At 69.8% G+C, this 53,181-nt stretch carries 65 protein-coding genes and 1 pseudogene (1 of these 66 only partly in view); 25 read left to right on the forward strand and 41 right to left on the reverse strand.

Features of this window, described 5'->3' with window-relative positions; all coding sequences use genetic code 11:
- The 6 genes and pseudogenes from ACGWYJ_RS22810 to ACGWYJ_RS22835 all read right to left on the reverse strand — a co-directional run.
- A pseudogene (locus ACGWYJ_RS22810) lies at positions 1-196 on the reverse strand (ArsR/SmtB family transcription factor); the annotation flags it as partial.
- 107 nt (positions 197-303) lie between these two features.
- Positions 304-1,053 (reverse strand): response regulator transcription factor, encoded by a 750-nt coding sequence (locus tag ACGWYJ_RS22815; RefSeq protein WP_395108282.1) that lies wholly within the window; start codon positions 1,051-1,053, stop codon positions 304-306.
- A gap of 18 nt (positions 1,054-1,071) precedes the next feature.
- Entirely contained in the window at positions 1,072-1,920 is an 849-nt protein-coding gene (pstB, locus tag ACGWYJ_RS22820) for a phosphate ABC transporter ATP-binding protein PstB (RefSeq protein WP_395108358.1), read from the reverse strand.
- 85 nt (positions 1,921-2,005) lie between these two features.
- Positions 2,006-2,896 (reverse strand): phosphate ABC transporter permease PstA, encoded by an 891-nt coding sequence (gene pstA, locus ACGWYJ_RS22825; RefSeq protein WP_395108283.1) that lies wholly within the window; start codon positions 2,894-2,896, stop codon positions 2,006-2,008.
- The gene (pstC, locus tag ACGWYJ_RS22830) at positions 2,893-3,843 is read right to left on the reverse strand and encodes a phosphate ABC transporter permease subunit PstC (protein WP_395108284.1); all 951 of its coding nucleotides are present in this window, start codon (positions 3,841-3,843) and stop codon (positions 2,893-2,895) included. Before pstC ends, pstA begins: the two co-directional genes overlap by 4 nt.
- A complete protein-coding gene (locus ACGWYJ_RS22835; protein ID WP_395108360.1) occupies positions 3,840-4,895 on the reverse strand; it encodes a PstS family phosphate ABC transporter substrate-binding protein in 1,056 nt (351 codons plus the stop codon). Before ACGWYJ_RS22835 ends, pstC begins: the two co-directional genes overlap by 4 nt.
- Positions 4,896-5,352: 457 nt before the next feature.
- On the opposite strand from ACGWYJ_RS22835, the gene ACGWYJ_RS22840 reads away from it, so the two are divergent.
- The gene (locus tag ACGWYJ_RS22840) at positions 5,353-6,831 is read left to right on the forward strand and encodes an alkaline phosphatase PhoX (protein WP_395108285.1); all 1,479 of its coding nucleotides are present in this window, start codon (positions 5,353-5,355) and stop codon (positions 6,829-6,831) included.
- An 82-nt stretch (positions 6,832-6,913) separates the two neighbouring features.
- Here ACGWYJ_RS22840 and ACGWYJ_RS22845 read toward each other — a convergent pair whose 3' ends face one another.
- The 4 genes from ACGWYJ_RS22845 to ACGWYJ_RS22860 all read right to left on the reverse strand — a co-directional run bounded on the left by ACGWYJ_RS22845 (position 6,914) and on the right by ACGWYJ_RS22860 (position 10,934).
- Positions 6,914-8,299, reverse strand: coding sequence for an FAD-dependent oxidoreductase (locus ACGWYJ_RS22845; protein ID WP_395108286.1), 1,386 nt, complete (start codon positions 8,297-8,299; stop codon positions 6,914-6,916).
- Positions 8,300-8,395: 96 nt separating this feature from the next.
- The gene (locus ACGWYJ_RS22850) at positions 8,396-9,466 is read right to left on the reverse strand and encodes an ArsO family NAD(P)H-dependent flavin-containing monooxygenase (protein ID WP_395108287.1); all 1,071 of its coding nucleotides are present in this window, start codon (positions 9,464-9,466) and stop codon (positions 8,396-8,398) included.
- 35 nt (positions 9,467-9,501) lie between these two features.
- Positions 9,502-10,623 carry an ACR3 family arsenite efflux transporter gene (gene arsB / locus ACGWYJ_RS22855; RefSeq protein ID WP_395108288.1) on the reverse strand — a complete coding sequence of 374 codons (1,122 nt, stop codon included), beginning with the start codon at positions 10,621-10,623 and terminating at the stop codon, positions 9,502-9,504.
- Positions 10,620-10,934 (reverse strand): ArsR/SmtB family transcription factor, encoded by a 315-nt coding sequence (locus tag ACGWYJ_RS22860; protein ID WP_395108289.1) that lies wholly within the window; start codon positions 10,932-10,934, stop codon positions 10,620-10,622. Before ACGWYJ_RS22860 ends, arsB begins: the two co-directional genes overlap by 4 nt.
- Before the next feature lie 59 nt (positions 10,935-10,993).
- Between ACGWYJ_RS22860 and ACGWYJ_RS22865 the strand changes: the two genes are divergently transcribed.
- The 4 genes from ACGWYJ_RS22865 (at position 10,994) to ACGWYJ_RS22880 (ending at position 13,410) form a co-directional block, all read left to right on the forward strand.
- Positions 10,994-11,659: a three-helix bundle dimerization domain-containing protein gene (locus ACGWYJ_RS22865; protein WP_395108290.1), complete on the forward strand. Its 666-nt coding sequence runs from the start codon at positions 10,994-10,996 to the stop codon at positions 11,657-11,659.
- Between the two features lie 23 nt (positions 11,660-11,682).
- Positions 11,683-12,090: an arsenate reductase ArsC gene (locus ACGWYJ_RS22870; protein WP_395108291.1), complete on the forward strand. Its 408-nt coding sequence runs from the start codon at positions 11,683-11,685 to the stop codon at positions 12,088-12,090.
- Between the two features lie 81 nt (positions 12,091-12,171).
- Positions 12,172-12,975 carry an aminoglycoside 3'-phosphotransferase gene (locus tag ACGWYJ_RS22875; RefSeq protein ID WP_395108292.1) on the forward strand — a complete coding sequence of 268 codons (804 nt, stop codon included), beginning with the start codon at positions 12,172-12,174 and terminating at the stop codon, positions 12,973-12,975.
- A 150-nt stretch (positions 12,976-13,125) separates the two neighbouring features.
- Positions 13,126-13,410, forward strand: a complete 285-nt coding sequence (locus tag ACGWYJ_RS22880) for a hypothetical protein (protein ID WP_395108293.1) — start codon at positions 13,126-13,128, stop codon at positions 13,408-13,410.
- On the opposite strand, the gene ACGWYJ_RS22885 is transcribed toward ACGWYJ_RS22880, so the two are convergent.
- A complete protein-coding gene (locus tag ACGWYJ_RS22885; RefSeq protein ID WP_395108294.1) occupies positions 13,370-13,816 on the reverse strand; it encodes an ArsR/SmtB family transcription factor in 447 nt (148 codons plus the stop codon). The genes ACGWYJ_RS22880 and ACGWYJ_RS22885 overlap by 41 nt on opposite strands.
- Before the next feature lie 129 nt (positions 13,817-13,945).
- On the opposite strand from ACGWYJ_RS22885, the gene merA reads away from it, so the two are divergent.
- The 5 genes from merA (at position 13,946) to ACGWYJ_RS22910 (ending at position 18,600) form a co-directional block, all read left to right on the forward strand.
- Positions 13,946-15,367, forward strand: a complete 1,422-nt coding sequence (gene merA / locus ACGWYJ_RS22890; protein ID WP_395108295.1) for a mercury(II) reductase — start codon at positions 13,946-13,948, stop codon at positions 15,365-15,367.
- Complete coding sequence (locus ACGWYJ_RS22895) at positions 15,364-15,906, forward strand: MerR family transcriptional regulator (RefSeq protein WP_395108296.1); 543 nt, start codon at positions 15,364-15,366, stop codon at positions 15,904-15,906. Before merA ends, ACGWYJ_RS22895 begins: the two co-directional genes overlap by 4 nt.
- Before the next feature lie 85 nt (positions 15,907-15,991).
- Positions 15,992-16,726: an organomercurial lyase gene (gene merB / locus ACGWYJ_RS22900; protein ID WP_395108297.1), complete on the forward strand. Its 735-nt coding sequence runs from the start codon at positions 15,992-15,994 to the stop codon at positions 16,724-16,726.
- A 107-nt stretch (positions 16,727-16,833) separates the two neighbouring features.
- Positions 16,834-17,481, forward strand: a complete 648-nt coding sequence (merB, locus tag ACGWYJ_RS22905; RefSeq protein ID WP_395108298.1) for an organomercurial lyase MerB — start codon at positions 16,834-16,836, stop codon at positions 17,479-17,481.
- Positions 17,482-17,688: 207 nt separating this feature from the next.
- Positions 17,689-18,600: a Clp protease N-terminal domain-containing protein gene (locus tag ACGWYJ_RS22910; RefSeq protein ID WP_395108299.1), complete on the forward strand. Its 912-nt coding sequence runs from the start codon at positions 17,689-17,691 to the stop codon at positions 18,598-18,600.
- A 128-nt stretch (positions 18,601-18,728) separates the two neighbouring features.
- Here the strand turns inward: ACGWYJ_RS22910 and ACGWYJ_RS22915 are convergent, their stop codons facing one another.
- The 7 genes from ACGWYJ_RS22915 to ACGWYJ_RS22945 all read right to left on the reverse strand — a co-directional run bounded on the left by ACGWYJ_RS22915 (position 18,729) and on the right by ACGWYJ_RS22945 (position 22,180).
- Positions 18,729-19,064: a YnfA family protein gene (locus ACGWYJ_RS22915; RefSeq protein WP_395108300.1), complete on the reverse strand. Its 336-nt coding sequence runs from the start codon at positions 19,062-19,064 to the stop codon at positions 18,729-18,731.
- 509 nt (positions 19,065-19,573) lie between these two features.
- Positions 19,574-19,942, reverse strand: coding sequence for a hypothetical protein (locus ACGWYJ_RS22920; protein WP_395108301.1), 369 nt, complete (start codon positions 19,940-19,942; stop codon positions 19,574-19,576).
- The gene (locus ACGWYJ_RS22925) at positions 19,939-20,364 is read right to left on the reverse strand and encodes an ester cyclase (RefSeq protein ID WP_395108361.1); all 426 of its coding nucleotides are present in this window, start codon (positions 20,362-20,364) and stop codon (positions 19,939-19,941) included. Before ACGWYJ_RS22925 ends, ACGWYJ_RS22920 begins: the two co-directional genes overlap by 4 nt.
- Positions 20,358-20,864, reverse strand: coding sequence for a MerR family transcriptional regulator (locus ACGWYJ_RS22930; protein WP_395108302.1), 507 nt, complete (start codon positions 20,862-20,864; stop codon positions 20,358-20,360). The genes ACGWYJ_RS22925 and ACGWYJ_RS22930 overlap by 7 nt, the downstream gene beginning before the upstream one ends.
- Positions 20,854-21,228, reverse strand: coding sequence for a rhodanese-like domain-containing protein (locus tag ACGWYJ_RS22935; RefSeq protein WP_395108303.1), 375 nt, complete (start codon positions 21,226-21,228; stop codon positions 20,854-20,856). Before ACGWYJ_RS22935 ends, ACGWYJ_RS22930 begins: the two co-directional genes overlap by 11 nt.
- Before the next feature lie 19 nt (positions 21,229-21,247).
- Positions 21,248-21,628 (reverse strand): hypothetical protein, encoded by a 381-nt coding sequence (locus ACGWYJ_RS22940; protein WP_395108304.1) that lies wholly within the window; start codon positions 21,626-21,628, stop codon positions 21,248-21,250.
- A 132-nt stretch (positions 21,629-21,760) separates the two neighbouring features.
- The gene (locus tag ACGWYJ_RS22945) at positions 21,761-22,180 is read right to left on the reverse strand and encodes a hypothetical protein (protein ID WP_395108305.1); all 420 of its coding nucleotides are present in this window, start codon (positions 22,178-22,180) and stop codon (positions 21,761-21,763) included.
- Positions 22,181-22,322: 142 nt separating this feature from the next.
- Here ACGWYJ_RS22945 and ACGWYJ_RS22950 point away from each other — a divergent pair, with 142 nt between their 5' ends.
- The 3 genes from ACGWYJ_RS22950 to ACGWYJ_RS22960 all read left to right on the forward strand — a co-directional run bounded on the left by ACGWYJ_RS22950 (position 22,323) and on the right by ACGWYJ_RS22960 (position 25,698).
- A complete protein-coding gene (locus ACGWYJ_RS22950; protein ID WP_395108306.1) occupies positions 22,323-22,709 on the forward strand; it encodes a MerR family transcriptional regulator in 387 nt (128 codons plus the stop codon).
- Between the two features lie 266 nt (positions 22,710-22,975).
- Positions 22,976-23,803 carry a TSUP family transporter gene (locus tag ACGWYJ_RS22955; protein WP_395108307.1) on the forward strand — a complete coding sequence of 276 codons (828 nt, stop codon included), beginning with the start codon at positions 22,976-22,978 and terminating at the stop codon, positions 23,801-23,803.
- Between the two features lie 368 nt (positions 23,804-24,171).
- Positions 24,172-25,698 carry a phosphoesterase gene (locus ACGWYJ_RS22960; RefSeq protein WP_395108308.1) on the forward strand — a complete coding sequence of 509 codons (1,527 nt, stop codon included), beginning with the start codon at positions 24,172-24,174 and terminating at the stop codon, positions 25,696-25,698.
- Between the two features lie 216 nt (positions 25,699-25,914).
- On the opposite strand, the gene ACGWYJ_RS22965 is transcribed toward ACGWYJ_RS22960, so the two are convergent.
- Both ACGWYJ_RS22965 and ACGWYJ_RS22970 read right to left on the reverse strand, forming a co-directional pair.
- Positions 25,915-26,493, reverse strand: a complete 579-nt coding sequence (locus tag ACGWYJ_RS22965) for a hypothetical protein (RefSeq protein WP_395108309.1) — start codon at positions 26,491-26,493, stop codon at positions 25,915-25,917.
- Positions 26,475-26,846, reverse strand: a complete 372-nt coding sequence (locus ACGWYJ_RS22970; protein ID WP_395108310.1) for a helix-turn-helix transcriptional regulator — start codon at positions 26,844-26,846, stop codon at positions 26,475-26,477. Before ACGWYJ_RS22970 ends, ACGWYJ_RS22965 begins: the two co-directional genes overlap by 19 nt.
- 60 nt (positions 26,847-26,906) lie before the next feature.
- On the opposite strand from ACGWYJ_RS22970, the gene ACGWYJ_RS22975 reads away from it, so the two are divergent.
- Positions 26,907-27,944 (forward strand): ATP-binding cassette domain-containing protein, encoded by a 1,038-nt coding sequence (locus ACGWYJ_RS22975; RefSeq protein ID WP_395108311.1) that lies wholly within the window; start codon positions 26,907-26,909, stop codon positions 27,942-27,944.
- Positions 27,941-28,771, forward strand: a complete 831-nt coding sequence (locus ACGWYJ_RS22980; protein WP_395108312.1) for an ABC transporter permease — start codon at positions 27,941-27,943, stop codon at positions 28,769-28,771. Before ACGWYJ_RS22975 ends, ACGWYJ_RS22980 begins: the two co-directional genes overlap by 4 nt.
- Positions 28,772-28,782: 11 nt before the next feature.
- Here the strand turns inward: ACGWYJ_RS22980 and ACGWYJ_RS22985 are convergent, their stop codons facing one another.
- From ACGWYJ_RS22985 to ACGWYJ_RS22995, 3 genes are all read right to left on the reverse strand, one after another.
- Entirely contained in the window at positions 28,783-29,943 is a 1,161-nt protein-coding gene (locus ACGWYJ_RS22985) for an MFS transporter (protein ID WP_395108313.1), read from the reverse strand.
- An 88-nt stretch (positions 29,944-30,031) separates the two neighbouring features.
- Positions 30,032-31,606, reverse strand: a complete 1,575-nt coding sequence (locus tag ACGWYJ_RS22990; RefSeq protein ID WP_395108314.1) for an FAD-dependent oxidoreductase — start codon at positions 31,604-31,606, stop codon at positions 30,032-30,034.
- Positions 31,607-31,662: 56 nt separating this feature from the next.
- Positions 31,663-31,818 (reverse strand): hypothetical protein, encoded by a 156-nt coding sequence (locus ACGWYJ_RS22995; protein WP_395108315.1) that lies wholly within the window; start codon positions 31,816-31,818, stop codon positions 31,663-31,665.
- Positions 31,819-31,895: 77 nt separating this feature from the next.
- On the opposite strand from ACGWYJ_RS22995, the gene ACGWYJ_RS23000 reads away from it, so the two are divergent.
- Positions 31,896-32,267, forward strand: a complete 372-nt coding sequence (locus tag ACGWYJ_RS23000) for a metalloregulator ArsR/SmtB family transcription factor (protein ID WP_395108316.1) — start codon at positions 31,896-31,898, stop codon at positions 32,265-32,267.
- A gap of 14 nt (positions 32,268-32,281) precedes the next feature.
- On the opposite strand, the gene ACGWYJ_RS23005 is transcribed toward ACGWYJ_RS23000, so the two are convergent.
- On the reverse strand, positions 32,282-33,376 hold the full coding sequence (locus ACGWYJ_RS23005) for a flavin-containing monooxygenase (protein ID WP_395108317.1): 1,095 nt from the start codon (positions 33,374-33,376) through the stop codon (positions 32,282-32,284).
- Positions 33,377-33,511: 135 nt separating this feature from the next.
- Between ACGWYJ_RS23005 and ACGWYJ_RS23010 the strand changes: the two genes are divergently transcribed.
- Positions 33,512-33,895 carry an ArsR/SmtB family transcription factor gene (locus ACGWYJ_RS23010; RefSeq protein ID WP_395108318.1) on the forward strand — a complete coding sequence of 128 codons (384 nt, stop codon included), beginning with the start codon at positions 33,512-33,514 and terminating at the stop codon, positions 33,893-33,895.
- Between the two features lie 303 nt (positions 33,896-34,198).
- Here the strand turns inward: ACGWYJ_RS23010 and ACGWYJ_RS23015 are convergent, their stop codons facing one another.
- Positions 34,199-35,095, reverse strand: a complete 897-nt coding sequence (locus ACGWYJ_RS23015; RefSeq protein WP_395108319.1) for an arsenate reductase ArsC — start codon at positions 35,093-35,095, stop codon at positions 34,199-34,201.
- A gap of 203 nt (positions 35,096-35,298) precedes the next feature.
- Between ACGWYJ_RS23015 and ACGWYJ_RS23020 the strand changes: the two genes are divergently transcribed.
- The 4 genes from ACGWYJ_RS23020 to ACGWYJ_RS23035 all read left to right on the forward strand — a co-directional run bounded on the left by ACGWYJ_RS23020 (position 35,299) and on the right by ACGWYJ_RS23035 (position 37,721).
- Positions 35,299-36,300 (forward strand): PhoX family protein, encoded by a 1,002-nt coding sequence (locus ACGWYJ_RS23020; protein WP_395108320.1) that lies wholly within the window; start codon positions 35,299-35,301, stop codon positions 36,298-36,300.
- A 241-nt stretch (positions 36,301-36,541) separates the two neighbouring features.
- On the forward strand, positions 36,542-36,925 hold the full coding sequence (locus ACGWYJ_RS23025; protein WP_395108321.1) for an ArsR/SmtB family transcription factor: 384 nt from the start codon (positions 36,542-36,544) through the stop codon (positions 36,923-36,925).
- Positions 36,912-37,454, forward strand: coding sequence for a hypothetical protein (locus ACGWYJ_RS23030; protein ID WP_395108322.1), 543 nt, complete (start codon positions 36,912-36,914; stop codon positions 37,452-37,454). The genes ACGWYJ_RS23025 and ACGWYJ_RS23030 overlap by 14 nt, the downstream gene beginning before the upstream one ends.
- Before the next feature lie 51 nt (positions 37,455-37,505).
- Complete coding sequence (locus ACGWYJ_RS23035; RefSeq protein ID WP_395108323.1) at positions 37,506-37,721, forward strand: hypothetical protein; 216 nt, start codon at positions 37,506-37,508, stop codon at positions 37,719-37,721.
- 429 nt (positions 37,722-38,150) lie between these two features.
- Here the strand turns inward: ACGWYJ_RS23035 and ACGWYJ_RS23040 are convergent, their stop codons facing one another.
- The 6 genes from ACGWYJ_RS23040 to ACGWYJ_RS23065 form a co-directional block, all read right to left on the reverse strand.
- Positions 38,151-38,516, reverse strand: coding sequence for an ArsR family transcriptional regulator (locus ACGWYJ_RS23040; protein WP_395108324.1), 366 nt, complete (start codon positions 38,514-38,516; stop codon positions 38,151-38,153).
- Entirely contained in the window at positions 38,513-39,133 is a 621-nt protein-coding gene (locus ACGWYJ_RS23045; protein ID WP_395108325.1) for a three-helix bundle dimerization domain-containing protein, read from the reverse strand. Before ACGWYJ_RS23045 ends, ACGWYJ_RS23040 begins: the two co-directional genes overlap by 4 nt.
- A gap of 7 nt (positions 39,134-39,140) precedes the next feature.
- Entirely contained in the window at positions 39,141-39,824 is a 684-nt protein-coding gene (locus tag ACGWYJ_RS23050) for an arsenate reductase ArsC (protein ID WP_395108326.1), read from the reverse strand.
- A 22-nt stretch (positions 39,825-39,846) separates the two neighbouring features.
- On the reverse strand, positions 39,847-40,554 hold the full coding sequence (locus ACGWYJ_RS23055; protein WP_395108327.1) for a helix-turn-helix domain-containing protein: 708 nt from the start codon (positions 40,552-40,554) through the stop codon (positions 39,847-39,849).
- Between the two features lie 560 nt (positions 40,555-41,114).
- Positions 41,115-42,044: a phosphotransferase family protein gene (locus ACGWYJ_RS23060; RefSeq protein ID WP_395108328.1), complete on the reverse strand. Its 930-nt coding sequence runs from the start codon at positions 42,042-42,044 to the stop codon at positions 41,115-41,117.
- Between the two features lie 127 nt (positions 42,045-42,171).
- Complete coding sequence (locus tag ACGWYJ_RS23065) at positions 42,172-42,417, reverse strand: hypothetical protein (protein WP_395108329.1); 246 nt, start codon at positions 42,415-42,417, stop codon at positions 42,172-42,174.
- Positions 42,418-42,439: 22 nt separating this feature from the next.
- Between ACGWYJ_RS23065 and ACGWYJ_RS23070 the strand changes: the two genes are divergently transcribed.
- Positions 42,440-42,814, forward strand: a complete 375-nt coding sequence (locus ACGWYJ_RS23070) for a hypothetical protein (protein WP_395108330.1) — start codon at positions 42,440-42,442, stop codon at positions 42,812-42,814.
- Here ACGWYJ_RS23070 and ACGWYJ_RS23075 read toward each other — a convergent pair.
- From ACGWYJ_RS23075 to ACGWYJ_RS23120, 10 genes are all read right to left on the reverse strand, one after another.
- Positions 42,724-43,374 carry a PIG-L deacetylase family protein gene (locus ACGWYJ_RS23075; RefSeq protein ID WP_395108331.1) on the reverse strand — a complete coding sequence of 217 codons (651 nt, stop codon included), beginning with the start codon at positions 43,372-43,374 and terminating at the stop codon, positions 42,724-42,726. The two genes, ACGWYJ_RS23070 and ACGWYJ_RS23075, sit on opposite strands and share 91 nt — an antisense overlap.
- Positions 43,375-43,522: 148 nt before the next feature.
- Positions 43,523-44,416 carry an aminoglycoside phosphotransferase family protein gene (locus ACGWYJ_RS23080; protein WP_395108332.1) on the reverse strand — a complete coding sequence of 298 codons (894 nt, stop codon included), beginning with the start codon at positions 44,414-44,416 and terminating at the stop codon, positions 43,523-43,525.
- Positions 44,417-44,485: 69 nt separating this feature from the next.
- Positions 44,486-45,673 carry an enhanced intracellular survival protein Eis gene (gene eis / locus ACGWYJ_RS23085; RefSeq protein ID WP_395108333.1) on the reverse strand — a complete coding sequence of 396 codons (1,188 nt, stop codon included), beginning with the start codon at positions 45,671-45,673 and terminating at the stop codon, positions 44,486-44,488.
- A gap of 66 nt (positions 45,674-45,739) precedes the next feature.
- Entirely contained in the window at positions 45,740-46,270 is a 531-nt protein-coding gene (locus ACGWYJ_RS23090; protein WP_395108334.1) for a MaoC family dehydratase, read from the reverse strand.
- Complete coding sequence (locus ACGWYJ_RS23095; protein ID WP_395108335.1) at positions 46,267-47,220, reverse strand: HpcH/HpaI aldolase/citrate lyase family protein; 954 nt, start codon at positions 47,218-47,220, stop codon at positions 46,267-46,269. The genes ACGWYJ_RS23090 and ACGWYJ_RS23095 overlap by 4 nt, the downstream gene beginning before the upstream one ends.
- Entirely contained in the window at positions 47,220-47,444 is a 225-nt protein-coding gene (locus tag ACGWYJ_RS23100) for a phosphopantetheine-binding protein (protein ID WP_395108336.1), read from the reverse strand. The genes ACGWYJ_RS23095 and ACGWYJ_RS23100 overlap by 1 nt, the downstream gene beginning before the upstream one ends.
- A gap of 3 nt (positions 47,445-47,447) precedes the next feature.
- Positions 47,448-48,437, reverse strand: a complete 990-nt coding sequence (locus tag ACGWYJ_RS23105) for a beta-ketoacyl-ACP synthase 3 (RefSeq protein WP_395108337.1) — start codon at positions 48,435-48,437, stop codon at positions 47,448-47,450.
- Positions 48,434-49,528: a 4-hydroxy-2-oxovalerate aldolase gene (dmpG, locus tag ACGWYJ_RS23110; protein WP_395108362.1), complete on the reverse strand. Its 1,095-nt coding sequence runs from the start codon at positions 49,526-49,528 to the stop codon at positions 48,434-48,436. Before dmpG ends, ACGWYJ_RS23105 begins: the two co-directional genes overlap by 4 nt.
- A gap of 5 nt (positions 49,529-49,533) precedes the next feature.
- Complete coding sequence (locus ACGWYJ_RS23115; RefSeq protein WP_395108338.1) at positions 49,534-50,430, reverse strand: hypothetical protein; 897 nt, start codon at positions 50,428-50,430, stop codon at positions 49,534-49,536.
- Positions 50,431-50,455: 25 nt separating this feature from the next.
- Positions 50,456-51,193, reverse strand: a complete 738-nt coding sequence (locus ACGWYJ_RS23120; RefSeq protein ID WP_395108339.1) for a 2-keto-4-pentenoate hydratase — start codon at positions 51,191-51,193, stop codon at positions 50,456-50,458.
- Between the two features lie 288 nt (positions 51,194-51,481).
- On the opposite strand from ACGWYJ_RS23120, the gene ACGWYJ_RS23125 reads away from it, so the two are divergent.
- The 3 genes in view from ACGWYJ_RS23125 to ACGWYJ_RS23135 are tightly spaced (at most 52 nt apart) and all read left to right on the forward strand, a layout consistent with a single transcriptional unit that may run on beyond the window.
- Positions 51,482-52,246 (forward strand): GntR family transcriptional regulator, encoded by a 765-nt coding sequence (locus tag ACGWYJ_RS23125; protein ID WP_395108340.1) that lies wholly within the window; start codon positions 51,482-51,484, stop codon positions 52,244-52,246.
- Positions 52,247-52,298: 52 nt separating this feature from the next.
- Positions 52,299-53,141 (forward strand): protein phosphatase 2C domain-containing protein, encoded by an 843-nt coding sequence (locus ACGWYJ_RS23130; protein WP_395108341.1) that lies wholly within the window; start codon positions 52,299-52,301, stop codon positions 53,139-53,141.
- Positions 53,138-53,181, forward strand: the beginning of a protein-coding gene (locus tag ACGWYJ_RS23135; protein ID WP_395108342.1) for an NUDIX hydrolase. 391 nt of this gene lie beyond the right edge of the window; only the first 44 of its 435 coding nucleotides appear in the window; the start codon lies at positions 53,138-53,140; its stop codon lies beyond the right edge, outside the window. Before ACGWYJ_RS23130 ends, ACGWYJ_RS23135 begins: the two co-directional genes overlap by 4 nt.

Genomic DNA, 53,181 nt, shown 5'->3' on the forward strand with positions numbered 1-53,181 from the left:
GTGCGGGGATGATGGTGTACCAGGCCGAGCTGCCGCGCTCGTCCCGGGCGATCAGGCCAGCGTCGGTGAGGACCTTCAGCTGGTGGCTCACCGTGGGCTGGGTCAGGCCGAGCGGCGCGGTGAGGTCGCAAACGCAGGCCTCGCCGCCGGGGCTGGCGTGCAGCATGCTGAGCGGTTGGAGGCGGGTTGAGTCGGCGACCGCTTTGAGTTAGGTGTCGATGACCGGTGTGCAGGCCGGTGATCTGGGCGGTTGATGTCGGTCACCGGGCCAACCTCAGAGGGCGACGCTCACGAGGTCAGAGGTCAGTCGGTCTTGGCCGCGAGGCGGTAGCCGACGCCGCGGACGGTGAGGATGATCTTGGGGTTCTCCTGGTCGTCGCCGAGCTTCTCGCGGAGCCTGCGGATGTGCACCGAGATGGTGTTGGTGATGACCTTCTCGCTCTTCCAGACGTGGTTCTGGATCTGCTGGCGGCTGATGACCCGGTCGGCGTTGATCATCATGTAGTGCAGCAGCTCGAACTCGCGCAGCGGGAGGTGGACTGGCCTGCCGTGGACGCGGACGATGTGGGCGGAGGGATCCAGCTCGATGGGGCCGCAGGTCAGGATGGGCCCCGTTGAACCGGAGTCGGGTGAGATGACGGCTCCGGCCTGGATGCCCTGGATCAGGGGGAGCAGTTCGGGGAGCCGGTAGGGGCGTGCGACGCAGACGGTGGCTCCGGCCGCCAGGGCCTTCATCGCCTCGGCGGCGTCATCGGCGCCGACGCCGAGGATGACCGGAGTCGGCAGGCTCTGGCGGACGGCGCGTACGAAGGTCACCGGGTCGACGGACGGGATGCCGGCCGCGATGAGCACGATGTCGGGGTGTAGCGCGCCGGTGCGCAGCAGTGCCTCGGCGCCGTCGGTACTGACGGTTACCTCGACGCCGCGTCCGGACAGGGCGAGCACGAGTTCCCGGCCCAGCTTCTCGTCGGGGTCGGCGACCAGGAGTAGCGGGACGTGGGCGCGCTCGGGCAACGTGGGAAGGCTGGCCACCCGGGTGGCCCGTTCGTTCACGTCGGAGGGAGTCCTTCCTTACCCGAAGCGCCCGGTGATGTAGGCCTCGGTGCGCTTGTCGGAGGGGGTGGTGAAGATCTGTGTGGTCTTGTCGTACTCGATCAGGCGCCCGTGCCGGACGCCCTTGGGGTCGACCTCGGCGGTGAGGAAGGCGGTGCGGTCGGAGACCCGGGCGGCCTGCTGCATGTTGTGCGTGACGATGATGATCGTGTACGCGCGGGCCAGGGTTTTCATCAGGTCTTCGATCTTGGCGGTGGCGATCGGGTCCAGCGCCGAGCACGGCTCGTCCATCAGGATCACCTCGGGCTTGACCGCGATGGTGCGGGCGATGCACAGCCGCTGCTGCTGCCCTCCGGACAGGGCCAAGGCGTTCTCCTTGAGCTTGTCCTTGACCTCGTCCCACAGCGCGGACTGGACGAGGGCCTCTTCGACGATGTCGTCCAGGCCGCGGCGGACGCCGTTGACGCGGGGGCCGTAGGCGATGTTGTCGTAGATGGACTTGGGGAACGGGTTGGGCTTCTGGAACACCATCCCGATCCGGCGCCGCACCTCGATCGGGTCGACGTCGTCGCCGTAGAGGTCCTCGCCGTGGTAGGCGATCTTTCCCGCCACCCGGGTGTCGGGGATGAGGTCGTTCATCCGGTTGAAGCAGCGCAGCACGGTGCTCTTGCCGCAGCCGGACGGGCCGATCATGGCGGTGATCTGCCGGTGCCCGATGGACATCGTGACGTCGCGGACGGCCTGGTAGTCGCCGTAGTAGACGCTGAGGTCGGACACCTCGAACACCGGGTCGACCAGATCGGGAGCCTCACGCAGGGGGTCGTAGTGGACCTTCTGCACGGGACGGTCGTCGTCCAGGTCGCCCATGTAGTCCTCGTAGTCCTCGAAGGGCTCGTTGGGCTGCTTGTCGGTCACGGCCACGCTCCGGCTCGGTTATCGGTCATCTTCTTGTTCACCAGCGTTTCTGGTACCGATTGCGCACCCAGATCGCCACCGAGTTCATCAGCAGCAGGATGACCAGCAGGATCACGATGGCCGCGGAGGCCAGGGTGTGGAACTCGGCCTCGGGCTGTTTGATCCAGTTGAAGATCTGGATGGGCAGCACGGTGTAGGAGTCGGTGATCGACTCGGGGTTGAAGGTGATGTGGGTGACGGCGCCGAGCAGCAGCAGCGGCGCGGCCTCGCCGATCGCCCTGGACAGGGCGAGGATCGTCCCGGTGGCGATGCCGGGCACGGCCGCGGGCAGCACCTGGCGGCTGATGGTCTGCCACTGGGTGGCGCCCAGCGCCAGCGAGCCCTGCCGGATCGAGCCCGGCACGGCCCTGATCGCCTCCCGTGCCGCGATGATCACCACGGGCAGCACCAGCAGGGACAGGGTCAGTGCCGCGGTCAGCAGGGTGCGGCCCAGGCCGAGGCCGCGGGCCAGGATGCCCAGGCCGAGGATGCCGTACACGATGGAGGGGACCGCCGCCAGGTTCTGGATGTTCAGCTCGATCATCCGGTTCCACCAGCGTTCCCGGTTGGCGTACTCCTCCAGGTAGATCGCCGTGGCCACGCCGATCGGCACGCAGAACACGCCGGTCAGGGCGATGACGTAGATGGTGCCGACGATCGCCGACTGCGCGCCGGCGCGCTCGGGATACAGGCGGGAGGGGAAGTTGGTCCACAGCCGCGAGTCGAGTCGTCCCCAGCCCTCGATCAGGACATAGGTGAGGAGGGTGGCCAGGAACGCCACCGCGATGACGAGGCTGACGAGCAGGATGATCCGGAAGATCGGCTCGAGCGGCCGGGAGCGGCCCTGGAGAGCGGGAGTGGCCGGGCTCTTTTGCAGGGTGGTCGTCACTCGTAGACCTCCCGGTATTTGCGGACCAGGCGGATGCTGAGGGCGTTCATCGCGAAGGTCAGCAGGAACAGCAGCGCGCCGACGGCGAAGATCGTGGTGTAGTCGAACGAGGAGACCGGCAGGTCGCCCTCGCCGGCCTGGGCGATGTAGCCGGTCATGGTCTGCATCCCGTGCAGCGGGTTCCAGGTCAGGTCGGGCCGGTTCCCGGACGCGATCGCGACGATCATCGTCTCGCCGACCGCGCGGGAGATGGCCAGCACGACGGCGGCGACGATGCCCGACAGCGCGGCGGGCAGCACCACCCGTACCGCCACGATCCGCTTGGTGGAGCCCAGCGCGTACGCGCCCTGGCGCAGCGAGTGGGGGACGGCGGCCATGGCGTCCTCCGACAGCGACGCCACCGTCGGGATGATCATCACGCCCATCACGAGCCCGGCCGACAGCGCGTTGAAGACCTCGGGACCGTCCCCGAACGGCCAGTTGTCCTGGAGGAGTGGGGTGAGGAAGGACAGGGCGAAGAACCCGTACACCACGGTGGGGATCCCGGCCAGCACCTCCAGCACCGGCTTGAAGATCGAGCGGACCCTGGGCCTGGCGTACTCCGACAGGTAGATCGCCGCGGCCAGCCCGAGCGGCACCGCCACCGCAACGGCGATCACAGTGGTCAGGAGTGTGGCACCTATGAGCGGCAGCACTCCGTAGGAGGGCGGGTTGAACAGCGCGCTCCACTCGGTGCCGGTGAGGAACTCCCAGACCCCGACCCGTCCGAAGAACCGCAGCGTGGGAGGGACCAGCGAGATCACGATGCCGATCGTGGTGGCCACCGACACCAGCGCCGAGATCAGCAGCAGCACCCGGATGACCGCTTCCCCGTAGCGGGGACGCCGCCGCCGCAGGGACCCGCCAGGGATCCCCGCGGCCGACGGCGCCGAGGTTGCGGATTTCACTGACCGGCCTGCTGCTTCAGCGTCGCCAGCGCCTGCTTGAGCTTGCCGTCCTGCGTCGGGTTCAGCGGCACGAACTTAGCCCGCTTGGCGATGTCGGCGTTCTTGGTGACATAGAACTCCACGAACGCCAGCACCTCGGGCCGCTTCAGCGACGCGGCGGACGGATAGATGAACAGCGGGCGTGACAGTGGCTTGTAGGTGCCGTTCTGCGCGGTCTGCACGCTCGGGGCGACGCAGCCGTCACCGCTGTTGATCTGGACGGCCTTCAGCTTGGAGGCGTTCTCCTCGAAGTAGGAGAAGCCGAAGTAGCCCAGCCCGCCCTTGGATCCCGACACCCCCTGCACCGTGACGTTGTCGTCCTCGCTGGGGGAGTAGTCCTTGCGGCTGGCGCCCTCCTCGCCGTTGATAGCGTCGGTGAAGTAGTCGAACGTCCCGGAGTCGGTACCGGCACCGAACAGCTTCAGCGGCTCGTTGGGGAACTTGGGGTCGACCTGGCTCCAGTTGTTGACCTTGGAGTTCGGCTCCCAGATCTTCTTGAGCTGCTCCACCGTCAGGCACTGCGCCCAGGTGTTGTCCTTGTGCACCACCACGGTGAGCGCGTCGTTGGCGACCTGGAACTCCGAGTACTGGATGCCCTTCTGCTGGCATGCCTTCTTCTCGTCGTCCTCGATGGCGCGGGAGGCGTCCTGGATGTCGGTCTCGCCGGCGCAGAACTTCTCGAACCCGCCGCCGGTGCCCGACGTGCCGACCGGGATCTGCACCCGCGCCTGCTCCTCCTTGAACAGCTCGGAGGCCACCGTGCTCAGCGGCGCCACCGTGCTCGATCCGTCGATCTTGATCGTGCCGCGCAGCTCTTCGCCGTTGCCTCCGCCTCCACCCTCGTCGGAACCGCCGCCGCACGCTGCCAGGGCCGCGACCAGGGTCATCGCAGCCGTCGTGGCCAGCGTCGCCCTACGCATTGGGAAGCTCACCGTCGTTGTCCCTTGTTTCTCGTGTCGGCCCGCAGCCGCACCCGCCGCCGCGGGAAGTCGCCGCTGCCCGGCGGCGACCATGTCCAACACATAGAAATCCGTCCATATGAACGGCCGATGAACGGAGGGAGATCGCCCCAAAAAATATCGATCTCTGTCTATCAGTGCACTACAACGATCTTTGCGAGCCTTGTCCAGGCGCAGGTCAGGTGCTTGGCCCGCCCTTCCGGCCGCCAACGCGACCTCAAGGGCCTCACCTTGCCGTGACCCCTGCACCGCGCGTGGGCGTGAAGTCAGGGTGCCTTCCCCGAGGTGGACGGAGTCGGTGATCACCTGGGCTTTCTCGCCGCATCGGCCCTGGAGACCTCGATGCCGGCAGGCGATGCGCCGGTCACGCGTCACGGCCGCCCGGCGTCCGCGTTCACCTTGCAGTTAAGGGTCGGCAATCAGGCCGACACTCATCCAACATATCGACGTACATCTATATCCGCCAGGATCGGCGATCGTCTCGCCCCGACACCCGAGAGGTAGATATGCGATGACGCAGCTCGATCGCAGGGGATTCCTGGCCACCGCAGGCGGAACCGTGGCCGCGGGTCTGGCGCTGCAGACCCTCAGCTCGCACGCAGCCTGGGCTGAGGCCGGGCGGCCTCACCATCATGGGCGCTCGGGGTACGGGCCGTTGCGCCGCGTGCGCTCCAGCAACACCGGGGAAGAACTGCTGGCGCTTCCCGAGGGCTTCACCTACACGGTGTTCGGCGCGACCGGCGCCCCCATGAGCGATGGAGTGGCCACTCCCATCGCCCATGACGGGATGGCGGCCTTCCACGGGACGCACAAAGGTACCGTCCGGCTGATCCGCAACCATGAGGTGCGCACCGGCCCCGGCAGCGCCACCGGCCGCGTTCTGGTCCCCGGCTCGGCCCGCTACGACGAGCTGGGCGTGGCCGGCACCACGACCCTGGAGGTCGACCCGGAGACCGGGCGGGTGCTGGAGCATTTCATCAGCCTCAACGGCACCATCGTCAACTGCGCCGGCGGCATGATGCTGCACGGGCGCGGCTGGCTGACCTGCGAGGAGACCACAGCCGGGCCGAAGCAGGGCTGGCAGCGAAAGCACGGCTACGTCTATGAGGTCCCGCTGCGCGGCCCGCGTCCGGGACGCCCGGTCAACGCCCCGCCACTCAAGGCGATGGGCCGCTTCTCCCACGAAGCGGTCGCCGTCGACCCGCGCACCGGCTACGTCTATGAGACCGAGGACGACTCCGGCAAGCCCAACGGCTTCTACCGGTTCCGTCCGCGTAACCGCCACGACCTGTCGGCCGGCGGCATCCTGGAGATGCTCAAAATCGTGGACCGGCCCGGATACGACACCCGGGAAGGGCAGCGGGTCAAGGCCCGGCTGCCGGTGGAATGGGTCCGCATCGACGATCCCGATCCCGATCTGGAAAACGGCGCCGCCACCTGCACCCAGCAGGGACTGGCCGACGGGGGCGCCAAGTTCAACCGCCTGGAAGGCTGCTGGTACGGCGAGGGCAGCATCTACTTCAACTCCACCAGCGGCGGCGACGCCAAGAACGGCGACGCACCCAACGCCGACGGGTTCCGCGAGGGCTACGGGCAGGTCTGGCGCTACATCCCCAACAGCAAGGGCAGGGGCGTGCTGGTGCTGGTGTACGAGTCGCCGGGACGCAAGATGCTCGACTCCCCCGACAACCTCACCTTCACCCCGCGTGGCGGGATCATCTTATGTGAGGACGACGCCTCCGACGCCGACGCCGACCCGCATCCGCTGGCCCCGGGTTTTGAGAACGTCAACCGGCTTATCGGTCTCGACCCCGGCGGCGAGCCGTTCGAGTTCGCCGTCAACATCACCGACGACAGCGAGTTCGCCGGTGCCTGCTTCAGTCCCGACGGCTCCACCCTGTTCGCCAACACACTCGGCTCCACCAGCGGCCTCACCCCGCCGGGACGTACCTACGCCATCCGCGGCCCGTGGCGCCGCGGCCCCCTGTAGGTCCCGGCCGTTCCCTCCGTAGAAGGTGCCCGGCGTCCGGGCCTCGCCGATCCAGCGCGGTGCCCGGACGCCCGGCACTCCATCAGCGGCGGTCGGCTGCCGCTCTCGTCCAGGCTTGGGCGGAGTGCTGGAGCGCGTCCCAGGGGCTGCCCAGCGGCGGCGTGTACGACAGGTCCAGGTCGTTGATGTCCTCGACCGTGATTCCGGCATGGATGCCGGTGGCCAGCACATCGATGCGCTTGGCGATCTCCGCGCCCACCATGCCCACCAGTTGAGCACCCAGCAGCCGTCCGGAGTCCAGGTCCCCGGTCAGCCGGATCCGGATCGGGCTGGCACCCGGGTAGTAGGCCTTGTGGTCATCGGCGACGGTCTCCACGGTGAACGGCTCGTAGCCCGCCTGGCGGGCTTGTCCATCACGCAGTCCCGTTGCCGCGACGACCCGGTCGAACACCTTGACCGCCTGCGTGCCGAGCACTCCGGCGAAGGCCCGCTCGCCTCCGGCCGCGTTCTCACCGGCCACCCGTCCCTGCTTGTGCGCCGTCGACCCCAGCGGCATGTACGTCGGCTCGGCCAGCAGCCGGTGATGGGTGTGCACGCAATCCCCTGCGGCGTACACCCCGGGAAGGTTGGTGCGCATATTCACATCCACTGCGATCGCGCCACGCACCCCGAGCGTGATCCCCGCGTCGGCCGCCAGCGCGGTGTCGGGCCGTACCCCGGTGACCACCAGCAACAGGTCGGTCGCATGGGTCCGACCATTGGAGGTGACCAGCCGCAAGCCGTCCCGGTAGCGTTCGACGCCCTTGACCGCGACACCGGTCACCAGCTCGACACCCTGCCCGGTCAGCACCGCCCCTACCGGCACGGCGAGCTCGGCGTCCAGGGTGTTGGGCAGGACCTGGTCGAGCTGCTCGATCACCGTCACGCGCAACCCTCGCTCGACCAGGGCCTCGGCCATCTCCATCCCGATATAGCCGGCACCGACGATTACCGCGGACCGGGCAGGCCCACGCTCCAACCGCTGCTCCAGCCGCTCAGTGAGCGCGAACGTGTCGCCCATGGTGTGCAGGACATGCACGCCATCACTGGTGCCCAGGTCATCGAGGCCGTCGATGGGCGGCCGTACCGGCACCGCCCCGGTCCCGATCACCAGCCGGTCGTAGGGAGTGACGGCCGGGTCGCCGCCCGCACTCCGGCTGGTGACCGTGCGCGCGGAAGGGTCGATGGCGGTCACGGTCTCCTCCAGCCGCAGCCGCAGGCCCGCCCGCTCCAGATCGTCTCGAGTGCGGTGCGCCAGCGACCGCCAGTCGGGGACCTGACCGGAGACGTGATAGGGAATCCCGCAGATCGAGAAGTTGGGGTAGGCGTCCGCCACGAACAGCGTCGCCTCGGCATCGGTGCCGACCTCTACCGCCCGCAGCCCAGCGCTGATCCCGGCATCACTGCCCCCGATGATGGCCAGCTTCATCTCGCCTGCCCTCCCCCTGAAGACACAAGAAAGCGCCCTCGACCAGCTCGCGGTCTCTTCACGCGCCAGCCGCAGCGCGCTGACGCGAACTCCGGGTCAACCTGCCGCGCGTACACGGTGAACAGGGCGAGCGCCCAGGTCGCGAGCGATGACGTCGACAGCGTCGCGGGCGTTCATCCCCGCGCCGATGAGCGTGGCCGAGGCTGGTCCGGTCCAGTCGCCGTAGCCGACCAAGTGGAGGCGCGGCTCTCCAATCGCCCGCGTCGCCGCCACCGGGATGTGACCCTGCCGGTCACCCAGGCGCAACGGTGCCAGATGGCGGAGAGCTGGACGGAACCCGGTGCACCAGATGATGACGTCGCAATCCAGGTGTGCTCCGTCCGGCCAGCCGACCCCCGTCTTGGTGAGGTGGCCGAACAAAGGCCGGGCCTTGAGCACACCTCGATCCCTCGCTGCCCGCACGGGCCGCACCGCGACGATGTCACCCAGGCCCGCCACTCCCCCGTCACCGCTGCCGTCGCCGTTCAGCAACGCGGCCCGGCGGCGCGTGGCAATGTCGAACAAGGCCCGGCCATCGACATGGTCAGGCAGCAGCCGCGGCGGACGCCGCGTCACCCAGGTGACGTGGGTGCCCAGGAGGCCGGACAGGTCCGCCAGGATCTGGGCGGCGGAGTTGCCCCCGCCGACGATGACGACGCGCCGTCCCCGGAGCTCGTCCGGGGTGCGGTACTCGACGGTGTGCAGCTGGCGTCCCTGGAAGGCGGCGCGGCCCGGGTAGTGCGGTAGATAGGGCTGCCACCAGGTTCCAGTCGCACTGATCACACGCTTGGCCAGCCACGAACCTTGACCGGTGTCGACACGCAACCGCGCGCCGCCGCGATGAACGCCCTCGACCTGGACGGGACGATGCACCGGGAGCTCGTAGCGCTTCTCATAAGCGGTGAGGTAGTCGACCACGTGGATGGCCGAGGGATACTCCGTGCCGGTGGCGGGCATCGGCCAGCCGGGCAGCGAACTGTGCTGGGCCGGAGAGAACAGGCGCAACGACTCCCAGCCGTGCAGCCACGCACCACCGGGGTCGTCCTGGGCGTCCAGGATCACGAAGTCCAGCCCGGTACGGCGCAGGTAGAACCCTGCGGCCAGCCCGGCCTGCCCACCGCCGATCACTACGACGTCGGTTAGCCCGGGTGCGCGGGGCGAGGTCACGACGCGCCGACTGATTCAGGGACGGAGACTGCCATGCGGCGGCGTAGCCACAGCGCCACGTACACCAGCGCCACCAGGACGGGGACCTCGATGAGCGGGCCGACGACCCCGGCCAGCGCCTGCCCGGAGGTGACGCCCCACATCGCCACGGCGACCGCGATGGCCAGTTCGAAGTTGTTGCCCGCCGCGGTGAAGGCGACGGTGGCGGTGCGGTCGTAGTCGAGACCGGCCCGGCGCGAAGCCCAGAACGCGATCGTCCACATGAGCGCGAAGTAGACCAGCAGCGGCAACGCGATCCGGGCCACGCTGAGCGGCTCGGCAGTGATCGTCTCCCCCTGCAAGGCGAACATCACCACGACGGTGAACAGCAGCCCGTACAGCGCGATCGGGCCGATCTTGGGCAGGAACCGCTCCTCGTAGCGTTCGCGCCCGGTGCGGGCGATGCCGATCCGGCGGGTGAGGTACCCGGCCAGCAGCGGGATGCCCAGGAAGATCAGGACGGCGCTGGTGATGCCCCGGGTCGAGAAGTGCACATCCTGGGTGTCGAGCCCGAGCCAGCCCGGCAGGATCTTCAGGTAGAAGGTGCCGAGCAGGGCGTAGCCGGCGATCTGGAACAGCGAGTTGACCGCGACCAGCAGCGCGGCGGCCTGGCGGTCGCCGCCCGCCAGGTCGTTCCAGATCAGCACCATGGCGATGCACCGGGCCAGGCCGACCACGATCAGCCCGGTGCGGAAGGCGGGCTCATCCGGCAGGAACGTCCAGGCCAGGACGAACATCAGCGCGGGGCCGAGCACCCAGTTCAGCAGCAGCGACAGCCACAGCATGCGGCGGTCGCGGGCCAGGTGGCCGATCTCCTCGTACCGGACCTTGGCCAGCACCGGGTACATCATCAGCAGCAGCCCGGCCGCGATCGGAAGCGAGGTCCCGCCCACCTTGACCGCCTCCAGCCAGTCCTGGACGTCGGGGACCCAGCGGCCCAGGCCCAGCCCGAGCGCCATCGCGACCGCGATCCACACCGGCAGGAAGCGGTCCAGCCTCGACATCCGGGCCAGCACCGGCGCGGCCACCGGATCCGCTTGGGCGGCCTCGCCGGTGATGGACGTGCTGCCCTGGGTCATGTGCAGGCCCTTCTGATGTCCTGGGTACGGGTGGCGCGCGCCGCGGCGGCCAGTTCGGCGTAGTGGGCGGCCACTGCCTCGATCGGTTCCGGGCGCAGCCGGTAGTAGGTGAAGCGGCCGTGCGGTTCGGTGTCGACGAGCCCCGCCTCGCGCAACGCGCGCAGGTGGTTGGAGACGTTGGTCTGCCTGGCGCCGGTCTCGGCGACCAGGTGGCAGGTGCACAGTGCCTCGCGGGACAGCAGGTCCACGATGCGGGCGCGGAGCGGGTCGGACAGCAGCCGGATCACATCACTGCCGGATGACATCACCATGAGCTGATACATTAGCCGCGACGCTTCCGCTGGACAAGTGAGGCGATGAGCGGCGCCGGGTGGTGATCGAGATGTTCCACGAAGAGTTCTACGGCCGTACCGAGCCGCTGCTGGAGCGTATCTGCCGCGAGCTTGCGCTGCGCTTCGACGGGACGCTGAGCCCCGAGACCGTCGAGCGCTTCGTTGGCGAGTGCCACCGGTTGCTGGCCCAGAAGTCGCGGCTACGACGCCACCTGCCGCTGCTGACCGAACGCTTCGCCCGCGAGCGGCTGACCGCCCTCGCGCAGTCGCAAGGGTTGATCATGCGTGAGGTCCCCGAGGTCCTGTACGTGTGCGCTCGCAACGCGGGCCGCTCCCAGATGGCCGCCGCCCTCACCGTTCACCACGCCGCCGGCCGGGTCCATGTCCGGACTGCGGGCACCGCACCCGCACACCACGTGGACCCCGTCATCATCGAGGCCATGGCCGAGATCGGGATCGATCTGGGCGGCGCGTTCCCCAAGCCGCTGACCGACGAGGTCGTGGCCGCTGCCGACGTGGTGGTTACCATGGGCTGCGGTGACGCCTGCCCGATCTACCCGGCCACCCGTTACCTGGACTGGAACATCGCCGACCCGGAGGGCGCCCCCATCGAACGAGTCCGGGCGATCCGCGATCACGTCGGCGAACGCGTCCGCGAGCTGCTGTCCGAGCTTCCCGGCACCGCACCCCAGTCCATCGGCTAGATCATCCGGTTGAAAGGAACCACGTGCCCGACAAGCCCAGCGTGCTGTTCGTCTGCGTGCACAACGCCGGCCGCTCCCAGATGGCCGCCGCCTACCTGACCCACCTGGCAGGCCACACGGTCGAGGTCCGCTCGGCCGGCTCCGAGCCGGCCGACACGGTCAATCCCGCCGTGGTCGCCGCGATGGCCGAGGAGGGCATCGACATCTCCGAGGAGACGCCCAAGGTGCTGACCGTGGACGCCGTCCAGGCCTCCGATGTGGTGATCACGATGGGCTGCGGCGACACCTGCCCGGTCTTCCCCGGCAAGCGCTACCTGGACTGGACGCTCGACGACCCCGCCGGGCAGGGCCTCGACGCCGTCCGTCCCATCCGCGACGAGATCCGCAAGCGCGTCGAGAACCTGATCCGCGAGCTCGACCAAGCCGCCTGAATACCCCCAGACAACTCGGACTCTGCCGCTGATCCGGGTCAGTACCGTCCGGCTCCTCCCTGTGCGGGCACCCTGGGATCCATGACCGGTGAGTCCTCTGCTGCCGAGGTACGGGTTCCCCCAGCCGTCCGCGCCGCCGCGCACGGTCGTGCGATCCGCGTGGTCTGGGTCAACGAGATCGGCGGCATCACCTTCCAGCTCGGCCAAGGACGTGGCCGCCGGTTCGCCAAATGGGCGCCTGTTGGCAGCGGCATCGACCTGACCGCGGAGGCCGCGCGGACGGCCTGGGCAGTGCAGTTCGTGTCCGTGCCACAGATCCTGCGGCAGGGCGCCGACGAGGAGGGCAGCTGGCTGGTCACCGCAGGGTTGCCGGGCCGCAACACGATCGCGGACCGGTGGAGGCGCCACCCTGCCGCGGCTGTGCAGGCGATCGGCTCGGGACTGCCCGCCTTCCACGACGGCCTCCCGGTCGCCGGTTGCCCATTCTCCTGGTCGGCCATAGACCGGCTCGCCGATGCCCGCCGCCGCGCGCCCGCCGGCCTGATCGATCCGGCACGGTGGGACCCCGAGCACCAGGCGATCGGCTCCCTCGAGGAGGTCCTGGACCTGCTCACCGATCCGCCCCCGATCGGCAAGCTGGTGGTCTGCCACGGGGACACCTGCTCCCTCAACACCCTGCTCACCGACGACGGGTGCGTTAGCGGCCACGTCGACCTGGGCTTGCTCGGCATCGCTGACCGGTGGGCCGATCTGGCGATCGCTGCCTGGAGCACCCGGTGGAACTATGGCCCGGGCTGGGAACAGCCGCTTCTGGACGCCTACGGCATCAGCAACGACCCGCACCGTATCCGCTACCACCGCCTGCTTTGGGAGTTGGATCCCTGATCTGGCAGCTCAGGCGTGGGGCCGATGGTCGGACCGGATCCCAGACCTGGGAGATTTCGCGGCAGGAGAACACGTTGGCCGCTGTGCACGGGCACGCGTCCAACTTCACAAGAAAGCCGGTCTCGCGTGCCGCCGCACCAGTTGGGACCCGTGGTCGCCGAAGCGTCGGGACGCTGGCGTGACAGCCGAGGCGACAGCTACCTGGGCATCGACGACTACTTCTTCCTGCGGGTTGCCGAGCTGGCGGTGGACACCTCCGGTCAGACAGACGACGAACGCGCCACACTCTTGGGATATCGCTGGTGGGCGCTGCCGGAGCTTCAGAGCACCGCAGAGATCGTGCTTCCGTTGGAGCTTTCTGGGCTGATGCAGCGTTTGCTGGATGGCGGCATCCCTACCGAACCGGTGGTCCTGCCATGGTGGAGTGGGACCTGATGCCCGGCGATCCGACCTGCTCGGCCTCGTTATCGGGGTCGGTGGCTAGGGAGATCCGGGGGCAGCAGGCCAGGGCGATGGCGTTGTCGGCGGCCAGGGCGCGGGCCAGCACGACCAGGTCGGCGACGCGGGGGTCGCCGACCGAGTAACGCAGTCTCTTGCCGTCACGGCGGGCGGTGACGTAGCCGCAGTCGACCAGGCATGACAAGTGCACCGACACCCGGGGCTGGGAGATGCCGGCGTGAGCGACGCAGTCGGCGGAGGTGCGCTCACCGCCGAGGATGAATTCCAGCAGTTTCAGCCGGGTGGGGTCGGCCAGGGCACGGAAGAACCTGGCGACGGTGTCGGTGTGCGTACAGTCGCCGACCGGGCCATCGCCGCGGTCAGGGGCGGGTGCCTGATTCACGAGATCCTTCCACCTTCTGCTATTCGCTTATCCGCATAGTATGATGCCAGCCTGTTATTCGGCAAAGCGCATAGAAATGTGGTCTCGGGGCCGGCTCCGGCCGGCGCGGACGCCGGGAAGGTGCAGCTCATGGATGCTGCGGAGGCCAGGTACGACCTGGCGGTGATCGGGTCGGGCGGGGCGGCGTTCGCCGCAGCGATCGCGGCCCGCGACAAGGGCGCCTCAGTGGTCATGATCGAGCGTGGCACCGTGGGCGGCACATGCGTGAACACCGGGTGCGTGCCCTCCAAGGCGCTGCTGGCCGCCGCCAAGGCCCGGCAGGTGGCCCTAGCCCAGCCCTTCCCCGGGGTCGCCACCCAGGCGGGCACGGTGGACGTCGGTGCGCTGATCGGCGGCAAGGCTGCCCTGGTTCAGCGGTTGCGAGCAGGCAAGTACATCGAGCTGGCCGCCGAGTACGGCTGGGAGATCGTGCACGGCCAGGCCCGGTTCGCCCCCGGCCCGGTTCTTCAGGTCACCGGGGACGGCGGACAGGTGCGGCGGATCGAAGCCGGGCAGTATCTGGTGGCCACCGGGTCGGCGCCCTGGGCACCGCCGATCGCCGGCCTGGCCGGGGCCGGATATCTGACCTCGGCCACCGCGATGGAGCTGACCGAACTCCCGCACTCGCTGCTGGTGCTGGGCGGAGGCTACGTCGGCCTGGAGCAGGCCCAGTTGTTCGCCCGCCTGGACAGCCGGGTGAGTGTGGTCACCCGCTCCCGGCTGGCCTCACGGGAGGAACCGGAGATCTCTGCTGCCCTGCAGGGGGTGTTCGCCGATGAGGGCATCGGCGTGCACACCGACGCCACCGTCACCGCCGCCCGCCGCACCCGCACTGGTCTCGTCCTGAGCGTGGCGCGCGATGGGCAGGTGGCCGAGCTGGCCGCCGAGCGGCTGCTGGTGGCCACCGGCCGCCGCCCGGTCACCGCCGGGATGAACCTGGAGGCCGTCGGGGTCAAGACCGGCCCGGGTGGTGAGATCGTGGTCGATGAGCAACTGCGGACTGGTAACGAGCGGATTTGGGCCGCCGGTGATGTGACCGGGCATCCGCAGTTCGTCTACGTCGCCGCCGCACACGGCACGCTGGCCGCCGACAACGCCCTGGACGGCGCGGGCCGGACCTTGGACTATGCGACGTTGCCGCGGATCACCTTCACCTCCCCGACGATCGCAGCCGCCGGGCTCACCGAAGCTCAGGCCCTGGCGCAGGGCCGAGTGTGCGAATGCAGGGTGCTGCCGCTGGACAACGTCCCCCGCGCGTTGGTCGACCGCGACGCCCGTGGGCTGGTCAAACTCGTCGCCGACGCCGGCACCGGACGGCTGTTGGGCGCGCACGTGCTGGCCGAGGGCGCCGGTGATGTGATCGCCGCCGCGGTGTACGCGCTCGCCGGGCGGATGAGCGTGCAGCAGATCGCCGGCCTGTGGCATCCGTACCTGACTATGGCCGAGGCGCTGAAGCTGGCCGCACAGACCTATACCCGCGACGTGACCAAGCTGTCGTGCTGCGCCTCATGACCGGCCACATCAACGGCCACATCGACGGCCACACGAACGAGTCGGCGCTCGCGCGACGGCCGGGAGTGATGACGATCGGGGACCTGGCGGCGGCGACCGGAGTTCCGGTCAAAACGCTGCGCCGCCAGCAGGACATGGGCCTGATCTGCACCCTGGGCCGCAGCCCGGCGGGGTACCGGCTGTTCGACCAGACAGCGCTGGGCTGTGTGGCGGTGATCCGCAACCTGCGTTCGCTCGGGCTGACCGAGACCGAGATCCAGTCCCTGATCACCAGCTTCGACGCCGGGGGCAGGCTGCTCGGCCCGCCACTGGCCACGATGCTTCGGCGGGCGCGGGCCCGCGCCCAGGCCCGCATCAGCGAGCTGCAGCAACTACAGCAGCGCATCGCCGACTTCGAACGCCTCCACCACCACGCCCTGACCGGCCAGCCCGGGGCCGCCCACCCCTGGCCCTGGCAGCCCAACCCCGACACCTGCTGCCACGACCACCCCGGCGACGAGCGCCACGGCGACGGGCCGCAGCACCGGAAACAGGCTTGACCCTGCCACCGGTGGCAGACCTTAGCGTCGCGGTGAGCTGGTCAACGGCCAATCACTCAGCGACACGCAGCGAAGGGAGCCCAGCATGACCACCGCTTCGCCCCGCCGACCCGACGGCGCCGCCGACAGTGCCAGTACCGATGCGTTCGAGGACAACTGGCGCACCATGTTCACCCAGCATCGCCACCTGTTCGACCTGATCCAAGCCGTGATCGCGCTGACCGCCGCCGGAGACCACCCGGCCCCGGTCCCGCAGCTGGCCGCCGCGCTGCACCGCACCCCCGACGACACCCGGCGCCTGATCGACACCACCACCGCCGGGGTCTCGACCTGGGGACGCATCTGGCATGACGGCCAGCACGCCCACCTGGACATGGCCGCCCCCTCCACTCCGCGCTACCAGTACCGCATCGGGCAGCGCACGATCGGTGTCAGCGGCTGCGCACCCGACACCTTCCTGGTCGCGCAGGCACTCGACCAACCGCTGCGCGTCCAGTCCACCTGCCCGGTCACCGCAGCTCCCATCACCGTGGACTTCTCGCCCACGGGGCTGGTCGAGGCCGACCCGGCCGACACGGTGGTCGCGCTGATCGACCCTGCGGCCACCCCCGGCACGATCCTGGTCGCCAGCCAGCAGCTCGACCCCGCCGCCGTCGACCGCGACGCCTGCAGCCAGCAGCCGTTCTTCGCCAGCGCCGAAGCCTCCAGGGCCTGGCGCGAGACCCACCCCACCGGCCGTGTCCTGCCAGTCGCCGACCTGAACGCCTGGTGGCGGCGGCTTCGCGCGGAAACCACCGCCGTGCCCGCCCCGGCCAGCTGAGTCCTGCTGCCCTGCGGGGTGCCCGGCACGCCGGGCACCCCGCATCAGCGGACCGGACTCCCCGGTCCCGACCGACAATGCCGAACCACCCACCAGGAAGAGCCAACATGACCAGCCCGACCCCACCCGAGCCGTCACTGGACGGTCTCTTCCGCACCGAAACCGACAGCGCGCTGAACTGGATGGGCCTACCGCTGCTACGGTTGCTGGCCCGCGGCTGGCCGGTGACGATGGAGGAGCTGGCGGGCGTCACTGGCCGTCCCGTCGAGCAGGTCCGCGCCGCGCTGGCCGGCCAGGGCGACATCGAATACGACGACCAGGGCCAGATCGTCGGCAACGGCATCACCCTGCGCCCGACCCCGTATCGCTTCATAATCGACGGCATTCTGCTGTTCACCTGGTGCGCGCTGGACACCCTGGTCTTCCCCACCCTGCTCGGCCGAGCCGCGGACGTCGAATCCGCCTGCCACGCCACCGGCGCCCCAGTGCGTCTGCACGTCGAACCCGACCACCTCACCGCCGTCGAGCCCGCCACCACCGTCGTCTCCCTGCTCACCCCCGCCGACCGCACGTCGATCCGATCATCGTTCTGCAACCAGGTGCACTTCTTCGCCAACCCCGGCGCCGCCGCCACGTGGCTGCGTGAGCACCCCGGCGCCAGCGTCCTGCCCGTCGCCCAAGCCCAACGGCAGGCCCGGCCACTGATCCAGAGCCTGCCGCTGGCCGGCGGCCAGGACGAGTGCTCCTGCTGCTAGACCACCGCCCAAAGCACCTCACTGAACGGTGCTGCCAACGTCGGCGCCTGAAGATGACGGCGCCTGGCGATGACATGGCAAGGCCCTGTCACGCACCAAGCTGCCAGGCGTCAAGCCAGCTACGCCGAACCGCGTCGCCGCCCTCGGCCGCGCCCCAGGCGACAACCCAGCCTTGTCATTGCGAAGGCGACAACCTACTGTTGTCACATGGACGGCCACACATGGAGCCGAGATCGCCTCATCGCGGCGGTAACCGAACGGGCGGGCAGCGATGATCCGCTGGTGCTGCTGGAGACCGCCGTCGCCTTCGCCGCCGAGGCAGGTGAGACCACCGATGCGGTGGTGGATCACTTTGTCGGCCAGGCCCGCCGGCAGGGGCTGTCCTGGACCGTGATCGGAGCACGGCTGGGGGTCTCCAAACAGGCCGCCCGGCAGAAGTTCGCCGACCGGATCGTCATCCCGGCCACCGCCGACGCCGAAGCGCTCGGCACGGGCGATGTCACGATCGCCCCCAAGCTGGCCGAATGCCTGCGGGCGGCCCAGGCCGAAGCCGACTCCGACGACAGCCTGCCCAGCAGCCACCACCTCCTGGCGGGATTGCTGCACGCCGGGATCGCCGCCGGCGTGCTGGACAAGGTCGGCGTCACGCGCGAGAAGATCCGCCAGTCCGGCGCCCGGCTGTTCGAACCCGCCACCGCCGAGGGCCCGGACGGCAGCCGGCGCCGGGTGGTCGGCGACGGCGCCGCCGACAACCACCTGGCCATCGCCCGCCACATCGCCGCCCGCCGCGGGCAGAACCAGGTCCGCACCGAGCACCTTCTGTTCGCGCTGGCCACCGACGAGGCCGGATCGGCCCGCCGGGTCCTGGACGACCTCGGCGCCGACCTCACCGCGATCAAGAAGGAACTCAACGAGGTCATCCCGCCGTTCCCCCGCCGCCGGCGCCCCCGCCAGCGCAAGCACCGGTGCGACCCCCGCGACCGGGCATGCGCCTTCTGCGGCTGCACCGCCCCGGGCCGTCCCATGGTCGCCGGTCCCGGCCTGTGGATCTGCGCCGACTGCGTCGCCTTGGCCACCAGCATCCTGGCTGACGGCGACCTCGCCCGCCACGCCTGGTGACCTCACCGAGTCTCGTCAGCGGAGCCACCGGCGCGCGAGCCCTCGCCCCCGAGCCGACCCGTGTGCGCAGCCCTTCTGCCATTCGAGCCGACGGTGAGCTGGACCAGAGCAGGCTGCGGGAGGCTGGATCAGCCGCCGCGCGGGACGTACATGATGACAGCGACGCCGATCAGGCAGATCAGGGCACCGGTGATGTCCCAGCGGTCGGGACGGAATCCGTCCGCGACCATGCCCCAGGCCAGGGAGCCGGCGACGAAGACACCGCCGTAGGCGGCCAGGATGCGGCCGAAGTTGGCGTCGGGTTGGAGGGTGGCGACGAACCCGTAGACGCCGAGTGCGATGATCCCGGCACCGATCCAGATCCAGCCGCGGTGTTCGCGGACTCCTTGCCACACCAGCCAGGCGCCGCCGATCTCGGCGAGTGCGGCGAGCACGAACAGGGCGATGGAACGGGCGATAAGCATGCAGGCGACTACCTTCGAGTCTTGTTGGCAGGCTGTCGATCGGGTGACGCCATGCGCCTGTGAGTCGAGCTGGCCGATTCAGCCGGCCGGCACCGATGGAGAGCCGTCGATGTGGCAGGGCCGGGGTGGCCGGTGCGTAGGACGGGTTCCAGGAAGTGGCGGGCCGGATCGCAGAAGACGGGCCGGTCAGGTAGCGCATCCAGGTGGCGCACGCCTCGGGCAGCGTGGCGGTGAGGGCCTGCAACCCGCGATGCCGTGTTCCGCCTGGCGGATCTGCCCGGTGAGCTTGGGCCGCAGCCGGGCGGGGATCCTCGGTGCAGGTGCTGCGTCGGCTGACAGCACGGCGCCGACGTAAAACCGCGGCGTGCTGGCAGGGGACACCAGCGCGCACGGCCAATTGAGACATCCGCATCGTGCTCACGGCACCGACCCTAAACCGGAGAGCCGACATGGAAGGTCGACTGTCCCCGCCCGTTGCGGCCGCCTCGTGTAAGGGGCGGCGGCGCGCTCTAGCGAACGCTGGCCGGCGAGGTTGAGCAGGAGCACCCGTCCGCACAGCCGCCCCCGGCGGCGTCCTGGCCGTCGGTACGGCAGGTGCGGCGGCGGCTGCGGTAGACGGCCCAGCCGAAGGTGGCTGCGGCGGCGATCGCCAGGGCGGCCGCGATCTGGGGCATCGCCGCGGCAAGGGCGGTGGCCGCACCGCCGCCGATCAGCCCGGCGGCGATCAGTGCGGGCAGCGCGCAGCAAGCCACGCAGGCCAGCGCGGCCAGGCCGGCCAGTCCGGTGCCTGTGCGCTTGCTGGTCCGCCCGGCAGCATCCACGGCGCTGGACTCGGTGCTGGGCGTGGTGGCCCCTTCGGTGCGGTGGCGGCGGGTCATGAGCGTGTCTCCATCGCGTCGGGGGACGGTGCGGGTAGGCCGAGTTGCTGCAGGCGGGTCAGGGTGTCCTCCAATGTCCAGGCCTCAACAATGCGGCCGTCGGCCAGCCGGTAGATGCCGACCTCGTCGATGCCGGTGAAGCGGCGGCCTGTGGGCGAATGGCCGCGCCAGGTACCGGTGTGGGTGCCCGAGCAGGTGAACCGGCCCACCACCGTCACCTCCCCCACGGCACCGGGTGCGGGTTCGGCGATCAGCTCGACGATGTCCATGTGCACGTCGGGGAACGCCTCCCGGAACGCACCGATCCAGCCGCGGACCCGATCGGCCAGCGCGGGCACGTACAGCCGGTCGACCAGTTCCAGGTGCCCGCCGTTGATGACCTCGGTCACCAACCGCCGCACCATCTGCTTGCCGGTCAGCATCCGCACCCCGCCCCACCGCACCCGGCCGTGCCGCCCATGCTGTACCGCCCGTCGGTGGCCGGTCGATCGGCCAGGTCGGTGAACGGCAGTGGGCAGTCCTGTTCGGCGGCGCAGGCGACCAGGTCGTCGCATCCGGCCGCCAGGGCTTGACGCAGCGTGTCCGCGATGACCCGCAGATCGGTGATCTTGGCTTCGACTTCGGTGAGCTTGGCGCGTGCCCGGGCCTGCAGCCGGGTGTCGGGCCCGCGGTGCCGGTGCGTCCCGGCCTCCAGCAGCTCGGCCACCTCGTCCAAGGTGAAACCGAGGCGTTGGGCAGCCTTGATCACCCTGAGCAGGGTGACCGTCTCGGGCGAGTAGGTACGGTGCCCACCGGGGCTGCGCTGCGGCTCGGCGATCAGGCCGCGCCGCTCGTAGTAGCGCAAGGTCTGGATGTTGACGCCTGCCAGCTCGGCGACCTGCCCGGTGCGCAGGAACGACGCCCTGATCGGCTCATGCAGCATGATGGCCTTCCTTGCCGGCCGTTCCGTCCGCCGGGTGGGTCCGGCGGCCTTCGAAGGCGAGCCCGGCCTCGGCCCAGTCCTGCTTACCGCCGGTGTAGACACGCACGTCGTGGTACCCGAGCCGAGCGAACGCCTCCGCAGTGCTCTTCGAGCGATTGCAGTACGGGCCCGAGCAGTACACCACCACCACGTTCTGGCGATCGGGTGCCAGTCGGGCGGCCAGCTCCGCGTCGATCGGGCCGGGCGCGTTGCGAGCGCCGGGTAGATGCTCGGCAGCGTAGGAGTCGGGCGGCAACGCCTCGATCAACTGCACCGTGCCGGCCTGCAGCAGCGCCAGCAGTTCCTGGCGAGTGATGGGATCCATCAGGTTCTCCCGGGTTGACTCAGATCGGCTGAGGACCGGCGCCTGCCAGGGCAGCCGTCTCTGCTCGGCGCTGGAGCGCCTCCAGCACCTCGGTTTGCTCCTCGGGAACCCTCATTTCAAGCGCCATGGCGCCGTCGGCGATGGTGAAAGTGAAGACGAAGAACGAGCAGCAGCAGTTCTCCCGGGCCGCCAGCTCAGCGGTCCGGGCGGCATTCTCCGCGGTGAAGATCAGATCCAGCCGCAGTCTGGTCGGCTCGGGCCGCGCGATCGCCTGCACGGCTTCGGAGAACAACGCGTCGAATTCGGCCGTCCGCAACGGCCGCTCGGCCGTCGGCAGCGTGCACTCCTGCGGCGCCCATACCTGGTCATCCGGCCCAGCCGGTACCTGCTGAAGTTCCATGTCTTCGACGGTAAGCCTGTACCCCGGTACCGGATGCAACCCCGACCCCCTCGGCAGCTCTCCAAGGTCACCGGCAGGTCCGGCGGCTGGACCGCTGGACCATGCCGACGCCCATGCACGAATCAACGCTGGTCACTGCTCGGGAGCCGCCGCGTCAGACACTGGGCTGGGTGTGGGCAGGTCGGCGGTGGCCCGGTCGCCGATTACCCGCAGCCCGATCTTGTCGAGCCGGTCATTGATGACTCCCACGCCCTGCCCGATGGTGTCGGGCAGTGCGTAGTACTCGGCCAACACGGCGCGGGCGAGGTCGTCATCGATGGTGGTGATGTCCCATCGCACCTGGTCGGCGGAGCGGGTGATGGTGGAGGTGAGGAAGGGGCAGCAGGCCTTCTCCCGCGCGGCAAGGTCGCCCACCCAGTCCTCGATTCCCTGCTCGGCGCGGAACCGGAACCGGATCCCCTGCTCGGTCTTCTCCCGGCCGATCAGCGCCTGGGTGAACAGTCGCTCGTACTCGGCCATCCGCTCCGGACCGGTGTCGGGGGCGGTGCTCATGTCACACACGATCGGGGTGGCGGGGCTCGGGGACGTCGAGGACTCCATCATTTGCCTCCCTGCGTTGGACGACGCATCTTGCGTCCTGTCGCCCCTGACCCTAAAGTCTGGACCAAAGTCCAGGGTCAAGAGGTGAACAGGCGTGAAGATAGGACAGGTCGCCCAGGAGGCCGGGGTCAGCATCGACACCGTCCGCTTCTATGAACGCCGCGGCGTCCTGCCCGCACCCGCCCGCCGCCCCTCCGGATACCGGATCTTCACCCCGGCCGCCGTCGAACGGATCCGGCTCGCCCGCGCCTTGCAGAGCCTGGGCCTGACCTTGGACGAGGTCATCGATGCCCTGCACGCCCACGACCAGGGCGACGCCACCTGCGAAAGCGAACGATGGCGCCTGGAAGCCGTCATCGACCGGCTCGACACCAGAATCACCGATCTGCAACACGCTCGGCGCAATGCGGCACAGGCTTTGCAGCGATGCCAGGCCGGAAACTGCCAGTTCACCAGCGCTGCGATCAACGACGCCGACTAGCCCTGCCCGGACGTTGCCGCCCTCACCGTCCCTGGCGATGGATTTCTGGCCACCTCGCCACCTGCCCCCGGCCACAGAACTTCGCGGTTGAGTTCACTAGCGAATTCTGGCTCCACCTACCAACGAGTGTCGGCCCCACCCCAGTGAAGGGGATTCATGTTCGCGGGAGTCTTGGCCCCACCCGGCCGGACTTCCTTGGGCAGCTGTGGCGGGATCGTGGTGCTTCGATCGAGCGTGGGCACGGTGCGGGCGAGCGGGGTGGGTGTGTGATCTCGGTTCAGGGGCTGATTCCGGCCGGTCGGGCGCGGTCGACGCCGGTGCTCTTTGTTGCCGGAGGTTCGGTCGGGTTGCTGGGTGGGATGATCGGTCTGGGCGGCGCCGAGTTCCGGCTGCCTCTGCTGATCGGCCTGTTCGGATTCGCGGCGCTGCCGGCCGTCATCCTCAACAAGGCCATGAGCCTGGTCGTGGTGCTGTTCGCGCTGCCCGCCCGGCTGGCTGCGGTCTCTGTCGCCGAGCTCGGCGAGCACTGGCTGGTCGCGGTGAACCTCCTGGCGGGGAGCCTGCTGGGGGCCTGGGCCGGGGCATCCTGGGCGGTGCGGATGCGCACCGCGACGCTCTACCAGGTGCTCGCCGTCCTCATGGTCGGCATGGCCGGCGCACTGGTGTTCACCCACACCACTGCACTCGGCGCCCTGGACCTGCCCGCCTTCGCACAGGCCGTGGCCGGAGTCGTCGCAGGGTTCGGCATCGGTGTGGTCGCGGCGATCATGGGGGTCGCCGGGGGCGAACTGCTGATCCCCACGATCGTGCTGCTGTACGCCGTGGACATCAAAACGGCCGGGAGCCTGTCGCTGCTGGTCTCCCTGCCCACGATGCTGGTCGCCTTCGTCCGCTACAGCCGGGACGGGAGCTTCGCCGTTCTGAGGGCCAACCTGCGCTTCACCGCCATTCTGGCCGCCGGGTCGATCGCTGGCGCCCTCTTGGGTGGGCTGCTCCTCGGCGTCATACCCGACCTGGTGCTCATCCCCGCTCTGGCCCTCATCCTGCTCATCTCCGCGGTCAAGATGGCCCGTCATACGACCACGCCCGCATGACCCGCGATCAATCAGGAGACTCAACCGGGCCGTCCCAGGTGGGGCCAGAACACGCTGGTGAAATCAACGCGGTGCCCACCATCAGGTGTGTAGCCCGCATTGGCTCAGGCCCGGTGGGGTCTCACCACTGCCGGCGGCCCGCCTGGACGTCTCGGACCGTTGCACGCCTTGCATGACCAGGACGTAGAGGAAAGACGGGTCCGCACGAGACCCGCAAGTCACCGTACAGAGCGGACCAGCGATTGGTCCGATCGCCTCATTTCCGGTGCATCGGGTGTTCGCCTGTCCATCAGCCGCTGGCCAGCGATCGTCCACAGGTGATCGCTTGGGTGAGCGCGCAAGGTGTGTCCGGGGAGACGGAGGACGTCATGAGCTCTGGTGAAGACGCGCGCACGGACGGCACGGACGGGTTGTCGCGGCGGCGGTTGCTGGCGGTCACCGGAGGATTGGTCGGGACGGTCGCCGTGGGTGGCCTGCCGGGTACCGCGGTGGCGGACTCACGGCATGGCCACTCGGCTCGACGGTCGCGGGACTGGCTGCCTGGCGATCATCATGTGCACAGCGAGTTCAGCGTCGGGTACGACACCTCGACCAGCCCTCCGACGCCGATCCTGGGCGGGGACGCGATCTATCCGCTGGCGGTGAACGCCTCCAACGCGCGGCGGTTCGGATTGGGCTGGATCGTCTCCACCGACCATGGTGGTCCGCTGCATTCCAAGCTGGACGCCGAGCAGCGCTACCCGAGCCTGCTGCAGGCCCGCCGATCGGTACCCGGCGTGCTGCAGTTCTACGGGATGGAGCTCGACACCCCCGCGGCCGACCACTCCAGCTTGATCATCCCGAAGGTCGCCAACGAACGGGACATCCTGTTCCAGTTGGAGAGCCGGTTCTCCAAGCGCGACCCGTTCCCGGCCGACCCGTCCTTCGACACCGAGGCCAAGATGATCGAGGCGCTGCGGGTGATGCGGCAACTGCCGCACAAGCCGGTGCTGTTCGCCAACCATCCGGCGCGCTCGGCGACCGCCCTGGGCGTGTACGGGCAGGACACCCCGGCCGAGTTCCGCAACTGGCACGACACCGCCCCGGAGATCATCCGCGGGTTCGAAGGCGCGCCCGGCCACCAGGCCGCGGCACTCAATCCCGACGGCACGCTACGGCCCGGCCCCCGCGGCGGCTACGGCAACCACCCGACGATGGGCGGCTTCGACCAGATGACCGCCCGGCTGGGCGGTCTGTGGGACTCCCTGCTCGGCGAGGGACGCCGCTGGTGGATCACCGCCACCTCCGACTCACACATCCACTACACCGAAGGCGGCGCCGACTTCTGGCCGGGCGAGTACTCCAAGACCTACGTGCACGCCCGCTGGGACTACGCCGACATCCTGGAGGGCCTGCGGCAGGGACGGATCTTCGTCACCATCGGCGACCTCATCGACCGGCTCGACCTCTCCGCCCGCGCCGCCTCCGGACACTCGCATGCAGACGCGCACGGGCCCGAGGTGACCGTGGGCGAGACCCTGCGGCTGACCCGTAAGGACCGCCACGTCGAGGTCGAGGTCCGGATCCGCGAGCCGCGCCGTCCCAACGCCGCGGGCAACCGCCCGAAGGTGCGGCGCGTGGACGTCATCACCGGCCGGATCACCGGCAGCGCCTCCGACCGCGCGTCCGACACCAACCCCACCACCACGGTCGCCGGGCGCTACGGACCGGCCGACTGGCGGCGCGAGAACGGCGCCATCGTCGTCCGGCACCTCGTCCGTGACATCGATGGGCCGATGTATGTCCGGGTACGCGGCACCAGCACCGACGAACTCGAACCCCAGCCCGACCCCCACGGCGCCGACCCGTGGGCCGACCTGTGGTTCTACTCCAACCCCATCTTCATCGACCGCTGACCACACCGCCCGTCCCGCCGAGGATGGTCGGCGCAGATGGTGACAATGGCCGCTGGGCCCGAGAACATGCCAAGGGCTCACCGCCAGGACGCGGCCCCTGCCTCACCACCAGACCGACCGGGGACAGGAGGCCCTGCGGGAACCGGCATCGCTTGTGAAGGACCGGCCACACCGGGCATGGTGCGGCCGATCAACGGCCCACGGAGCAGTCGCCGGTCAGATGGACAGGATGCGCGGGAGCGTGCGCAGGGCCAAGCCGATCCTGATGAGGCTCGCACAGGCGGCGATGGCCAATGGCCAGGCCAGGGCCGGGGTGATGAGCGCCAGGCCGGTGAGTGCCGCTGCATCGAGAACGATCAAGCCGATGCCGCCGACCAGGACCGCGATGCGGGTGCGGGTATAGCGGGCTCGTCCGGTGGCGGCGGTGGCCAAGGTGGCAACGACGGCCAGCAAAACCAGCCCGATGGTCAAGCCCGCCGCGGTGGGGATCGGCCATTGCCAGGCGTGGCCGGTGATGAGGGCGGTGGCCCAGGCGGCGGCCACAGGCGGGCCGGTGGCCAGGAGCGTGCGCGCGGCGTGGCGGCTGGGTGAGTGCGCGACGAAGGCCGTGGTGATCTGGTCGGGGGTGCCGAACTCGGCCAGGGCGTGGCGGGCCGCTGCGTTCGGGTCGGTGCCGGTGGTCAGGTGGTGGCGGTAGGTCTCGGTCAGGCCGTCGGCGAGTTCGTCCACGACCTCGGCCGGCAGTTGCCGGGCCAGTTGGGCCAGATGTTCCTCGATCAGTGGGTGGCTGGCCATGGCGCGGTCTCCGGCCTGGTGGGTGTGAGGGTCGCGGGCTCCAGGATCGCGGTGACGGCGCGGGCGAAGTCCCGCCAGCCGGCACGTTCGGCATGCAGCTGGGCGCTGCCCTCGGGAGTGAGCTGGTAGGTGCGGCGGCGGCGTCCATCCACCACCGACCAGTCCCCGGCGATCAACCCGGCCCGCTCCAGCCGGTGCAGCGCGGGATAGACCGTGCCGGTCGGCAGGTCGAAGCGGCCCTCGCTGCCTTGGCGCAGGGCGTCGATGACCGCGTAGCCGTGCAGCGGCCCGCCCTCCAGCGTCGCCAGCAGCAGGGTGTCGAGATGTCCCTTGAGGACCTGCGCTCCCCTCATACGTAGCAATGCTACACTTCCAGTGATACGTAGCAAAACTGCGCATAGAGGAGGTCGGCGATGGGCGAAGACGCCGCGGTCGCCGCCCAGGGACTCAGCAAACGGTTCGGGCAAGTGCACGCCCTGACCGACGTGGACGTGAGAGTGCCCACCGGGCGCGTGACGGCACTGCTCGGCCCCAACGGGGCCGGTAAGACGACGATGGTGCGAATCCTGGCGACGCTGCTGCGGCCGGATGCCGGACAGGCGCAGGTGGTCGGGCTGGATGTGGTGCGGCAGGCGGTGGCGGTGCGGAGGGTGATCGGGTTGTCCGGCCAGTACGCGGCGGTGGACCCGTACCTGACCGGGCGGGAGAACCTGCGCATGATCGGACGGCTGTCCCGCCTGGGCCGCGCGGGCGCCCGGGCCCGCGCCGAGGAACTCCTGGAGGCCTTCGAGTTGTCCGGCGCCGCGCACCGCACGGCACGGACCTACTCCGGCGGGATGCGCCGCCGCCTGGACGTGGCCGCCAGCCTGGTGGCCCGGCCCCGGGTGCTGTTCCTGGACGAGCCGACCACGGGATTGGACCCGCGCAGCCGCCTGGCGGTGTGGCGGTTGCTGGGCGAGTTGGTGACCGAGGGCACCAGCGTGCTACTGACCACCCAGTACCTGGAGGAGGCCGACCGGATCGCCGACCGGATCACCGTCCTGGACAACGGCCGGGTGATCGCCGAAGGCACGTCCGCGGAACTGAAGTCCCGCCTGGGCGGTGACCGCCTGGAGATCACCGCTTCGCCGGGGGTCGATCTGGATCGGCTCGGTGCGGTGGTGGCCGGGCTGGAGTCTGCTCCCCCGGTGCGCCAGGAGACGGAGGGCAGGCTCATCGTGCCGGTGGCCAGCGGCGCCGGCGTGCTGCCCGACCTCGCGAGGCGCCTGGCAGACGCCGACATCACCATCGCCGACCTGGCCATACGCCGCCCCACCCTCGACGATGTCTTCCTTACCCTCACCGGGCACCCTGCCCCGCCGCCCGGCCAACCCGAACCCTCCACGACCATCGACAACGGTCCCGCCACAGGCGGTCCTCCAACAGCCGCGCGGAGCCGGAGGAACCCATGACCGTCACCCATGACCCCGCCGCGTCCGCCCTGCCATCCGCTCTGCCGTCCGGTCATGCCGCAGCAGCGGCCGTGGCGGATATCGCCGTGCTCACCGGCCGCAATCTGCGCCGTCTGATCCGTGTACCCACGCTGCTGGTCTTCGCCACCCTGCAGCCGGTGCTGTTCGTGCTGCTGTTCTCCGCCACCTTCAGCGGCGCGATCCAGCCGCCGGGCGTCACCCGCTACATCGACTACCTGCTGCCCGGCCTGTTCGTCCTCTCGCTCGGCTTCGGCGCCTCGCAGACCGCCGTGGCCATCGCCGACGACCTGGGAAGCGGAATGATCGACCGGTTCCGCGCCCTGCCCACCGCCGCTTCTGGGGTGCTGCTCGGCCGGGTCATCGCCGACGCCGCCCGGAACCTGTTCGTCGTGGCCTTGATGGTCGCCGTCGCCACGCCCCTGGGGTTCCGCTTCCACACCGGAGCCGGCCAGGCCCTGGCGGCCGTCGCGCTCGCCGTGGCCGTGGGCGTGGCATTCTCCTGGCTCAACCTGCTGCTCGGCCTGGTGGTGGGCGACACCGAATCGGCCGGCCTGGCGGGATTGTTCCCCGTCATCATCCTGGTGTTCACCAGCTCAACGCTGGTGCCGGTGGCCACCATGCCCGGCTGGCTCCAAACCTTCGCCGCTCACCAGCCGGTCACCGCCACCGTCGACGCGCTGCGCGCCCTAACCCTGGGCGGACCCACCGGCCAACCGATCCTGGAAGCCCTGGCCTGGATCGCCGGACTGCTGGCCGTCACCGTGCCGCTGACCCTCCTCCGCTACCGCCGCGCCACCACCCCATAGGCGCACGGCGGTCAGGTAGGACGACGCTCGGCCGGGACGCTGCCGATGGCCGACACGGCCGCCACTGCCGCGCATCCGGCCAGGACGATGAAGAGGTTGGGGTAGCCGCCCAACATCGCGGCTAGTGCGGCCCCGGCCCAGGGTGCGAGGGCGGTGGCGATGGTCACGGGAGCGGACAGGATGCCCGACAGGGCGCCGTAGGAGGCGGTGCCCCAGCGGTCGCTGACGGCGGTGGCCTGCAGCAGCGTGGTGATGCCGCGGGTTGCTCCCGCCAGGACGGACACGGCGATGAGGACTGCGACGGGGCCCGGCACAACAGCCAGGATCGCGATCGTGACGGCTGAGAGGGACAGGACCCAGACGGTTCGGCCGCGTACGGTGGTGCGCCGGGCCAGTGCCCCGTACCCCAGGCGTCCGGTGACCTGGCCGACGCCGCCCAGCCCCAGTGCCCAGGCCGCGGCTGTGCCGCTGGCGCCGCGGGCGGTCAGCAAGGGGATCAGGTTGACCACGACGGCGAACATCGCGAAGCTCGCCAGGGTCAGTGCCAGGGTGGCCAGCACGAACGGCCGGGTTCGCACGATCGCCTGATGGGTCTGGTTTTCCGCCCTGTGCGGTTTCGGCGCGGGGGGCCAGGGGCGGCGTAGTGCCAGCGCGTGCAGCGGGATCGTCACCACGGCCAGGATCGCGGCGAGGGTGAGGTAGGTGCCGCGCCAGGACAGGTGCGCGGAGAGCGCGTCGGTCAGGGGTGCGAAGACGGTGCTGGCCAGCCCGGCGACCAGCGTCAACGTGGTGAGCGCGGCGACATGGCGCGGGTGGTGGTAGCGGGTGAGTGCGGCGAAGGCGGGTTGGTAGAGGACGGCGCTCATCGCGGTCCCCGCCAGCAGCCAGGCGGCGGCGAACCAGAGCAGGTTGGGTGCCAGTGCGATGGCGGCGGAGGCCGCGACGGCGATGACCGAACCGATCGTCATGATGGCGTGCGGCCCGCGCAGGTCAAGGAGCCGTCCGATCGGGATTCCGCCGAGCGCGGCGACGACGAGGGCCGCGGAGAAGGCCGCGGTGATGGTGGAGGTGGACCATCCGGTGTCGGCGGTGATGGCCGGTGCCAGGACGGGGAAGGCGTAGTACAGCACGCCCCAGCTGGTGATCTGGGTGATGCACAGCGCGATCAGCACGCCAGACGAGGCGGTTCCGGTCAGTGTGGAACGGGCACCGGCGGAGGTAGCCGCCGGTGCCCCTCTTGTCGGTTCGCGAGTCACCTGCTCAGAGATCGCCTCGCTCGGCCTCGCCGGAGTAGCCGTGCTCATGGCCGGTCGCGAAGCCCAGCCGCGGGCCCTGGCCACCGCTCGCGCCGACCGCCACTGGGACGCCGAGGGTGATGGGCTGGGGTGTGCCGGTGCCGCAGCAGGACGCCTCCCCAGCGTCTGCGTTCTCGTTCTCGTCGGTGACCAGGTCGGTGGAGCACACGCCGGTCTCGGGCAGGGCGAGCTCGACCGAATCGGCGGCGGCGCGGTCCCCGGCCAGCGCGGCGACCACGGACCGGACCTGCTCGTACCCGGTGGCCATCAGGAACGTCGGAGCACGCCCGTAGCTCTTGGCACCGGCGATGTAGAAGCCCTTCTCCGGGTGCGCCAGTTCGCGCTCGCCGTGCGGCGGGACGGTGCCGCAGCTGTGGAAGTTCGGGTCGATCATCGGGGCGAGCTTGACCGGTGCCTCGGTCGCCGGGTCCAGTTCGGTACGGACCTCGCGCAGCATCCCCAGCTCGGGGCGGAATCCCGTGGCGGCGACCACGGTCTCAGCGGCCAGGACGCGGTCGCCGTCGGGCGTGGTGCCGTGTACCCGAACCGGGCCGCCTGCGTCCGGGGTGGTGAGGGCGGTAATGGTGAAGCGGCGGACCAGCTCGATCGCGCCGGAGGACACGGCCTGCTTGAGCCGCGTGCCGATCGCTCCGCGGGCGGGCAGGGCATCGGCGTCGCCGCCCCCGTACAGGCGGGTCACCGAGGCGCCGCGCACGGCCCAGGTGACGCGGGTGCCGGGCTCGGCGGCGGCGAGTTCGGCGAGGGCAAGCAGGGTGTTGGCGGCCGAGTGGCCCATGCCGACGACCAGGGTGTGCCGTCCGGCGAACCGTTCGCGGTCGCGTCCCAGCACGTCCGGCAGCGGGCCGGTGATGTACGGGGCGGCCTGCTCCTCGCCCGGGGCGGGCAGGCCGGAGTGGCCCAGCGGGTTGCCCTGCCCCCAGGTCCCGGACGCGTCGATCACGGCCCTGGCCACGATGTCCTGGACGCGGCCCTCGGCGTCGACCGTCCGGACCAGCAGCGGGCGCTCGTCGCGTCCAACCGTCCGGGTGGCATCGACGTCGTGCCGGGTGACCGCGACCACGCGGGTGCGGGTGCGGATGCGTCCGGCGAGCGCGGGGACCTGCGCCAGCGGCACCAGGTAGTCGCGCACCAGCTCGGCGCCGGTGGGCAGGACGTCGGGCGGCGGCGCCGCCCACCCGGTGGCCTCCAGCAACCGCCGGGCCGCGGTGTCGGTGTCGTACCGCCAGGGGGAGAACAGCCGGACATGCCCCCACTCGGCGATCGCGGCCCCGGGCTGGGCCCCGGCCTCCAGCACTAGGAAATCCAGCCCGCGTTCGGCCACGTGTGCGGCGGCGGCCAGGCCGATCGGGCCTGCGCCGATGACCACCACCGGCAGCGCGGACTCCCGCCGGCCGCCGGCTGCCGCGGCCTGCTCGGCAGGCGTCACATCCTGCTGGTCGGAGGCGGGGCCCCCGGCGCAACAGCCTCCGCCGTTGCTCTGCGCCGCACTCACGGCGCCGTCGATCCGGTTACTCATCATGAGCCTCCCCTTGCTCTTCGATGCTGGCTGATCTGGACGTGAACTGCGAGCGATGATCAGAGCCGCGCCCGGTAGGCGGCGGTGCGGACGCGGTCGAGGTGGGCGGCCGAGCGGCAAACCTGGTCGCAGACCTGACCGGTGGCCTCGTGCAGCTCGACCGTGCCGCGGGCGGTGAAGCGGCGTCCGGTGATCTGGTTCAGCAGCTTCTTCATCCCAGCTTCCTGTTTAGATGGATGTCTAATCAGGCGTCAGTTTGCATCTCTGTCTAGATGGATGTCAAATTAGAAGCATGTCGAAGCCGTTGCCGCTCGTAGACCTGGCCGCCAGGGAGTGCTGCGCCCCGATCAGCGACCCGAGACTCGGCGAGGACGAGGCCGCCGAACTGGCCAAGGTGTTCAAGGCGCTGGCCGACCCCGTGCGGCTCAGGCTGCTGAACCTGATCGCCTCGGCGGACGGCGGCGAGGCGTGCGTGTGCGACCTGACCGGTCCGTTCGAGTTGACCGCCCCCACGATCTCGCACCATCTCAAGGTCCTGCGCCAGGCCGGGCTGATCGAGGGGGAACGCCGCGGCACCTGGGTCTACTACCGCCCGGTCCCCGAGCAGCTGACCCGCCTGTCGGGCCTGTTCGCGCTGCCCGCCCTCACACCGGCGCCCGCCTGACGGCGGCGCTCGCCTCATCGTTCGGCAGCCGCGGGTCGCGTCCGGTCGAGGGAACGCGTTTGCCGCCGCAGCCGGGTCAGGACGTAGCGGGCGTCGGCGCCGACACCGCGCAGGGTGGCCGAGGCGAACGAGCGCTGCCATTCCAGGCCGACATAACCCAGCCCCGGCTGGACGGTGGAGATCCCACGGCGGTGGCGTGGCCATCCTTGGTCGTCGAGACCGGCGAGTGCGCCCAGATGGGCCAGGGTCGGGCGGTAGCCGGTGGCCAGCAGCACCACGTCGATCTTCTCGCGCGTTCCGTCGTCCCATTCGACCTGGTCGGCGTGCAGGCGGGTGAACAAGGGGCGGCGGTCGGGGTTGCCGGAGGCGAAGGCGGCGCGGTAGGTGCCGGTGTCCATGACGGGTGTGCCCTTGCCGCCGGTCAGCAGGGGCCGTGCCCAGGTGGCGGTGTCCAGGCCGGTGCGCTGCGTCCACAGGTGGATGTCGCGGCCGAGGATGCGTTGCGGCATGAACCGCAGCGGGTGCCGGGTGGCCAGGGTGACGCGGGCATGCCCGGCCAGCTCGATGCCGATCTGCACCGCGGAGTTGCCACCGCCGACGATCAGCACGCGCCGTCCGGCGAAGGGATGCGGGGACCGGTAGTCCGAAGAGTGCAGGACGGTGCCGGTGAAGTCGTCCAGGCCGGGCAGGGCGGGGCGATGCGGGCGGCTGAACTCTCCGGTCGCGGAGATCACCAGCGGGGCGGTGAAGGCCGCGCCCTGGCTGGTGACGATCTCGAATCCGTCCGCGTGTGCGGTGACCTGGTGGACGCGGTGGCCGGTGCGGATGTCGGCGTCCAGGTGTGCGGCGTAGTGGTGGAGGTAGGCGATGACCTCGTCACGTGTCGGGTAGCCATCGGGATCGCCGGGGAAGGCCATGCCGGGCAGGGCGCTGCGGCGCGCCGGGGAGAACAGCGTGAGGCTGTCGTAGTAGTGCGGCCAGGACCCGGCGGTGCGATCGGCCGCTTCCAGGACGAGGGGATCGAGGCCGAGGGAACGCGCGACCTGCGCGGTGGCGAGCCCGGCCTGGCCGCCTCCGATGACGACGACCGAGGAGTCGGTGGTGGACATGGACCCCAACGTATCGTCGTTTTGTAATATGTCAATACAACGATGTGTGGGTTAGGCTCCCGGAAGTGAACGCGTACCCAGGGGCGTGTCCATGGGCGTGTTCGCTGGGGCGTGTGGAGATCAGGAGGGCCGGCCATGACCGAAACGGCGTCCGGCTCGGCACCGGGCACCACGCCGGGGTCGCCGGGCTGCGCCGGCCCTGACTGCGCCCCCGGGTCCGTTCAGCTCGGGACGGCCGGGCGGGAGTTCCTCAAGGCACTGGCCAGCGAGCAACGGCAGCAGATGCTGGAGCTGTTCACCGGCGGGGTCGAGCTGACCGTGGGCACCGTGGCCGAACGCCTCGGCATCGCCCAGCCCACCGCCTCACAGCAGCTCGCCCTGCTCCGCCGAGGCGGCCTGCTCACCTCCCGCAAGAGCGGCAAACAGGTCCACTACCGCATCGACCGCGACGCCGTAGCCCGCTCGCTCGCCGAACTCCAGGACTACCTGAACGCCTGCTGCCCACCAGAGACCCCGTGACCTGATCCGACACCGCGGCGAGAAAGAACCGAGCAGACAAGATTGTTCGTCGCCAGCGGCCTTCGGGCAGCGTCGGCGCCGGTGCTGCTCAGCGCCTGAACCGTATGGCGAACAGCAGCAGTTTGACGTTCCGGTCGATGTCATCGCGGACGCGACCGAACTGCACTGTGCTCTCTCCGTCGGTCCCACTGGGGATGTGGATGTCCCACGGCAGGTGTATCGCGTCCGGGTGGATGGCGCAGGCGTCCTCGGCGTCCAGGGTGATGGCCAGATCGGTGGCCTGAGAACGGCATGGTGAAGCGACTAGACGGGGTGGTCAGCAAGGTCGACGCCGAGTTCAGTCATGGCGGCGACGACGGCGGACGGCAGCGCGGCGTCAGGGGCGGGACAGGCGGCGCGTGCGGTGACCACCCCGCCGGAGTGATGGCTGAGCAGGGCGGCGGCCATCGCGCTCGCCAGGCACTGTGCTCGCAGAGGAACAGCACGGCAAGGGAGGTCGGCAAGGGAAGTCTCCCTCCGGCGGGGATCGCCGATCGCAGCTTGATCACCCGGCGACCGGGACCTCGAGCCGGTCGAGGAGGACGCGGACGCGGCGTTCGAGCTCGTCCCTGATGGGCGGACATCCTCCAGCCCGAGCCCTTCCGGGTCGGCGACGGGCCAGTCCTCGTAGCGCTTGCCGGGGAAGACAGGGCAGGCGTCACCGCAGCCCATGGTGACCACCACGTCGGCCGCCCGGACGATCTCGTCCGTCCACGGCTGGGGGAACTCGCCGGAGATCTCGATGCCGCGTTCCCGCATCGCGGCGATGGCGGCCGGGTTGATCTCGGTACCGGGCTCGGATCCGCCGGACCATCCGATGGCGGCGTCACCGGCCAGGTGCCGGAGAAACCCCAGGGCCATCTGGGAACGTCCCGCGTTGTGGACGCAAAGGAACAGCACGATCGGGGTGCCGCCGGCGTCCCTACCTTCGATGCGGGCCAGTGCCTGCAGGCGCTGGCGTGTGAACCGCTCGGCCAGCAACGGAAGGTAGTGCGGAACGGTGGCGCGGATGGCGAACTGGTCGTAACTGGAGTGCAGGAAGCGCTCGATGGTCTCGGTGCCGAAGGTTCCGGCGAACGCCCGCCCGAGATTGCGGGCAGCGGTGAGCAGGGCGTGCCGCTGGTCGACGCTAAGGTCCGGGGACGGATGGACGTCGGTCATGGGGAGTCCTCGGTCGGAGGGGCGGGCGTGATGACGGAGGAGAACTGGAACAGCTACTTCGGCACCGAGAGCACCTCGTGGACGCCGACCACCGAGCAGAGCCGCTATGGCGTGGTCGCCGCGGGCTTCGGCTACCGCTGGCATCTGGCCGACCCGCGCTTCGACGTCGCCGCCAACCCAACGAGCTGCACCGCTTCGGCTGGGTGGTGGAGATCGACCCGTTCAACCCCCGCTCGACCCCGGTCAAGCGGACCGCGCTCGGCCGGATCAAGCACGAGGGCGCCGTCATCACCGAGTCCCGGGGCCGCATCGTCACCTACTGCGGGGACGACCAGGACGGCGAGTACATCTACAAGTTCGTCGGCGACGCCCCCTGGAAGTCGCTGCGAGCACGTGGCAAGAGCCCGCTCGACCACGGCACCCTTTACGTCGCCCGTTTCGACGACGACGGCACGGGCGCCTGGCTGCCGCTGAAGTACGGCGTCGGCCCGCTGACCAAGGCCAACGGCTGGCAGGATCAGGCCGACGTGCTGCTGCGCACCCGTACCGCCGCCGACGCGGTGGGCGCCACCAGGATGGACAGGCCCGAATGGGTCGCGGTGCACCCCGACAGCAACGACGTCTACTGCACCCTCACCAACGGCACCGGCTGGAACAACGCGGCCAACCCGCGCAAGCCCAACCCCTACGGGCACATCATCCGCTGGACCGAGCACCGCGGCGACAACACCGCCACCACCTTTGAGTGGGACATCTTCATGCTGGCCGGCGACCCCGAATACGACCCGCGGGTCGAACTCGCCGCCGAGGACGTCTTCGGCTCACCGGACGGGCTGTGGTTCGACGCCGACGGGCGGCTGTGGATCCAGACCGACGTCTCCAACTCCTCCCAGAACCGTCCCGACCGCGGCTACGACAACATCGGCAACAACCAGATGCTCGCCGCCGACCCGCGCACCGGAGACCTCCGCCGCTTCCTGGTGGGCCCGCGCGGCTGCGAGGTCACCGGCGTCGTCACCACCCCCGACCAGCGCACGATGTTCGTCAACATCCAGCACCCCGGAGAGGACACCGCCTTCTGGGGCACCCCCACCCCCGCCAACCCGCGCGCGGTCAGCAACTGGCCCGACCACGACCCGGCCGGACGCGTCCGCTCCGCCACCGTCGTCATCCGCAAGCGCGACGGCGGCATCATCGGCACCTGACCTCGATCACGAGCGCACTGGTCCACCGTTGTGACCTGACGCCGCGCGGCCGGCGACAGGGTGAGGGCACATATACCGAGGCCCTCACCCTTCCGGTCTTCACGAGGCCGAAGAGCGACTCCGGGCTCCCCCATCGCACGCAAGATCCCTACCAAGCGCGACGCCCTTCGGGTGAGGTGTCTCAGCAAGAGAACCACTGCTACGGTAGACAACGACCCAGAATGCTTGCATACTTGTGCAAATGAGCATGGATGATGAGGCGGTGGGCGACCTCGGCACGGTGCTGTCCCACCAACTCTTCCGGGCCCTCGGCGATCCCACGCGCGTGCGTCTCCTCGACCTGCTCGCCGAGCGCTGTCGCGCCTGCTCGGTATCGGAGCTGGCCGACTGCCTTGATGTGGACCTGTCGGTCGTGTCCCGGCACCTGGCACTCCTGCGCGCCGCCGGAGTGCTGCGAGCCCGCAAGACCGGCCGCAACGTCCTGTACGAGATCCAGTTCGAGGCGCTGAGCGAAGTCCTGCGCGGCATCGCCGACACCCTGGACCGCGCCCGCGAGGACTTCGAGAACCCGTCCACCTGCGCCATGGGCACCACCGACCAGGAGGAACCACATGACGGTCACTGAAGCTCACACACCGCTGATCCCCCTTGGCACCGCTTCTCCCGCCGTACGGCTGACGATCGAGTACTGGACCGTGACGATGGACGAACAGGACTCGTGCGGATCGTGCGACGCGACCCTCACGCTGCTCAACGACGCCGTCACGACCATCGGCCCCGTGGCCGCACGGCTCGGCTTCACCCTCGGCGTCGTTCCCCGGACGATCACGACCTGGTCCGAGGCCCTTGAGCACGGCATCGTGGCGTCCCCGACCATTCGCGCGCAGGGCAGGGAGATGCTGCCGTCCCACCCCGACGGTTCAGAGAGCCGAGCCTGGGACTGGCGCGGGACCATCACCCCATCGCCGCGGCCCGAGGCGCTTCTCGACTTCCTGGTACAGGTCATCGCCAAGCGCAGCCGCCAGCTGGGCGCCTACCTCGCCGAGGGCGGCCCGGCGCCCTACGTCCGCCAGTTCCTCCACACCCCCGCAGCCAGCCCCGCAGCCAACCAGGCATCCGCGACCACGTCGTGCGGCCCTGACGCCTGCGGCTGACCGAGACGGACCAGCGACGGGGCGGCGGAACTCCTCAGCCGCCCCGAATGGGTGCAACTCCTGATCAGCGAAGCCTCCGACCTGACCGAACCGCAAGCCCGCATCATCACCCAAGCCGTCCAAGCCATCGCCAACGACCCCGCCCGCATCGACCACCTACGCCAAGGCCCCCACCTCAACGACACCCTCATATCCCTAGGCAAGTCGCTTCTTGCGCTGCCACGAAGCCGTCCCGTCCGTAAAACTCCAGCAGAAGCGCCGCACTGAACATGCGGGGGTGACCACCCTCGTGAACGCCCGATCCGGGGGGCATGCCTGTCGAGACAGGCCCGGATTACCCGCCATCCCGGGGATGCCGGGATGCCGGGCCCGATCTCAGTCGGTCGAAGGCGATGGCCAAGAACGGGCGATTACCACACAAGCTGTAACGATGACGGACAAGCCGAGGCCGATCTGGCCCACTGCCGTCAGCAAGGGCAGGCTAGCCGGGATGATGCCGTCACCCCTTGGGGCCAGGCGAGATATGCCGAAGGCGATGTTCATAACGCCGATGATGTTCAAGGCGACACCGGCCAAGTACGGGCCCAGGCGAAACATGGCAAGCCTCCTGTGGCGTGAGGGACATCCACCCGGCACCGGGGCCTTACATGGCCGTAGTCGTCCCCTACTCCGCGTCGGTAGCTTGTCGAGTCAGGATCATGGCCGCAGTATCCGTGGACGGCCCAGGACGGCCTCTGTGAGGGCGGGAAGACAGCGTGCGTAGGCACCGTTGATCTGGAAACACTCCCGACCACCGCGCCAGACGGCGGTGAGAAGGCCGACCTCGGTCAGCGCCGCCAGGTGGGCTGTGGCCGCGTTGCATCCGATGCCGAGCGCGGCGGCGATCTCGTCGACGTTCAGCGGCCCCGCGTCCTGCATGAACAAGGAGATGAGCTGCACGCGGGTCGGATCGGTCAGGGTTGCAAGGCGTCGGGCGTGGTCGGCTGCCGCTTCGCGGTCGAGCGGGAGTCGTGCCCGGTCCGTTCGCCGGTCGGACATGGCCGCTGGTCGCTGGTCGCTCATGGTGCTGGCAAGCTCTCGAGGAGGTCGGTGACAAGGAGATCGATCTCGTCGCGGATCCGGCGTACCTCGTCCAAGGGCAGGCCGACTGGATTGGGGACGGGCCAGTCCAGGTACCGCGTACCCGGATGGATCGCGCAGGCACCGCCGCAGCCGAGCGTGACCACGACGTCGGCGGCGCGCACCAGCTCGTCGGTCAGCGGCTTGGGGAACTCGGCGGTCAGGTCGACACCGATCTCCTCCATCACCGACACGATGCCCAGCTCCAGCGCGGCGGCCGGCCGGCGCCCCGCCGAGCGGGCGTGCAACCGACCCCGGCTGCGGACGACGGCCAGGGCCGCGGCCATCTGGGACCGGCCCGCGTTGCCGTCACACACGAACAACACCTCAACCACCGGCTTGGCCAGATTGCCGTCGGCCTGTGCCAGCGCGGTGAGCCGCTGGGCGGCGAACCGCTCGGTCAGCACCACCAGATGACGCTGCACCCGGGCGGTGGCGGCCAGCAGCTCATAGCTCTCCACTACGTACCGGTACACGATGTCGGCGGAGAAGGTGCCGAAGAAGTGGATGGTGAGCCGGTCGGCGACGCGCTCCAGCATCCGGCGCGCCGACGCGTTCATCCGCGTGTCAGCCCCGGGCCGGAACATGCAACTCCCCCAGCAGCGCGCGGACCCGGCGTTCGATCTCGTCCCGGATCGGCCGGATCTCCTCGATGTCCTTTCCCTGCGGATCGTCGATGTCCCAGTCCAGGTAGCGCTTGCCGGGGAAGATCGGGCAGGCGTCCCCGCAGCCCATCGTGACCACCACGTCCGCCGCCCGGACGACCTCGTCGGTCCATGGCTTGGGGAACTCGGTGGCGATGTTGATGCCGCGCTCGCGCATCGCCGTGATGGCCTGCGGGTTAATCTGGTCGGCGGGCTCGGACCCGCCCGACCAGCCGACCGCCGCCTCCCCGGCCAGATGCGAGAAGAACCCCAGCGCCATCTGGGAGCGGCCCGAGTTGTGCACGCACAGGAACAGCACGATCGGGATGCCGGTCTCACCCTTGCCCTCCACCCGGGCCAGGGCGTACAGCCGCTGCCGGGCGAACCGCTCGGCCAGCAGCGGCAGGTAATGCGGGACGCTCGCGCGGGAGGCGAACTGGTCGTAGCTGGAGTACAGGAACCGCTCGATGGTCGGCGCGCCGAACACGCCAGTGAACTCCTCGGCCAGGTTCCGGGACGCGGTCAGCCACGCATGCTGCTGGTCGACGCTCAACGCGGCGGCTCCGTAGACTTCGACGCCGCTGCCGGGCGCGGTGGGCTGGGCCATGGCTTCTCCCAAGGCAGCGCGGTCAGGAAGGGGGCTGGTCGGTGTTCATCAGTTCGGTGAGCCGGTCCACGCGCGCCTGCAGATCGGCGAAGGCGTCCTCAAAAGCCGCGTCGGTGTCGACCGGAGCCGGATCGGGCACCGACCAGTGCAGTTGCGGAGACGGTCCCGGCGAATAGGCGTCGGGGTGCTCGTAGGCGTTGTCGCAGACCGCCACGACCAAGTCATCCGGACGCGTCACACGGCGCACATGCCGGGCCACGCGCTCGTCCAGCACCAGCCCGTGGCGACGCGCGACCCGCACGGCCCGGCGGTGCGCCCCCGGGCCGGGTTCGGTACCGGCCGAGGTCGCCGGGACCGCGCTGCGCGCCGTCCACAGCGCCGCCGCCATCCGCGACCGCGCCGAGTTCCGGGTACACACGAACACCACCCGCTCCGCCCGCGGCGGCCCGCTGCCGCGCACCGACACCACCGCCATCGCTTCGGGGACCAGTTGCACATACCAGCGGCGCCGATCAGCCTCCGACCGCCTCCGCCGCACCACCCCCGCCTCCGTCAGCACCTTCAAGTGATGCGCCAGCAGGTTCGAGGGCATCTCCAGCAACGCGCTCAGCTCACTCGGCGAGGCATCTCCCAGCAGCAACGCATCCACCACGGCCAGCCGGGCAGGCTCACCCAACGCCGCGTGCACACGCGCCCGCGACTCCAGCGACGACGACACCTCAACGTTCATTGCCTCAATCTATCCTGAGACAATGATCTGGGCAAGACCGTCGCTCGCGAACACCACTTCTCGATCACCCCGTCAGACCAGACCGCTTCCTCCACGAGCCCAACCCCTCCCTGCTGACAACGCCCGGCAAGAAGACCCACCACGTTCACGAGGTGTTCCCGCATGGCGACCCAGCCCGCCCTCGCCCGCCGTCACGCCCCCTTCCAGGCACCGACCAACTCGTAGAAGTGCGTGTTGAGTGCTCCAAGTCGTTGGAGCAGAGGCATGATCCGGGGATCGACCACTAAGGCGCACAGATCGGAGCCCGAGCGGCTGCACCGACGGCTCGGCGTGTTCGACGCCGTGGTGATCAGGCTCGGATCGATGATCGGCGCAGGCATCTTTACCGCAGTAGACCCCGGCGGGGTCCATGCCCGGGATGACGAATGCCCGGTGTGGCGCCCCGGTCGAGATCGCCCACCTGCATGTCGTCCGGATGTCGATTGTATGCCTTCGGTGCGGTCAGCGCCTGGCCGTGGAAGGTCTGCACGCCTGACTCGGCCTTGCGGGGCCGGCGATGGCTAGTTCCAGCCGGTGCGGTGACGCACCCAGCACAACGCGGCGTCGGCGGCGCGCGCCTGGTATCGGCGTAGGTGTGGGACGCCGGGCGGGTCGGGAAGACGGCTCGTGCGGGCCCAGTAGCCCGCGAACGCGACCGCGTAACTGGTGATCGCCTCTTCGGTGCCGCCTGCGGTGTTCAGCGCGTCGGCGACCAGGGTTTGTGCCGCTTGCGGGGTGTGTCCGGCCAGGATGAGGTGGGGGATGAGGTCGGCGATGTCGATCCAGGCGGCTCCGCGCACGGGCTGCGCCCAGTCCACCAAGAGCACTTGTCCCGAGGTGACCAGCATGTTGGAGGGGTTGATATCGCCGTGCAGGAGGGTGTCGCCGCCGGCTGCATCCAGCCACGCTGTCTCAGCCTTGGCTAGGTGATCCAGGTGGCCTCGCGCCCATGGGGCCAGGTCCGCCGGCGGGGTGTGGGCCAGTTCCGCCCAGCCGTGTACCAGGTCGGCTAGCTCGGCCGGTGCGGCAGGAACCGGAACTGGGCACGGCGTGAGGACAGCTTTCAAACCAGCGATCATGTCCACGACCCGGGAGAGGTCTGCAGCGCCTGGAGCTAGATCCGCGTGGCGGCCGCCGGCGTCGGAGAAGACCAGGACCACCCACCCGGCGATCTCCTCCGCCCACCACAACGCGGGCGCCGGTGCTGCGGTGGGCAGCGCGGCGGCCACGTCCGCCTCGGCGCGGTAGCGGCCGGTCAGGACGTGATCGGTGGTGATGCCTTTGACGAAGGCGCGCCGCCCGCCGGTCAGACGTAGCCGCGCGGCCAGACCTGGGGTGAACCCGCCGCCCTGGATCTGGGCGTACTGGATAGGGCCGAGCCGGGTGGCAAGGCCGTCTCGTAGCGGCCCGGGGAGCTGGTCCCAGGACGGCCGCACAGCGGTAGTGGTCATCGCGAAGTGTCCGGTGGAGTCGGTTAGCTGGCGCGGCGGCTGGCGGCGTCATCCCGCAGGGCGTCATGGAGCTCGCGGACCTTGGGTTGGCTGGGCCATCGACTGGTCAGGGTGCGGTCGAGGTCCACTAGCTCGGCGCGGGCCGGGTGGATCCGGCGCGGCGGGTCTCGGTCAGGGAGGCCAGCCCGGCGATGGCGGCGGCGTCGGGGATCTGGTCGGCGGCGTGGGCGGCGCCGAGCCGGGCGAGGTGAACGGCGCGGTCGCGGTGATGGGTGCCGGGCAGCGCGGTGAGGCGGCCTTGCAGGATCGTCACCGCCCGGCCGGGCTTGCACGGCCCGGCGATCCCGGCCCGTTTCCTGGACGCGCTCGCCACCGCCCACGACTGTGACGCCGACGTGGTGGACCTGGCCGCGGCGTTCCTGGAGAACGGCACCCAAACGGCCGCCACCGAGCCGAGCGAGTTGCAGCAGGAACTCGTGCATTTCTTCCGCATCGTCGAGATCGGCAAGTTGGGCCTGGCCGATGGCGCCGCCGAGCACGCGCACGGTCTTGCGGTCCAGGCCCAGCGCCTCGGCGATCGCCGAGATGCCTACCCCTTGTTCACCAGGGCATGGGACCGCGGCGTGCCGTTCACGGCGCTGGACCGCACGCTTGCCCTCCAGCATGAGGGTGTCCGCCGTCAACTCGACTCGGCGAACTCGACCTGTCGGGCGATGCGGAATAGTTCGGCGCAGTTGGTTTGGGCCGGGAAGCGTGCGGTGACCCGGTGATGGACGAATTGGCGGTAGGTGACCTCGGCCAGGCGTTGGAAGAGGTCCATGTCCAGTTGTTGTTGAGAGGCGAAGCACTGGAGTGCTTTCTGTTTGGTGTGGAGGAGTTCGGGGGTGCCCATGAAGACCAGTGTTGGCTCGAAGCCGATGCTGTAGGGCGATCGGAAGTACCGCAGGTTGGCGGTTTCACGCAGCGCGGCCGCTGTTACCTGCGAGGCAGTGGTGGCGTGGTCGAGGTGCTGGTCGTCGGGGTAGTGGGTGTAGACGACGTCGGGTCGGGTGTCGCGAAAGAGGTTGGACAGGGCTGTGTGGATGGCGCCCCGGTGTTCGACAAAGCGGGTGTCGGGGATCGAGGAGAAGGTGTAAGTGTCGATGCCCAGCAGGCTGGCGGCGGCCATGCATTCCTCTTGCCTTATCTGAGTGCCGGAGGGGTCGGGTGTTCCGGTGGTGAGGCAGTGCACGTGGACTCGGGCGCCGTTGCGGGCGTACCAGTGGATGCGCATGCCCATCGCGATCTCGGCGTCGTCGGGGTGGGCCACCACGATGAGTACGGTCGTCACGTCGCTCCTCATAGGGGACTGCGTGCCGTCGGCAAGGCGCTGCACGGTTGGGCGCACGGGGTCGGGCGAGGCGAGGTGTGGCATCGAGTGCAGCCGGAGCAATGGATCTCCTCGAAACGGTGAGGCGCGGGGGCTGCGCCGTTGTGGCTCAGGCGTGGGCACGTACGAGGGCGCCGAGGGCGTTGTGGCCGCGGTCGATGAGCACTTGGTCGTTGGTGGCGAGGCCAGCGGACAGGTAAGAGACGGCCAGGCGGGTTGTGAGGAGGAGCAGTGCCCGCTGCTCGAGGGTGGTCGGCTCACCCCCGTACCCGGTGAGGAAGGAAGCGCGTAGGTCGGGGCGCGTCGGCCACACCGCGCCGAACAGCCAGACCATGTCCTGGACGGCCAGGGCGTGGTCGGCCATCTCGAAGTCGATCAGCCCAAGGGTCTGTGTCTGCGGGTTCCACACCCAGTTCCGCGGGGAGAAATCGCCGTGCAGGTAGACCAGCGGGAGGTCGGCGGCCATCGCGGGCAGGTCCCGGGCCACCTCTCGCACCAGGATCTGTTCGTGTTCGGTCAGATGACCGCCCAGGCTGTCCAGGCAGGCTGTGGCTTCGGCGGCTTGGCCGGCCAGGGCGGCGGTGAGGTTGTCGCGTGCCTGTGGGGGGACGGGTGCCAGGTGATCGTGCCACCGTCGCAGCACCCGTCCGGCGAGCTTGTGCACCTTGGCCTCCGCTTCTGGGGCGAGCGGCAGATCCCGGACGACTTTCCCGGCGAGCGCCGTGGTCAGGATGGCTCGCAGGGCGGGATCGGTGGCGATCAGTTGCGGGGCTCGGTCTGGGTCCAGGGCGGCGGCCGCATGCCGGTAGGCGCTGGTTTCACGGGTGTAGCTCTGCGCGGAGGGGCTGAGCTTGACATATGCCGTGCTGGTGCGGGTTGTTAGGCGCCAGACTCGGGACTGGGTGCGCGGCCAGGACGCGTCGGTGGCCGCCGTGATGTCGGGCAAGTGGTCGGTCAGCCATCGGCGCAGGTCTGCGGGCATGGTTACGGCATCGGACGTCATGATGGGTTCTCCGATATCACGAAGGGCACCGGAAGTCCTGCTGATTGCGCCTGAGCGGTCACTTTGGGGTCAGAAATGTTCTGGTAGCCAGGGCTCGCGGTCGCTGGTGGCGTGGATGAGGTCGGCGATCGCTGCTGGATCGCCGTCGACGCCTGCCAATGCCGCTGCGGTCGTGGTCCGGTAGCCGCCCGCGTACCACACCGCGAACTGGCGGCGGGTCAGCCTGCACCGGCCGGCGGCAGAGGACGGTTCCAGGTCCCCTGCGCCGTTGGTGATCCGGAGCGTGAAGCGGTCGGCTCCGGTGCCGGCCTCGTTCACCACCTCCATCGGGATAGTCGTGTCGAGCACCTCGGGCCAGCCCCGCCGTTGCACCGCCTGGCGCAGGTCCAGGATGCGGAGCATCCAGGGGTGCCAGTGGCGGGCGGTGGCGGAGCCGATGCGGTGCAGTTGCTCTAGTAGTACGGAGGCTGCCGGTAGGCCGGTGCGTTGGAAGGCGACGGTGGAGATCCGGCTGTTGTACCGGCCGAGGAAGGCCAGCATCGCGGCGGCGGGACCGCTGGTCGAGGCCCAAAAATCGTGGACGACGACCTGTCGACCGGCGGCTGGATCGTGGGCGAACGCCATCGAGAGCATTCCTGAGACGTCGTGTCCGGGTTGGTGGAACCGGTAGGTGGTCAACTGCGGGTGCTTGTCGGCCTGCCAGGCCGCCCACCAGGATGGTCGCTGCCACGGCCCGTTCCAGCGCGCGGCCAACTCCTCCTGCAGTCGCTCAGATTGCGGGTCGGCGCCTTGGGCGACGGCGATGTCGTAGCCGGTGCCGTCGAAACTGCGTTTGAGGGCGTCGGTGGGGACCGTCCAGGTGAACACTGGGGTGGGAGCGGCCCACCCCAGCCGGTGCGCATAACCGGTCGAGGTGGTCCATACCGTGGCCAGGACGGCACCTTGTTCTTGAAGGGGGCGGATCCGTGCGGTCAGCATGCGGGTCGTCAGGTGGTTGCCGCGTTCTTCTGGGGCGACACATCCGGCGGCCATGCACGCGCTGGGCACGGGACGTCCGCCGAAGAATTGGGGCACGAGCAGGCCCAGTCCGCCGGCGATGACCCGGTCGCCCCGTAGGGCGACGCGGGCGTCGGCGTGGGGGAACAGGTGGGTCAGATCGGGGATCGGGTGGCCGTAGCTGCGGGTGGCCAGTGCGCAGTACTGGTCCCACTGGGCTTCGTCGGCGGCGCTGACCCGCAGAGGTTGGTCTTCGGACATGCGCCGGGCCTCCTTCGCCTGGTGCGCGGGTCGTCCATATGACTGGTGCCGGGTGGGCGGTGCCTTCTAATAGCCGGTGGCGTCGCGGACCTGGATGGCGTCGGCGGGGACCAGGAAGACGCGGGTGAAGGTGATGACCCGCTGGTCGCGCTGGTTGTAACCGTTGATACGGCACGTCACCACCCCGTGCTCGGGGCGGTTGCGTGAGCGCCGTGCGGTGAGGATCTCGGTCTCGGCGCGGAGCGTGTCTCCGACGTGGACCGGGTTCTCCAGGCGCAGACCGTCCAGGGCGAGGTTCGCGGTGGTCAGGCCGCTGGTGCTGCGGACGGTGGCGCCCAACACGATGCCGAGGGTGACCATCCCGCACACCAGCGGGCGGTCACGGCCCGTCTGCTCGCAGAACCGGATGTCGCTGTGCACCGGGGCGGGGTTGGCGGTCAGCGCCAGAGTGAGCAGGTGGTCGGTTTCGGTCACGGTACGGGCGGGGCGGTGCTCGATGATCTGGCCGACGACGAATTCCTCTAGGCCGCGGCCGACCACCTCGCGCAGGCGGCGGTCCCCGATGGCCCGGTAGCCGGGCGGGACGGCTGCGTTCACCTCATGCCTCCTGATGTGTGCGGCGGTGCCGTTGATGCCGGGTGAAGAGCGCCATCGGCCTGATCAATCAGGGCGCGGGCCGCGTCGAGGAGTGGCGGGCCGACCATGCTGCCGTCGGCGAGGGTGATCGGGTGCGCGGCGTCGGCGGTGTCGGCGGCGTGGACCACGGCGCGGGCGTGGTCCAGTTCCTGAGGTGAGGGCTGGAACGCCGCCCGGATGATGGCAAGCTGCCGGGGGTGGACGGCGCCCTTGGCGGTGAAGCCGAGATCGTAGGCTTCCTCGGCTTCTCGCCGCAGGCCATCGGGATCGTCGAGGTCGAAGTGGGGAGAGTCGACAGCTGGTAACCCGGCTGCGGCCGCTCCCGCTGCCAGAGCCGCCCTGGGGTAGCGCAGGGCGCTGGCTGTTCGGCGGCACCCGGCCGCGGCGGCGTAGTCGGCGGCACCGAACACCACTCCGGCCAGGGATCGCGAGGTGAGGATCTCCTGGAGCCGGTGGATGGCCAGCGGGGTCTCGATCAGCGCCCACATGCCGGTTGAGGGTCCGGTCCGGCCTGCGTGCGTGTCCCCGTCTACGCTCAGGACTTCGGCGACGAGGTCGATGTCGCGTGGTGATTCAACTTTCGGGATCAAGAGCACCGCTGGATGCACGCCGGATTCGGCGACAGCGACCAGGTCCCGCAGGCTGGCCAGGGTTCCCGGGCCGTTCAGCCGCATGCCCACTGCGGTCCTGCCGTCACCGGTGGCCGCTTTGGTTCCGGCTTCGACCTCTGCCAGGAATGTGAGGGCTGCGGTACGTGCCTGGTCTTTGCGGTGGTGGGGGACGGAGTCTTCCAGGTCCAGCAGCACGACGTCGGCGCCGCAGCCCAGGGCCGAGGAGAACCGGTCTGGTGTGGCCGCCGGGGTGATCAGCCAGGTGGCGCCGCGCTGCACGGCCGAGGTGACCATGGCCATCACCGGCCGGACAGGCGGTCGGCGACCATGCGGTCGAGTGCGTCCAGGGTCGCGGCGGCCGCCAGCTCGTCCTCGCCGATCCCCACGTTCTGCTCGCTGAGCAGCACGCTCATCTCCGCGAGCGCCAGCGAGTCCAGACCGGCCTCTTCCAACTGCGCCTCGGGACGCAGACCCTGCGGATCGACCTCCAGCTTGACCAGCAATTCCTTCAGATCCGGGCTCACCTTTCATGCCTCCTTGTGCTGTGACGGGTTCAGAGCGGGCCAGACGGCCGTGGCGGCGCCCCAGGTCAGACCGGCTCCGAAGGCGGTCATCAGCACCCGGTGGCCGGGCTGTAGACGGCCGTCCGCCGACGCTTGCGCGAGGGTGAGGGGAATGGAGGCCGCGCTGGTGTTGCCCACCTGCTCGATGAACTGCAGGGCCTGGGACTGTTTCAGGTCCAGCCGGCGGGCGACGGCCGTGGTGATCCGGGCGTTGGCCTGGTGCGGTACGAAGCAGTCGATGTCGGCCAGCCGCCATCCGGCGGCGTCGGCCGCCTTGCGTGATACCTCGGACATGCGGGTGACGGCGTGCTGAAAGGTCTCCGGGCCGCGCATGGTGAGAAATCCGTCGTGCGGTGCCTGGATGGCGGAGGCGTCGCGGCCGTCGGCGGCCAGCAGGATCGGCCCCAGCGCTCCGGGTTCTGCGCGCTCGCCTGCCCGCACCACCAGCGCCGCTGCCGCTTCCCCGAACAACGGCGCGGTCGTGCGGTCGGCGGGGTCGACGAGCGAAGGGATCCGGTCGGCGGCGATGACCAGGACCCGCCGGGCTGTGGCCGCCGCGATGAACCCTGCCGCCACCTGTAGCGCATACAGCAATCCGGTGCACGCCGCCGCAAGGTCGAAGGCCGGGACACCGGGCAGGGCGAGCCGCGCCGCCACGCTGGGCGCCGTGGCTGGACAGCGATGATCGGGCGTGATGGTCGCCAGGACCAGGGCGTCCACGCCGCCGCCACCGGACGATTGCAGGGCGCGGTCACCCGCCTGGACGGCAAGATCGGCGGTCGACACACCATGACCGGCGCGTGCCCTGGAGGCGATCCCGGTCCGCGACCGGATCCAATCTGCGCTGACGCCCAGGCCGCCGCAGATCTGCTCGTTGGCCACCCGCCTGTCCGGTACCGCTGCGCCCAGGCCACAGATCACCGCCGCCGCACCACTATCGCCTGGACGCCTCACCGGGACGCCTCCTTCAGCTCCCGTGCTGCGACCAGCTCCCGTACTGCGACGGCGATCAGGTCTTCCTGGCCCGCCACGGCTTGGCGTCGCCCCAACTCGGCGAAGATGTCCAACGGGTCGAGGCCCGAGCGCTGGGCCGCGGCCAGAACCGGCAGCTTGAATCCCGAGAACACGCCCGTCAGACCCGAGATGAGGGAGACCGAGTCGATCACCGGTGGCCGGTCCATCAGATGCTCGTGCGCGAGGTCGGCTGCGGTCAGCAACGCTCGCAGATCGACGCCGGTCCGATGACCCATGCGGTCCAGGACGGCGACCAGCACCTCGAGCTGAGTGTTTCCCGCGCCCGCACCGAAGCCGCGAGCGCACGCGTCGATGATCGTGGCTCCGGCCTCGACCGCCGCGACCGAGTTTGCCACCGCGTACGACAGGTTGTTGTGCCCGTGGAAGATCACCGGCACGTTCACCGCCGCGGCGATCGCGCTGATCCGTTCGGTGACGTCGGCGGGCAGAAAGTGCCCGGCGGAGTCCATGATCCCGACAGCTTGCGCACCGAAGCCGACCATGCGCGTGCACTGCTCGGCCAGGCGTCCCGGGTCGGTCATGTGACTCATCAGCAGCACGGCCTGCGCTTCGGCGCCCAGGTCGAGGGCCAGGCCCAGATGGCGTTCGGTGACGGCGGCCTCGGTGCAGTGGGCGGCGATCCGGACGACGTCGGCGCCATGGCCGACCGCATTGCGCAGGTCCGTGCCGGTGCCCCAGCCCGGAGCCATGAACACCCCCATCCGGGAGTTGTTCAGCGCTTCACGGATGGTGGCGAGCATGACGTCGTCGGCCAGCCGCGCCCGGCCGATCTGCAGCGAGGATGCGCCCAGCCCGTTGCCGTGACCGACCTCGACCACTTCGATGCCCGCCCGGTCGGCGGCCTGGGCGTAGGCGCGCATCTGCTCGGCGCCGAGCTGATGGCCGACGGCATGCTGGCCGTCCCTGAGCGTCGGGTCGTGGATCACCACCCGCGCGCCCGGTGATGCCCCGATGGCCGGCGTGCCGGTCCGCGTGCCGGTCCGCGTGCGGGTCCGCGTGCGGGTCTGCATGGCGCTCACGTCCTCCTCGCGATGGCGTGGCGTTCGGCCAGCAGCACCGCGGCTGCATTGATGATCTCCACGTTCCCAGCGAAGGCGGGCAGCCGCCGTCCGCTCTTGGCGGTGACGCGCACGGACACCTTGATCAGATCGCCGTCCACACAACAGGACACGACTTGGTATCCCGTAGCGAAGGTCCGGACGGCGACGGCCGCCGCCTCCAGGTCCGCCCGCAGCGCATCCGCGTCGGCTCCGGACGCGACGACCGCGACTTCGGCGCGGAACACCGGCGCGGGCAGAGCCGGGCTGAGATTCGCCAGGACCTTGACGTCATTGCCTCGGGCGAGGCTGTCGTGGGTCAGTTCCTGCACCGCGTACTGGGTGGTGGCGATGTACTCGTCCAAGTTGAGCCGGGAAGCACGCCCGACGCTCGCTGAGGCCGCGGTCGTGACGACCTCGACGTACTCCAGCGTCCGCGGACCGCAGTGGCGGGCCAACACCTCCAGCACTGGCAGCACGGCCTGGCCTCCGCAACTGATCAAACTGAGATGACGGCTCGACTCGGCCAGGTGTCCGTTCACCGTCGGGACGACCATGGCCCCGCCGCTGCTGGGCGTCAGGTCCACCAACAGGACACCGGTGGAGGCCAGGTCGGCCCGGTGTGACGGGTGCGCTGCGGCGTTCGAGGCGTCGAAGACCACGTCGACGTCGGCGGCGCTCACCGCGTCCATGCCCGAGGTGGAGGTGGCACAGCCCATCTCGGCCGCCAGCCGCAGGCCCGTGCCGCTGTTGCTGCCTCCCACCACCAGCGCGCACGACAGCCACCTGGAGGCGCAGATGCGGTGCACCAAGTCGATCCCGAGCATCCCAGCGCCGATCACCGCGGCCTTCAGCCCGGCAGGACGCTCATCCACCTGCGAGCCGATAATGCTGACCGTTTCACGCGACATGCAGCACCACCGATCCCAGACCTGCAGAAGAAGCTGAAACGCTGTGTCCCCCCGGCAAGGGGATGCTGGCGTGCACCGCTCCGGCGAGCACGATGTCCCCCGCCCTCAACCCGGACCCCAAGCCCGCCAGACGCCGCGCCAGCCAGAGCACCGACCGGATCGGATCCCCGAGAACTTCCCCGCCGTACCCGGAAGCGACCGGGCGCCCGGCCACGCAGACCCTCACCTCCTCACCCCGAAGATCCAGCCCATCGACGGCCATGACCTCACCGAGCACGAACCGCCCACACCCAGCGTTGTCGGCAACGCTGTCGGCCAGCGTGATCCCCTCAAGATCGAACCGGCTGTCGATCACCTCCAGCGCAACGCACACCCCGCACACCGCCGCTCTGGCGTCGGCCTCGGATGTGCCCGCCCCGCACAGATCGTCGCCAAGCAGGAACGCGATCTCCGCCTCCACGCGCGGCGCCCGCAGCTCCCGTGCCAGGACCGTCCCGCCGTTGGCCACGGCCATGGTGTCCAGCAGAAACCCCGAGTCCGGCTCAGCGATCCCCACCTGCCGCTGCATCGCCTCAGAGGTCAATCCCACCTTGTGGCCGAGGACACGGGCGCCGCGATCCATGCGCAGTGCCACTCCACACCACTGCACCTGATAAGCCTCCGCCAACGTCAGGCTCGGCCGACGCTCACTCAGCAAGCGCTCTTTGCGTCCCTCGTGCTCGGCCACCAACAGACGTTGAGCCTCCTCCTGTTGCCAGGACCCGGGCTGTTGCCAGGATCCGGGGTCAAGCCCAGCCAGGAGTTGCACCGATCCGCGCAGATCACCGGATTTGGTTCCCTCGCCACTCTTCACATCGCCCTCCGAGACGAAACCCGACACCAGGAGGCGCGCACTCGAACCGGCAAGCCTCCCCACCCAGGAACCTCGCTAGTGAGGTACCGGGCGTGTCTCGCACGGTAAACCTCTTCGGAGGCGAGGTCAACAACCTCACTAGTGAGGTCTAGGATGAGTGGGATGATCGATCCGACGGACCCACGATCGCCCTCGCGGCAAATCGCCGATGAGCTGCGCAAAGCCATCAGAGGCGGCGACCTGCTGCCGGGGGCCAAATTGCCCTCTGAACGCGAACTCGTTGAGCGATACGGCACCTCACCCCAGACCGCCCGCCAGGCGGTGCGCCAGCTGAAGGCCGAAGGTCTGGTCGTCGGCGCCCCGGGACGTGGAGTGTTCGTCCGTGAGCGCCCTCCCGTGTTGCGGGTCGGGACTGACCGCTACGCGCGCTGGCGCCGGGATCAGGGCAAGGCCCCCTTGCAGGCCGAAGTTGAAGAGCTTGGCCTGCAGTGGCGTCAGGAGGTCCTCGAACTGGCCGAGGTGTCCGCACCCGACTGGGTGGCCACCTGGTACGACATCAGCCCAGGCGCTCCGGTGTTCGTGCGGCGACGACGCTTTTGGATCGATGGGCACCCGTCCCAACTGGCCGACAGCTACTACCTGCCGGAGATGGTGGCGGGCACCCGGATCCTGCAGGAAAACACCGGCCCCGGAGGCGGGTACAAGGTCCTTGAAGAGAAGGGCTTTCCGCTCACCAGGGTCCGTGAGGAAATCGCGCTCAGAATGCCCACCCCGGACGAGGTGCGGGCACTGAGGCTGGAGCCCGGCACACCGGTCGCCGAACTCCACCGGATCTCCTTCTCCAACGACCAGCCGATCGAAGCTCTCCAGGGCATCCTTGCCGGTGACAGGTACGTATTCTGCTACGACTTGCCGGTTGACGGGTGAGGTTCCAAACCGTGTTCATAACTAGTCATCGCACCTGCTCAGCGGCTGGGGCGTGACAGCGCCGGTGCTGGTTCAAACTGCGGAACGCGCCGGCGAGGACGGCTGCTCTGAAGACCGCGTGTTCGTCGGCCGTAACTCGGTCGTTGTTCTGGACGGAGTCAGCCCACTGCACCCGGCTGCCGCTCGGAACGGCTGGTATCCCGACGCCCTGGGCAACCGCATCCTCGAACTCCTCGACGCCACCCCCGACGCCGACCTCCCCGATGTGCTCGCCACCGCCATCGACCACGTGGCCGCCAAACACTCACTCATCCCGGGACAGTCACCGGCAAGCACCGTTTCCGTTGTCCGCTGGACCGCCGAGCATCTGCAGGCCCTGGTCCTGGGTGACAGCCCGGTCGTTGTCTTCGGGCAGGACGGAGGCGTTGACGTTCTGCGCGACGGCCGCCATGACGCCGTCGTCGCTGAGCTCCGCCACGATGCCATCCGGCGCGGCGGCCACACCGCCGACATGAACGACCTCATCAGGGCGACCCGGCCGGCCAAACTCGCCCGGATGAACCGCGAAGGCGGCTACTGGATCGCCGAGGCCACCCCCCGAGCGGGCCACCACGCCATCGGCCGCACCTGGCCCATCGCCGACGTCCACGCCATCCTGGCCGTGACCGACGGCGTCAGCTGCGGCGTCGACGACTACGACGTTCCTCCCTCGTGGTCAGCGGCGTTGACACTCGCTCTCGACGCTGGACCGCAGGCACTCCTGGACGAGGTCCATGGCGCGGAGGCATCCGACCCACAGCGCCACCGGTGGCCTCGCCCGAAAACCCACGACGACAAGGCGGCGGCGTTCGTACTGTTCACCAAGGCCAGCGCGGGCGGAAGGGACGCGAGGTGAGCGACCTTCCGAGGCATTCGGTTGCCGTCGCAGGAATCAT

Source organism: Actinomadura sp. SCN-SB (assembly GCF_043906805.1).
Taxonomy (GTDB): domain Bacteria; phylum Actinomycetota; class Actinomycetes; order Streptosporangiales; family Streptosporangiaceae; genus Spirillospora.

Bases quoted from the DNA above. Each gene is read 5' to 3' on its own strand.
- pstB (WP_395108358.1), bottom strand. From the start codon at position 1,920: ATGGGCGACCTGGACGACGACCGTCCCGTGCAGAAGGTCCACTACGAC.
- ACGWYJ_RS22835 (WP_395108360.1), bottom strand. From the start codon at position 4,895: ATGGTCGCCGCCGGGCAGCGGCGACTTCCCGCGGCGGCGGGTGCGGCT.
- ACGWYJ_RS22840 (WP_395108285.1), top strand. From the start codon at position 5,353: ATGACGCAGCTCGATCGCAGGGGATTCCTGGCCACCGCAGGCGGAACC.
- ACGWYJ_RS22845 (WP_395108286.1), bottom strand. From the start codon at position 8,299: ATGAAGCTGGCCATCATCGGGGGCAGTGATGCCGGGATCAGCGCTGGG.
- arsB (WP_395108288.1), bottom strand. From the start codon at position 10,623: ATGACCCAGGGCAGCACGTCCATCACCGGCGAGGCCGCCCAAGCGGAT.
- ACGWYJ_RS22860 (WP_395108289.1), bottom strand. From the start codon at position 10,934: ATGGTGATGTCATCCGGCAGTGATGTGATCCGGCTGCTGTCCGACCCG.
- ACGWYJ_RS22875 (WP_395108292.1), top strand. From the start codon at position 12,172: ATGACCGGTGAGTCCTCTGCTGCCGAGGTACGGGTTCCCCCAGCCGTC.
- merA (WP_395108295.1), top strand. From the start codon at position 13,946: ATGGATGCTGCGGAGGCCAGGTACGACCTGGCGGTGATCGGGTCGGGC.
- ACGWYJ_RS22895 (WP_395108296.1), top strand. From the start codon at position 15,364: ATGACCGGCCACATCAACGGCCACATCGACGGCCACACGAACGAGTCG.
- merB (WP_395108297.1), top strand. From the start codon at position 15,992: ATGACCACCGCTTCGCCCCGCCGACCCGACGGCGCCGCCGACAGTGCC.
- merB (WP_395108298.1), top strand. From the start codon at position 16,834: ATGACCAGCCCGACCCCACCCGAGCCGTCACTGGACGGTCTCTTCCGC.
- ACGWYJ_RS22910 (WP_395108299.1), top strand. From the start codon at position 17,689: ATGGACGGCCACACATGGAGCCGAGATCGCCTCATCGCGGCGGTAACC.
- ACGWYJ_RS22915 (WP_395108300.1), bottom strand. From the start codon at position 19,064: ATGCTTATCGCCCGTTCCATCGCCCTGTTCGTGCTCGCCGCACTCGCC.
- ACGWYJ_RS22920 (WP_395108301.1), bottom strand. From the start codon at position 19,942: ATGACCCGCCGCCACCGCACCGAAGGGGCCACCACGCCCAGCACCGAG.
- ACGWYJ_RS22925 (WP_395108361.1), bottom strand. From the start codon at position 20,364: ATGCTGACCGGCAAGCAGATGGTGCGGCGGTTGGTGACCGAGGTCATC.
- ACGWYJ_RS22930 (WP_395108302.1), bottom strand. From the start codon at position 20,864: ATGCTGCATGAGCCGATCAGGGCGTCGTTCCTGCGCACCGGGCAGGTC.
- ACGWYJ_RS22935 (WP_395108303.1), bottom strand. From the start codon at position 21,228: ATGGATCCCATCACTCGCCAGGAACTGCTGGCGCTGCTGCAGGCCGGC.
- ACGWYJ_RS22940 (WP_395108304.1), bottom strand. From the start codon at position 21,628: ATGGAACTTCAGCAGGTACCGGCTGGGCCGGATGACCAGGTATGGGCG.
- ACGWYJ_RS22945 (WP_395108305.1), bottom strand. From the start codon at position 22,180: ATGAGCACCGCCCCCGACACCGGTCCGGAGCGGATGGCCGAGTACGAG.
- ACGWYJ_RS22960 (WP_395108308.1), top strand. From the start codon at position 24,172: ATGAGCTCTGGTGAAGACGCGCGCACGGACGGCACGGACGGGTTGTCG.
- ACGWYJ_RS22965 (WP_395108309.1), bottom strand. From the start codon at position 26,493: ATGGCCAGCCACCCACTGATCGAGGAACATCTGGCCCAACTGGCCCGG.
- ACGWYJ_RS22970 (WP_395108310.1), bottom strand. From the start codon at position 26,846: ATGAGGGGAGCGCAGGTCCTCAAGGGACATCTCGACACCCTGCTGCTG.
- ACGWYJ_RS22975 (WP_395108311.1), top strand. From the start codon at position 26,907: ATGGGCGAAGACGCCGCGGTCGCCGCCCAGGGACTCAGCAAACGGTTC.
- ACGWYJ_RS22980 (WP_395108312.1), top strand. From the start codon at position 27,941: ATGACCGTCACCCATGACCCCGCCGCGTCCGCCCTGCCATCCGCTCTG.
- ACGWYJ_RS22990 (WP_395108314.1), bottom strand. From the start codon at position 31,606: ATGATGAGTAACCGGATCGACGGCGCCGTGAGTGCGGCGCAGAGCAAC.
- ACGWYJ_RS22995 (WP_395108315.1), bottom strand. From the start codon at position 31,818: ATGAAGAAGCTGCTGAACCAGATCACCGGACGCCGCTTCACCGCCCGC.
- ACGWYJ_RS23000 (WP_395108316.1), top strand. From the start codon at position 31,896: ATGTCGAAGCCGTTGCCGCTCGTAGACCTGGCCGCCAGGGAGTGCTGC.
- ACGWYJ_RS23005 (WP_395108317.1), bottom strand. From the start codon at position 33,376: ATGTCCACCACCGACTCCTCGGTCGTCGTCATCGGAGGCGGCCAGGCC.
- ACGWYJ_RS23010 (WP_395108318.1), top strand. From the start codon at position 33,512: ATGACCGAAACGGCGTCCGGCTCGGCACCGGGCACCACGCCGGGGTCG.
- ACGWYJ_RS23015 (WP_395108319.1), bottom strand. From the start codon at position 35,095: ATGACCGACGTCCATCCGTCCCCGGACCTTAGCGTCGACCAGCGGCAC.
- ACGWYJ_RS23025 (WP_395108321.1), top strand. From the start codon at position 36,542: ATGAGCATGGATGATGAGGCGGTGGGCGACCTCGGCACGGTGCTGTCC.
- ACGWYJ_RS23030 (WP_395108322.1), top strand. From the start codon at position 36,912: ATGACGGTCACTGAAGCTCACACACCGCTGATCCCCCTTGGCACCGCT.
- ACGWYJ_RS23040 (WP_395108324.1), bottom strand. From the start codon at position 38,516: ATGAGCGACCAGCGACCAGCGGCCATGTCCGACCGGCGAACGGACCGG.
- ACGWYJ_RS23045 (WP_395108325.1), bottom strand. From the start codon at position 39,133: ATGAACGCGTCGGCGCGCCGGATGCTGGAGCGCGTCGCCGACCGGCTC.
- ACGWYJ_RS23050 (WP_395108326.1), bottom strand. From the start codon at position 39,824: ATGGCCCAGCCCACCGCGCCCGGCAGCGGCGTCGAAGTCTACGGAGCC.
- ACGWYJ_RS23055 (WP_395108327.1), bottom strand. From the start codon at position 40,554: ATGAACGTTGAGGTGTCGTCGTCGCTGGAGTCGCGGGCGCGTGTGCAC.
- ACGWYJ_RS23060 (WP_395108328.1), bottom strand. From the start codon at position 42,044: ATGACCACTACCGCTGTGCGGCCGTCCTGGGACCAGCTCCCCGGGCCG.
- ACGWYJ_RS23080 (WP_395108332.1), bottom strand. From the start codon at position 44,416: ATGACGTCCGATGCCGTAACCATGCCCGCAGACCTGCGCCGATGGCTG.
- eis (WP_395108333.1), bottom strand. From the start codon at position 45,673: ATGTCCGAAGACCAACCTCTGCGGGTCAGCGCCGCCGACGAAGCCCAG.
- ACGWYJ_RS23095 (WP_395108335.1), bottom strand. From the start codon at position 47,220: ATGGCCATGGTCACCTCGGCCGTGCAGCGCGGCGCCACCTGGCTGATC.
- dmpG (WP_395108362.1), bottom strand. From the start codon at position 49,528: ATGCAGACCCGCACGCGGACCCGCACGCGGACCGGCACGCGGACCGGC.
- ACGWYJ_RS23125 (WP_395108340.1), top strand. From the start codon at position 51,482: ATGATCGATCCGACGGACCCACGATCGCCCTCGCGGCAAATCGCCGAT.